This is a genomic window from Halomonas garicola (assembly GCF_031935715.1).
Taxonomy (GTDB): domain Bacteria; phylum Pseudomonadota; class Gammaproteobacteria; order Pseudomonadales; family Halomonadaceae; genus Vreelandella; species Vreelandella garicola.
The window spans coordinates 57,672-102,475 of record NZ_JASSZF010000006.1 but is presented as its reverse complement, the minus strand read 5'-3'; the positions used below and the strand labels follow the sequence as shown (position 1 = coordinate 102,475).

The window sequence follows — 44,804 nt, the reverse complement described above, 5'->3', positions numbered from 1 at the left end:
CGATTGTCCTTGGCAGTTACCCCACAGTCTGAGGCTTTGCCGGGGAGCAGGTGCTCGATTCGCTCCCACTGATCATCGCGTAACTTCAACCGACTCATGGCCCACCAAAATCTATGAATACTAAATCAGTTTAAACGAAACTAATGATTGTTAACACACCCTAGCTGAACGAGACGGCCCGTCCGAGCCTCAAATTCCCCGGCGCCGTGTCAGACTGCTGTCAGGATAGCAGGCTACAGTAACCGTATGTCTCAGCCCCAGAGGATCATAACCATGAAAACTCTATGGCAAACAACCGCGACGCTTTGCGCACTGCTCATCGCGAACATCGTCCAGGCAAGCCATGGCTGCAAGGATCCGGTAGCCGATTGGCAACCGCGCGATGCCTTGCGCCAACAGCTCGAAGATAAAGGCTGGGAAGTGCGCCGTATCAAGGTTGATGACGGCTGCTACGAAGCCAAAGGCTTCGACCGGCACGGCAATAAAGTCGAGGCCGACTATATGCCTTCATCGCTGCGCCTGCGCGAACTGGAAATAAAGTTCAAAGAAGACGCCGTCATACCCGACGGCCTCTACAGCGGCGGCATCGATAACGCCAACACGGAGAAAGACACAGAAAAAAGGCAGAGAAGAACCCGCCATGAAAGTGTCACAGGCAAGGGACACAAATGATCTGGAAGAATTGGTCTCACCCTACCCGGATGCCTCTACACATACTCAGGAATGCCAAGGTTAATCTTGGCCGATCGGGCTAATCGCTGATAGGGACGACCAGACAGGTAACGTCAGCGTGCGACGCAAAACGGGGAGAAGAAAGTAAACAGACACGCGAAAAACCGTGGTCAGGAGACGACGATGTAACAGAAGACAGAGTAGTTAACTTCGCAATCGAAGGGGATCGATTGAATACCGCGGTGGCTGGCTCCCCGAGCAGGATTCGAACCTGCGACCCAATGATTAACAGTCATTTGCTCTACCGGCTGAGCTATCGGGGAATCGTGCAGCGCGTGCGATGTGTCTGGCTCCCCGAGCAGGATTCGAACCTGCGACCCAATGATTAACAGTCATTTGCTCTACCGGCTGAGCTATCGGGGATCCGCTGAAACACGCTGCGTAGTATACCCGTCACGCACGGCGAGTCAAGTACGGTTTTGCCGGATGCTAGCAGAGCCCCGCCCGTATCCGTATAATGTGCCCAGGCACAAAACGCGGCGGCGCCGCGCCACCATTCATCCTCGTCCCTTGACGACCCATAGATCACAGGTACCGATGGCGAAGAAGCTTTTCATCAAAACGCACGGCTGCCAAATGAACGAGTACGACTCGGCGCGCATGGCGGACATGCTCGGCGAGTCGCACCAGCTTGAGCTCACCGACAGCGAGCAGGATGCCGACGTCATTTTGCTCAATACCTGCTCGATCCGGGAAAAGGCCCAGGAAAAGGTGTTTCACCAGCTGGGACGCTGGAAAAAACTCAAGCAGGCCAATCCCAATCTGGTGATTGGCGTAGGCGGCTGCGTGGCCAGCCAGGAAGGCGAGGCCCTGCGCAAGCGCGCCCCCCAGGTCGACATGGTATTCGGCCCCCAGACCCTGCACCGGGTGCCCGGCATGCTCGACAAGCACCGCGACAACCAGATCGCCGCGGTGGACGTCACCTTTCCCGAAATCGAGAAGTTCGATCACCTGCCCAAGCCCCACGCCGACGGCGCCACGGCCTTTGTCTCGATCATGGAAGGCTGCTCCAAGTACTGCAGCTTCTGCGTGGTGCCCTACACCCGGGGCGAAGAAGTCTCGCGTCCGTTCGATGCGGTCATCGACGAAGTCATGCACCTGGCCGACCAGGGCGTGCGCGAAATCAACCTGCTGGGCCAGAACGTCAACGCCTACCGCGGTGAAGATGACCTGGGCGATGAAATCGACCTGGCCGAGCTGATCGCAAGCGTGGCAGCCATCGACGGCATCGACCGCATCCGCTTCACCACCTCGCACCCGGTGGAATTCAGCGACAGCCTGATCGAGGCGTTTGCCGAGATTCCCGAGCTGGTGAGCCACCTGCACCTGCCGGTGCAGTCCGGCGCCAACAACATCCTTGCCGCCATGAAGCGCGGGCATACCGCGGAAGAGTACATCGACAAGATGGAGCGCATCCGCGCCAACCGCCCGGATATCAGCTTCTCTTCGGACTTCATCATCGGCTTTCCCGGCGAAACCGAGCAGGACTTCACCGACACCATGGAGCTGATCGGGCGCATCGGCTTTGATCACTCCTTCAGCTTTGTCTACTCCGCTCGCCCGGGCACCCCTGCCGCCTCCCTACCGGACGAAACGCCGGAAAGCGTGAAGAAGGAACGCCTGGCCATTCTCCAGCAGCGCATTCTGCAGCAGGCCGGCCAGATCAGCCGGCGGATGGTCGGCACCACCCAGCGGATTCTGGTGTCGGGCTTTTCGCCCAAGGACCCCGGCGAGCTCTCCGGGCGCACCGAGAACAACCGCGTGGTCAACTTCCGCGCCGCCAACCCCACCGAGCTGATCGGCTATTTCGTCGACGTCGACGTCGTCGAGGCGCTGCCCAACTCGCTGCGCGGCGAGCTGGCCTCACCCGAACGCTACTGATCCGGCCTCGCGCCTCCCCTGCCCCGGCATAATTGCCCCGACACCGTTCGGGGCAGTAAGCTGGGGTCACATTTAACAACCGACGGGTTTTCCTCTCTTGAGCCAGCCATCATCTCAGGCCAACCGCATCATCACCCTAAGCCTCGAACCCAACGATCCCCAGCGGCTCGCGAGCCTTTGCGGCCAGCAGGATGAGCATCTGAAGCTGATCGAAAGCCGCCTGGACATCACCCTGCGCAATCGCGGCAACGTCTTTCAGCTGGCCGGTGCCGCCAACCGCATCAAGGCGGCGGCCAACGTGCTCGAGCACCTCTATCGCGAGACCGCCTCTCACGAGCTGGAAGCCGATACGGTGCACCTGTTCCTGCAGGAATCCGGCCTCGAGGCGCTGGCAGAAGAAGACGCCGGCGATCCCGACGATGACGTCGTGATCCGCACGCCGCGCACCGTGATCAAGCCGCGCGGCGCCAATCAGCAGCGCTACGTCGCAAGCGTGCGCGAACACGACATCAACTTCGGCATCGGCCCGGCGGGTACGGGCAAGACCTATCTTGCCGTAGCCGCCGCGGTGGAAGCGCTCAACCAGCAGGAAGTGCGCCGCATTCTGCTGGTGCGCCCGGCGGTGGAAGCCGGGGAAAAACTCGGCTTTCTACCGGGCGATCTCGCCCAGAAGATCGACCCCTACCTGCGCCCGCTGTACGACGCGCTCTACGAGATGATCGGCTTTGAGCAGGTCGCCAAGCTCATCGAGCGCCAGATCATCGAGATCGCGCCGCTGGCCTACATGCGCGGGCGCACGCTGAACAACGCCTACATCATTCTGGATGAAAGTCAGAACACCACGCCCGAGCAGATGAAGATGTTCCTCACCCGGATCGGCTTTGGCTCCACCGCGGTGATCACCGGCGACGTGACCCAGGTCGACCTGCCCAAGGGCCAGCGCTCGGGGCTGATTCAGGTGCTCGACGTGCTCAAGGAAACCCCCGGCATCGGCACCACCCACTTTGCCGCCAAGGACGTCGTCCGCCACCCGCTGGTACAGCGCATTATCGAGGCCTACGACGAGTTCGAGTCCCGGGAAGAAGCCGAGGAGCGCAGGCGCCACGAACAGCGCAAGCAGGAGCGCGAGGAACGCCTCCGGGCCCGCGACGGCTCCTTATGAGCCAGCCCCAACGCAGTGTCCCCTCGCCCGGCGCCGTCATCGACCGCCAGGTCGCGGTCACGGCCCCCGCAGACGCCGCGCTTCCCGGCCAGCCGGCCCTTGCGCGCTGGGCCGGCGGCGTGCTGGCGCACCACCCGGACAGCCCCGGCAACGAGCTCACCGTGCGCTTTGTCACGGCGGAGGAAAGTCAGTCGCTCAACCGCGACTACCGCGGCCGGGACAAGCCCACCAACGTGCTCTCGTTTCCGTTCGAGGCGCCGCCCGGGATTCATCTGGGGCTCTTGGGGGATCTGGTCATCTGCCACGCCGTGGTAGCCGACGAAGCGCACGCCCAGCGCAAGGCGCTCGCCGATCACTATGCCCATATGGTGGTACATGGCACCCTGCACCTGCTGGGGTATGATCATGTTGACGACGATGAAGCCGACGTCATGGAGCAGCTGGAGCGCGAGATACTCGCAGGGTTCGGTATTGCCGACCCCTACGCCGCCGGCTGACGTCATGCCATCGCCCCTGTCGCACGGCCCCCGTGCGATATCATCCAACGCGATACCACAAGGGAACCCGCGCATGAGCGACGACCGATCGAGCACGTCAACGTCCAAAAACTGGATGGGCAAGCTCTTTGGCGCCTTTTCCGGAGACGGCGACGACCTGCATTCACGCGACGAGCTGATGGCTTTCCTGCGCGATACCGCAGGGCGGCTCAAGCTGGACCAGGACGCCCTGACGATCATCGAAGGCGCCCTGCATATCAGCGACCAGCAGGTGCGCGAAATACTCATTCCGCGCTCCCGGGTGGTGGCCATCACCCTCGACCAGCCGGTAGAGGGCTATCTGCCGCTGATCGAGGAAACCGGCCATTCGCGCTACCCGGTCATCGGCGACAACCTCGACGACGTCAAGGGGGTGCTGCTGGCCAAGGATCTGCTGCCGCTGCTCTCGCGCCCCCAGCAGCAGCGCGACACCTTCAAGCTCGACGAGGTGCTGCGCCCGGCCATGTTCGTGCCCGAGTCCAAACGGCTGAACAGCCTGCTCAAGGAGTTTCGCGACACCCACAACCACATGGCCGTGGTCGTCGACGAATACGGCGGCACCGCCGGCATCATCACCATCGAGGATATTCTTGAGCAGATCGTCGGCGATATCGAGGACGAGCACGACACCGACGAAGACGACGATATCCGCCCGCTCGACGACGGCCGCTTTGCGGTGCGCGCGCTGACCCCCATCGACGACTTCAACGCGCGCTTTGACACCGGCTTCAGCGACGACGAGTTCGATACCCTGGGCGGACTGGTGATGCAGCAGTTCGGCCACCTGCCCCGGCGCGGCGAACAGACCTGCATTGGCGGCTACTGCTTTACCGTGCTCAACGCCGACAACCGCCGCATCCGCCTGATCGAAGTCGCGCCCGACCCGGGCGATACCCCCGCCTCTCCCGACGCCTGACCGGCGTTTGCACAGGATACCGCTTGATGAAGGACCCCCTTGTTAGCCGTCACCCGCTGGCCCTTTACGGCCAGCTTGTGGCTGCGCTGATCGCCGGCGTGTTCACCACCCTGACCGCTTCGCCGTTTTACCTCTGGTGGCTGGCCCCCGTGGCCATCGCGCTGGTGTACACCGGCCTCTACCGCCTGACGCCTTTCCAGGCGGCGCTCAAGGGGTGGCTCTACGGCGTGGGACTCTTTGCCAGCGGCACGTCCTGGGTCTACGTCTCGATCCACGACTACGGCTATACCGGCGTGCCGCTGGCGGTGTTTCTCACCGCGCTGTTCGTCGCCGTGCTGGCGCTGTTCTTTGCCGCGACGCTGTGGCTTTACCGGCGGTTTTTCACGCCGCGGCTGGCGTTTTTAAGCTTTGCCGGCATCTGGGTGCTGGGCGAGGTGCTGCGCACCTACCTGTTTACCGGCTTTCCCTGGCTGCTGCTGGGCTCAAGCCACGTGGACTCGCCGCTTGCAGGCTTTGCCCCGGTGGGCGGGGTTTACCTCCTCTCGCTGCTGGTCGCTCTCAGCGGCACTCTGCTGGCCGAGCTCGCGCTCTACCGCCGCGTCTGGGCGGTAGCGCCCCTTGCCGCCATCTGGCTTGTGCCGCTCGCCCTGCCCGGCCAGTGGACGCACCGGGCCGACGCCGAGCCCACCCGGGTTGCCCTTCTTCAGGGCAACCTTTCCCAGCTGACCAAGTGGACGGCCGAAGGCCAGCGCGAAGCCGCCAACACCTACGCCAGGCTGACCCGGCAAGTCGAGGATGACGTCGATCTGATCCTGTGGCCGGAAACCGCGCTGCCCATGGCCGAGGGCGACGCCCGGGCCGTGCTTTCCCGGGTGCAGGCCAACCTGGCGCCGGATACCGCGCTGATGACCGGCATCGTCCAGCGCAACGAGGCCGGGCAGTACTTCAACAGCGTGGTCGGGGTGGGCGACGTTAAGGGCAGCTACCAGAAAGAACACCTGGTCCCCTTTGGCGAATACCTGCCGCTGGAAAGCGTGCTACGCGGCACCATCGACTTTTTTGACCTGCCGATGTCGACCTTTGCCTCCGGCGCCAGCGAGCAGGCGCCCATGCGCGCCGCGGGGACGGCGCTGGGCAACGCCATCTGCTACGAAATCATCTATCCCCAGCTGGTCGCCGAGCGCGCCCGGCACAGCGACGCGCTGATTACCGTCTCCAACGACACCTGGTTCGGCGGCTCCATCGGCCCCCACCAGCACCTGCAGATGGCGCGGCTGCGCGCCCGGGAAAACGGCCGCTACGTGCTGCGCGCTACCAGCAACGGCATTACCGCCATCATCAACCCTCAGGGCAAGGTCGAAGCCCGGGCGCCACAGTTTGAAACCGCCAGCCTCACCGGCGAATTTTACGCCATGGAAGGGCTTACGCCCTTTACCCGGCTCGGCAGCTGGCCGGCCTGGCTGCTGGCCGGCGCGCTGGTGATACCGGGCCTTGTGCGCCGGCGTCGGGCGCCCGCCGGTCCGGACAGCTCGCGGCGCTAGCCCACCTCGCCGTTCTGGCCGCGCTGACGCAGCCAGTGATCCATCAGCACAAGCGCCAGCATGGCCTCGGCAATGGGCGTGGCGCGGATGCCCACGCAGGGGTCGTGGCGGCCCTTGGTCACCACCTCGACGGCCTCGCCCTGGACGTTCACCGAGCGCCCGGGGGTGGTAATGCTGGAGGTGGGCTTCAGCGCCAGCCGGGCCACCACCGGCTGGCCGCTGGAAATACCGCCCAGCACGCCGCCGGCGTTGTTGGTCAAAAAGCCGTCGCCCGGAGTCATTTCATCGCGGTGTTCGCTGCCGCGCTGGCTGACCGCCGCAAATCCCGCGCCGATTTCGACCCCCTTCACCGCGTTGATGCCCATCAGGGCGTGGGCGATGTCGGCATCCAGGCGGTCAAACACCGGCTCGCCCAGGCCCACCGGCACGCCTTCGGCGATCACGGTAATTTCCGCGCCCGCGGAATCCTGATCCCGGCGCAGCTGATCCATAAACGCCTCAAGCTCGGGCACGCGCTCGGCATCGGGGCAGAAAAACGCGTTCTGCTCCACGGCGTCCCAGTCGTTGAAGGCAATCTCCAGCGGCCCAAGCCTGCTCATGTAGCCGCGGATCACCACGCCCCGGGCGGCCAGGTATTTCTTGGCGATGGCGCCGGCGGCCACGCGCATGGCGGTTTCCCGGGCGCTTGAGCGTCCGCCGCCGCGGTAGTCCCGGCGGCCGTACTTGTGGTGATAGGTGTAGTCGGCGTGGGCCGGACGGAACTGGTCCTTGATCTTCGAGTAGTCCTTTGAGCGCTGGTCGGTGTTTTCGATCAAAAGGCCGATGGGCGTGCCGGTGGTTTCGCCTTCGAACACGCCGGAAAGGATCCGCACCCGGTCGGCTTCCCGGCGCTGGGTGGTATGGCGCGAGCTGCCCGGCCGGCGGCGGTCAAGGTCGCGCTGCAAATCCTCCTCGCACAGCGGTGTCCCCGGCGGGCAGCCGTCGATAATGGCGCCAAGGGCCTCGCCGTGGCTTTCGCCGAAGGTGGTCACGGTAAACAGTTTGCCAAAGGTATTGCCTGACATGGGCGTTATGTCCTCACGCGAAAGACGCCGCACGGGCGTCGAGTTCAGCGGCGGAGAGCGCAAACACGCCCTGCCCGCCGCGCTCGAATTCCAGCCACATGAAGGGCACGTCGGGAAAGGCCGCTTCCAGGTGGCGATCAGAGTTGCCGACTTCCACGATCAGCCAGCCGTCGTCGGTCAGATAGCCGCGCGCCTCGCGCAGCATGCGCCGAACGATGTCCAGGCCGTCGCGGCCTGCCCCCAGCGCAAGCGCAGGCTCGTGGCGAAACTCCGCCGGCATGGTGGCCAGATCCCAGGCATCGACGTAGGGCGGGTTGGCGACGATCAGCTCGAAGCGCTGCCCGGCCAGGCCGTCAAAGACGTCGGCTTCCACCGCGCGAACCCGGTCGCCGACGTCGTGGCGGGTGATGTTTTCCTTCGCCACCGCCAGCGCTTCCCGGCTGAGATCGGTCAGCGTTACTTCGCAGGTCGGCAGATACTGCGCGGTGGCGATGCCGATGCAGCCCGAGCCGGTACACAGGTCCAGTACCCGGGCCGGCGGCTCGTCGCCAAAAAAGGCGCTGAAACCGTCTTCGATGAGCTCGGCAATCGGCGAGCGCGGGATCAGCACGCGCTCGTCGACGTTGAACGCCAGGCCGGCGAAAAACGCCTCGCCCAGCAGATAGGCCAGCGGCTCGCGGCGGGTGATTCGCTTGCGTGCCAGCGCCACGATGCGCGCTCGCTCCACGGGCAGTAGCGTGGCGTCGAGCACCGCCGGGTCCACGTCCCAGGGCAGATGCAGCGCGCCAAGCGTCAGCGCCACGGCTTCGTCCCAGGCGGAGTCCGTACCGTGGCCGTAGTAGAGCCCGGCCAGATGAAACTCACTGGTCACCCAGCGCACGCAGTCGCGCAGCCGGGGCAGCCCGGCGGCAAGCGCGGCGTCGGACTGGGCAAGCGTCGAGGCGAAGCGGGGCGTATGGCGGGCAGCAGAGGGCAGGCGGGTCACGATGACTCCTCGGGCGGTCAAGATGGCGATAGCATTAGCGCGCGGCAAAGCGTTGATTGTACCTTTCGCGCCGGCCGGTTCACAGCGGCGCCTGTCACGCTATACTGTGCCCCTTGCGAGACATTTTCCTGCGATTTGCCCTTTGGACGCCGAGCCTGCCATGAACCGCCGCCGCCACCTGCCCGACGACGACCCGCCTCATGACGATGACTTCAACGCCTTTCGCCAGGCGCTCGAAGCCGCCGGGGTGCGACGCCTGAACACCAACCGCGCGGATACCGGCAAACCCAAACCGGCGATTGCCGACAAGGCGGCGCGGCGCAAGGCAGCGGTCGAGAGCCAGACGCTGAACGCCACCGGGCGCACCTCGGACGGCCGGGTCGAGGCCGTGCGCCCCTCGGAATATCTGGAATTCTCGCTGCCGGACCTGCCCTGGCGCACCCTGAGCCAGCTGAAGCGCGGCCGGACGGCCTGGCAGGCGGGGCTTGATCTGCACGGCTATACCCTGGAAGAGGCCCGCCTGGAGCTTGAAAGCTTCCTGCGCGACGCCTCTGCCCGGGGGCTGCGCTGCGTGATCGTGGTTCACGGCAAGGCCTGGGGCGCCACCGCGGACTTTCCCGTACTCAAAAGCCACACCAACGCCTGGCTGCGAGAGTGGCCCGGCGTGCTGGCGTTCTGCTCGGCGACGGACGCCGACGGCGGCACCGGCGCCCTTTACGTGCTGCTGAAAAAGCCCGGCCGCGGCTAGTCGCCGCCGACCGGCGGGTCGTCGGCGCAGGGCAGCTGCGCGCGGGCGTCGCTGCTTAGATGATGCTTCAGGGCGTCGTCGCCCAGGTGGCGTCCCAGCCGGATCAGATCCTCCGCGCGGTGAAACTCGTAGGCGCTGCACACGGTCTTGGGCACGTCGATCAGCACGTCGGGCGGGTAGCCGGCAATCTTGTACTTGGCAAGCGCGGCCTGGGTAATGTCGAAGGATTCAAGGATCATGTCCAGCTTGCCCCATTCGCGCTTGCCCCGCGCCTCGGCATCGTCGTCGCTCCTCTCGCCGCCGAGGCTGCCAAGCCCCTGCCACAGGCGGCGGGTCGCTGCGCGCACCTCGCCCACCCAGCGGCTGACCACCTGGGCATTTTCGCTCATGTCCACCACCCGCTCGGCGGGTCTTTCCGGCAGCATCTCTTCGAGCGTGACCGCCCGGGCGCTATGGGCCGTGGCGTTGACCGCCACCACGATATCCGCTTCGTGGGCGGCCAGCACCGGCATCAGCGGCAGCGGATTGAGCAGGCCGCCGTCCACCAGCACCTGATCGCCCAGGTTCACCGGCGTAATCACCCCGGGCACGGCAATGGAGGCGCGAATGGCGCGAAGCAGCGGGCCGTTCTGAAACCACACCTCGCGCTGGCGTATCAGGTCGGTGGCCACCGTGGTCACCGGAATCGGCAGCTCTTCCAGGCGGATGCCGTGGATCATGGCGTCCAGCTTGTCCATTACCTTGTCGGCGCGCATGGCACCCATGGGGCTCCAGGTCACGTCCACCAGCCGCAGCACGTCCAGGTAGTCCAGCTGGCTCACCCACTTGCGATACTCGGGCAGCTTGCCCGCGGCGTAGATGCCGCCGACCAGCGCCCCCATCGAGCAGCCGGCGATGGAGACGATCTCAAACCCCCGGGCTTCCAGGGCGTCGATCACGCCGATGTGGGCATAGCCCCGGGCCCCGCCGCTGCCCAGCACCAGCGCCACCTTGCACCGGCTGGCCTTCGCTTGTTCGCTCATGACGCCTTAGCTCACCGCCTTGCCGACCGGGCAGCCGTTGACGACCGCGTCGGCCACGGCGTCAACGCGGTCGCGTTCCAGATGCAGATGATGCCCGCCGGGCACCACATGGCGGGTGAGGTCAGGCACCGCTCCCCGGGCCTTTGCCGCAAAGGCGCGCTCGCCGAGAATGCCCTCATCGCCCTCCACCAGCTGCACCGGGCAGCGAATATCGGCCAGCAGCGCCAGCACCTGGGCCGGGGTAAAGCGCACCGGCGAGGGCTTGAGCAGCCGGCTGTCAGTACGCAGGGTCACACGCCCGTCTTCCAGCCGGCGGCTGTTGCGCTCGACCAGCGGCGCGGCGGTATCGGCGTCGATGGGCGTGACGCCGCCGGCCACCCGGGCGGCAACGGCGCTTTCCACGTCCGCATAGCCGGGCATGCGCGACGCGCGCATGCGGTGGGCAAGAAAACCGCGGCGCAGCTGGGAGGCGGTATCTTCGGCGGCGGTGGAGAGCATCCCCAAACCGTCGATCAGCACCAGCCGGCGCACCCTTTCGGGCAGCGCGGCGGCCAGCAGACAGGCCACCGCCGCGCCCATGGAGTGTCCGACCAGCACGGCGTCGTCGAGCCCCAGGGTGTCCATAGCGTCGAGCACGTCGTGGCCGTAGTCCCAGAGGGCGTAGTCGTCGGTGGCGCCTTCATTGGCGGCGGACAGGCCGTGGCCACGAAAATCCAGCGCCACCAGGCGTATATCCAGCCTCTCGGCGAGCAGCGGCCCCAGGCGCGAGAAGCTCGCGGCGTTATCCAGCCAGCCGTGCAGCGCCAGCCACACCGGCGCCTGCTCGCGCCCCCAGGCAAGCGCCGCCACCCGACCCTCGGCCAGCGAAAGCGAAGTGACGTCCGCCGCGCCAGCGTCTACCATGCCGGCACTGTCTTGCACCATCGTGCTGTTCATTGTCATCCATCCTCAAGGAGCTCGTCATGAAGCCACGCCGCGATACCGCCGCCCGCAACCGGGTCTTTTTCATCGCCGTGATTGCCGCGTTGGCGGTGGCCGCCTGGCTTTTGCGCTAGCGCGCTGCCGGCGCCCGGCCAAGCCTTGGGCTCAACGCCTCGCCGGCCACCACCATGGCCACCAGAATGCCCAGCAGCCACGGCCAGTCCGCGGCAAGCGATACCTGATAAAGCCCCAGCGCGTTGATAAAGATCACCACGATGCCCAAGGGGCTTACGTAGCGCACCATAAAAAGCCAGGCGGCATAGAGTGCCGGCGGCAGCGAAAGCTCGTCGCGAAACGTTTGGCTTTTGAGCACAAATCCCGCCAGCACTACCATGCCAAGCCCGCCCAGCGGCATCAAAAAGCGCGACGTCAGATAGTCGAGCCAGTCAAAGAAGTTTCTGCCCAGAAGCGTCCAGTCGGCGCCGACGTTAAACGACAGCATGGCAAGGGTGCTGACCAGCCACAGCGCGATACCCGCGCTCCAGGCGGCCTGGGGGCGCGACAGCCCCTTATTGTCGCACAGCCAGGAGAGCGTGGCCTCGATCATCGAGATCGACGACGTCAGCGCGGCCATGGACAGCATGATAAAGAACAGCACCCCGAACAGGGTGCCAAAAGGCATCGACTGAAACGCCAGCGGCAGGCTCATGAAGATCAGCCCCGGGCCTTCGCCCGGGTCCATGCCGTTGGCGAAAATCGCCGGGAAAATGGCCAGCCCCGCCATCAGCGCCACAATGGTATCGGCAATGGCCACACCGATGGCGGTGCGCCCGATAGAGGCGCTTTTGGGCAGGTAGCTGCCGTAGGTCAGAATCGCGCCGGAGGCAAGCGACAGGGTAAAAAAGGCGTGCCCCAGCGCCGCCAGCATCCCTGCACTTGACAGGCTGCCGGCGTCAAAGGCAAACAGAAAGCGCACCGCCTCACCGAAACCGCCGGAAAACAGCCCGTAAACAATCAGCACCAGCAGCATCAGCACCAGCCCCGGCATCATCCAGCCGACGCTTCTTTCGATGCCTTTCTGGACGCCCTTGCCGACGATGAACATGGTGGCCACGGTCACCAGCGTACTCCAGAACCCGAGGCTGAGCGGATTCTGGTTGTTGGCGGTAAATACCGCCACCATGTCGTCCACGCTTGAGCCGCTGATGCCGCCGGTGAGCATCTTCCACACGTAGGCGAACGACCAGCCGGCCACCACCACGTAAAACGACAGCACCATGAAGCCGCAAAGCATGCCCATCCAGCCCACCAGCGCCCACACCGAGCCGCTCCCGGACTCGTTCACCACGCGGCGGATGGCATCCACGGGACTGCCGCGCCCGCGCCGCCCAAGGGCAATCTCGGTCATCATCACCGGCACGCCCACGGCGAATATGCACACCAGATAGACCAGCACAAAAGCGCCACCGCCGAATTCACCGGTAATATAGGGAAATTTCCAGATGTTCCCCAGCCCCACCGCCGAGCCGGTGGCCGCGAGTAGAAAGCCCCAGCGGCCCAGCCACTGCGCGCGTGGTTGTTGTGACGTCGTCATGGATACTCCGTTATTTGCGTCCGTTTCCCGGCCATGGCCTGTGCGCCGTATTGTAGGCGATTTTACCCCACCCGTAGCGCCCCGCCTATGGCCCACCACCTGCCCCGCCTTGGGTTCTGCCTTTTACGCCCCCATCTGTTATCACAGATGAGGCTTGGCAGGTCATGCCATACTTGCCATACAGCATCTGCCATACAACGGCCGGCACCGCCGGCGCGCCCATCCGGACTCACCCGGAATAAGGAGTCACCATGAGTCAGACCCAAGCCCCCTGGAAACAGCCCATGCCCGACGCGCAGTTTTCCCTGATGCGCGACATCCTCGCCGCCCCCAGCCCCGTGGGTCTGGAAGCCGCCATGACCTACGGCGTGCTCAAGCCACACTTCGAAAGCTTTGCACCCAACGGCTGGCACCTGCATCAGTTCAAGGGCAACGCCGGCGTGGTGCTCGATACCCACCCCGGGCGCGACGACATGTTCAAGCTGATGCTCATCGGCCACGCCGACAAGATCCGCATGCAGGTGCGCTCCATCGGCGAGGACGGCAAGGTCTGGATCAACACCGACTCGTTCTTGCCCACGGTGCTCATCGGCCACGAGGTCAAGCTGTTCAGCGAAGACCCGGAAAAACCCGGCGAATACCGCTGCCTGGAGGGCGGCACGGTGGAAGCGCTGGGCGCCATCCACTTTTCCGATCCGGCCCAGCGCACCGGCGACAAGGGCATCAAGAAAGAACAGATCTATCTCGACCTGCAGATCCACGGCGACAACAAGAAGCAGCAGGTGGAAAACCTCGGCGTACGCCCGGGCGATTCGATCATCTTCAACCGCCCGATCCGCGAAGGCTTCAGCCCGGACACCTTCTACGGCGCCTACCTGGATAACGGCCTGGGCTGCTTTGCTACGGCCGAAGTGGCAAGGCTGATCGCCGAGGCCGGCGGTACCGAGCAGGTGCGGGTGATGTTCGCCATCGCCAGCTACGAGGAAATCGGCCGCTTCGGCAGCCGGGTGCTGGCCGGCGAGCTCAAGCCCGACGCGCTGATCGGCGTTGACGTCAACCACGACTATGTGGCCGCGCCGGGCATCGGCGACAAGCGCATGCAGCCGCTGGAAATGGGCAAGGGCTTCACCATGTCGGTGGGCTCGATCGCCAGCGAACAGCTCAACCGCGTGATTGCCCAGGCCGCCGGCGAACACGACATTCCGCTGCAGCGCGACATCGTCGGCGTGGATACCGGCACCGACGGCATGGCCGGGGTGCTGGCAAGCGTCGACTGCGCGGCAACCTCCATCGGCTTTCCCATCCGCAACATGCACACCATCTCGGAAACCGGCAACACCGGCGACGTGCTCGCCGCCGTCCACGCCCTGACCCATACCATTCAGGCGCTGGACAAAATGCCCGACCTCGACCGCGCCTTTTTGGATAACCACCCGCGGCTGGATAACGCCCGGCCCCTTGGCCACCAGGGCAGCGAAGCGCCGCAAAGCGATGAGGAAGACGAGGAATAAGCCCCGGGCAAGGCGCCGCCGCGGCTTTCCCGAGGGTTAAAGTTAGCGGACTAACCGCTAAGCTGATAAAGTAACGCCCGCCGGTTTTAAAACGGTGTTTTTAACGGGAGAATAGCTATCTCCCGTTGCTAACCTCCTGCTTTGGAAGCCGGCGGGATTTTTTATCCGTTGCGCCTCGGAGACAGCCATGCCCGCTCGCCGAATCCTGATCCTCAATGCCCTCGGCGCTGCCCTGCTGCTCAGCTGGGCGCTACCGTCGTTTACCGTCTGGGCCTACCTTGACGACGCCGTTTTCTGGTTTTTCAATCACACCATCAGCGTCGACAACCCGCGCTGGACCATGCTTCTTGCCGCGCTCAACAACCGCAAGTTTGACATGGTCATCATGTTCGCCATGCTGGCGATCATGGTCAGCGCCAGCTACCGCGACAGGCGAGGTGGGTATCGGCGCTGGTTCGGCATCGGCGTAACCATGCTGATCACCGCCGGGCTGATGAACGAGCTGGTGCGCAACCTGATTACCTACTCCCACCCCAGCCCGACGAAGGTATTCGACGACGCCAACCTGCTTTCGCAGCTCGTGCACTTTGCCACCAAGGATCAGGCCGGCAACAGCTTCCCCGGCGATCACGGCATCATGGCGATGATATTTGCCGCCTTTATGCTCGCCTTCGGCGACCGTGCCACGCGCATTGCCAGTCTGCTGCTGGTAGCCTGTGCGGTGGTGCCCCGGGTCATGGCAGGTGCGCACTGGCTAAGCGACGTGCTCGTCGGTTCGCTGTCCATCGTGCTGCTGCTACCCTGGGTGCTGTGTACGCCTATTGCGCGTAAAAGCAGCGCCGCCATCACTCGCGCCCTTGAGCGCGGCGAACAGAAACTCGCTGCCCTGCGTGTGCGCCGGCCCCACTGAGCCGGCCAGCGACGTTCGCCTCGGGCAGCCGCAAGACACTCCGGGAGACACAACATGGGAGAGCATGAAGAAGCGCACGAAAACGCTTCCGGTTCAGGCACTGCTGCACGTATCGGCCTGATTCTGGGGCCATTGTGGCTGCTGATAACATGGATTTTGCCGGCCCCGGCCGGCATGTCGGAGGCCGCCTGGTCGTGCCTGGGCATTGCCCTGCTGATGGCGACCTGGTGGTCCACCGAGGCCATCCCGATTCCGGCCACGTCGCTGCTGCCCCTGGTGCTGGTGCCGGCGTTCGGGATCGACACCGTCAAGGCAACCTCAGCCAGCTACGCCAACCCCATCATCTTCTTGTTCCTGGGCGGCTTTCTGATCGGCATCGCCATGCAGCGCTGGGACTTGCATCGGCGCATTGCCCTGCTGGTACTGCGCCTCGTCGGCGCCCAGCCCCGGCGCCAGATTGCCGGCTTTATGCTGGCGACTGGCTTTTTGAGCATGTGGGTCTCCAACACCGCAACGTCGATCATGATGCTGCCCATCGGCATGTCGGTGATCACCCTGCTCGATGACAGCGACCCCAAAGAGCTTGCGCGCTACGCCACCGCGCTGCTGCTGGCCATCGCCTACTCCGCTAGCATCGGCGGTATCGCCACTCTGATCGGCACGCCGCCCAACGCGCTGCTGGCAGGCTATCTGCTCAACGAGCAGAACATCGACATCGGCTTTGCCCAGTGGATGCTGGTCGGCGTCCCCGTCAGCCTTTCCATGATGGCATTGGCCTGGCTGTGGCTTAGCCGCGGCGGTTTCAACATCAACACCGGCGAGGACAGCGGCGCCATGATCCGCCAGGAGCTGGCGCGCCTGGGCCGCATGAGCCGGGCAGAAAAGCGCGTGGGCTGCGTCTTCGTGCTGGCCGCGCTGGCCTGGATCTGCCGTCCGCTCCTTAACAACGCCGGCCTCGACTGGCTCTCGGATACCGGCATTGCCATTGCCGCCGGCATTGCGCTGTTCCTGATTCCCAGCGGCCAGCAGAACGGCCAGCGCCTGCTCAGCTGGCCGGAAGCGGAAAAGCTGCCGTGGGGCGTGCTGCTGCTCTTTGGCGGCGGCCTGGCGCTGGCCGGGGCCATCACCCAGTCGGAGCTCGCCGACTGGATCGCCGAGCAGCTTGCCCTGCTGAGCACGGTGCCGCTGCTTGCGCTGATTGCCGCCGTGGTGCTGGTCATTATCTTCCTGACCGAGGTTACCTCCAACACCGCAACGGCCGCGGCCTTTCTGCCCCTGCTGGGAGCCCTGGCGGTGTCCATCAACCACGAAATACTGCTGATTACGGTGCCGGCCGCCATTGCCGCCAGCTGCGCATTCATGATGCCGGTGGCCACGCCGCCCAACGCCATCGTGTTTGCCACCGGGCACATGAGGATCCAGTCCATGATCCGCGCCGGCTTCGCCCTCAACCTGGCGGGCACCGCCGTCGTCACCCTGCTGGTCTACCTGCTGATTACGCTTCTCTGGTAGCGCCCTGCCGCTCTGATCGCCGGCGCCACGCGAGGCGCCGGCGATACCGGGGCCTGATTGACCAAGCCTGCATAGCAACGCGCCCCCGATGGCAGCCATCGGGGGCGCGTTGCGCCGTTTGCGTTCGGCTTAAAGCGTCATGTAGGGCGTCGCTTCATGTTCGCTGAAGGTGTAGACGTTGTACGGCTCAGTTTTGGCGCCCGGCATCCCCGGCGTGCCGCTGGGCATGCCGGCCAGGCCGATACCGGCAGTTGCCGGCGCCTCCTCGAAAAAGGCCTCCAGCGCGGCCATGGGCACGTGGCCTTCAATCCAGTAGTCGCCGGCCTTGATCGTATGGCAGGAGCCTTTGCCGTAGGGCACGCCGGCTTGCGTCTTGACCTCATTCATGTCCCTGTCGCTTACCACGGTGACATCGACGCCGTGCTCTTCAAGATGGCGGGCGTAGCCGTCGCAGCACATGCACTGCGGGTTCTTATACAGCGTGGCGGTTTCCGGTAGCGCGGCCTGGGCGGCGGTGGCGCTCAGTGAGGTCAGGCCGGCCAGCAGTAGCGGGGTGAATACGCGGCGCATGGCGTTCTCCGTGTTGATGCATTCAGGTGCGTTCATTAGCCCGGCGCTTTGACGCCACGGTTCGCGGCCTGCCGGCGTTCGATAGAGCATACAACCTGCGGGCTGCCCCGGGGTCAAGCGGCGTTGCCCTCCGGCAGGCCGCCAATCGCCATCACCTTGATCGGCGGCAAGAAACCGGGCGTTTTTTTACAAATCCTCGGTACGCGGCGGCTCGCCTACGCTGGCTTTCTGGATATCCTCCTGGCGCAGACCGCGGAACAGCCCGATCATCATGATGAACGCCAGAATGAAAATGGGCAGACCGATCACCGTAATCACCTGCTGCAGCGCTAAAAGCCCGGTTTCCCCGGCCAGCACGATAAGCATGGCCGCGAGCACCCCCTCGGAAATCCCCCAGAACAGGCGCTGGCGTACGGGGCCCGGGTCCGGCGTGCCGGTGCACAGCATGTCAACCACCAGCGACGCCGAGTCCGACGAGGTGGCAAAAAAGATAGCCACGATCAGCACCGCCAGCCCCTTGATAACGGTGGCAAAGGGGAAGTGCTCGAAGAAGGCGAACATGGCCAGCGGTATGCTCTCTTCCACCGCGGCGGACAGCGCGCCGGCCTGCTCGCCCAGGGCTGCGCGAGCGTCGGCGCCGATGCCGTCGATCTCCATGGCCGACCAGCCAAAAATCGAGAACCACACCAGGGTAAAAACCGACGGCGCAAACAGCACCCCGAGAACGAATTCGCGAATAGTGCGCCCGCGGGAGATCCGCGCCACGAAAATGCCGATAAACGGCGACCAGGTCACCGTCCATGCCCAGTAGAAGACCGTCCAGTTGCCCTGCCAGCCCCAACCGCCGTTTTGCTGCTGGTACTGGGCCAGGGTGTCGTTCCAGAATGCCATGGGCACGATGTTGGCCATATAGAGACCGAACGTCTCGATGGTGGCGCGCAGCAAAAATACCGTGGAGCCGGTAAACAGCACGAAAAACATCAGCCCCACGGCCATGCCGATATTGATATTGGAGAGCCGCTTGATCCCCGCGTCCAGCCCGGCAACGATCGACCCGACGGCAACCGCTGTCAGCAGCGCGATGATGATGACCTTGGGCGCGACGGCGTTGGGAATACCGAACAGCTCGCTAAGGCCGGCGTTGATCTGCTGGGTGCCCAGGCCAATGGACACCGCCACCCCGAACAGCGTGCCCAGTACCGCAAAAACGTCCAACGTCTTGCCCAGCGGGCCGTAGATGCGATCCCCGATCAGCGGGTAGAACACCGAGCTGTAGCGCATGGGCAGATCATAGCGGTAAATGAAGTAGGCAAAGGCCAGGCCGGGCAGGGTAAAAATCGCCCAGGTATGCAGCCCCAGGTGGTAGATGGCAAAGCCGATGGCGTCGTCGGCGGCCTCCACGGTAAAGGCGTCCACGTCCGGGTGCGGCGGGTTGGAAAAGTGCGATATCGGCTCGGCCACGCCCCAGAACATCAGCACGGTGCCGATCCCGCCGGCAAACAGCATGGTAAACCAGGACACGTTGCCGTAGTCGGGCTTGGCGTCGTTGCCGCCCAGGCGAATGGCGCCGTAGCGGCTCATGGCCACCCAGAGCAGAAACACTACCCAGCTGGTCACGCCGAAAATGAAAAACCAGCCCAGGTTGGTCACAATCCACAGGCGCCCGGCGCCGAATGCCTCCTCAATCGTTTCGGGAATCAGCAGCAGCGTGATCAAAAACACCACCATGATGCCCGCTGCCACAAAAAAGATAACGGGGTCCGTCCTCAGTCCAAGCCTGCGCGCCAGTTTCTCCATCGTTGTTATCCTTGTGGTAGAGAAAGGGAAGGGGAAACAAGGCAGTAGAAAAAGCCCGCAGCGTGCGGCCGCCCGCTCCGGTCAGCGCCCTGCTTCGCTTTTCAGATTAGAAGCACAACCGCCGGGTGTCGAATATCGCGTTCGGCCAAGACGGCAGATTCGCTCGCTCCGGGAGTCGAGCGCCATAATGTCGCACGGCGTTGCTCGCCATAGGCGATCGGCATAAACTTGATCCATGACAACTTCTCGCTCTTTTTGGCTGGTCCTCGCCCTGCCGGTTGTGGTAAGCGTGGCGCTTGGCGCGCTGATATTCGGCGGCGAGGCGGTATCCGCCAACGGCGTCGAAGCTGACATTCAGCAGGCCCTGGCCGAGCAGACCGCCGCCAGCGTCTTCGAGCTGCGCAACCTCCAGGAGGTCCAATACGGCTACGGCGTCTGCGGCTCCTACCGCCCGTTGGACGGCGAGGGCGGCTACGCGTCGTTTTTCTACGATACGGTCAACCACCGGGTGGTGCGCGATGTCAGCACCCGTGCGTTTACCTCCCACTGCGATCTCTCGGCCATCTGCCGGGATACCCGCTAGCCTTTTTCGTCCCATGACACGTTTTCCGCCCATGACACAGGAGCCATGCCATGCCCGCGCTTTCGTTTACCCACCGCCTGCCCACCCTGCTGCTGGGCGTCTTGCTGCTGGCTGCCGGCAGCGCTGCCGCCGCCGAGCTTGAAGCCACCGACGCCAAACTGCGGCTGCTTCCCGGCGACCTTCCCGGCGCCGGCTACTTCACCCTGCACAACAACGGCGACGCCCCTGTCGCCCTCACCGGTGCGGCGAGCGAGGCCTTCGACAAGGTGATGCTGCACGTCAGCACCGAAGAGGACGGCATGGCCGACATGCACGCGGTTGACGCCGTCGAGGTGGCGCCGGATGACGCTTTCACCTTCGCCCCCAGGGGCCACCACCTGATGTTCATGCAGCGAAGCGCTGATCTCGCCGTGGGCGACAGCGTCGCCGTCGAGCTTGAATTCCAGCATCGCGACCCGCTGAGCGTGACCTTTGACGTAGTCTCACCGGCAGAGCGCTGATGTTAAAGCGACTTCTGTTCGGGCTTGCCGCCCTGGCGGTACTCATCACAGTGGCCGGCTGCGAAGAGGCCCGTGAATGGCGCACCGCCGATATCTCCGACCGCTTGCCGCCGCTGGATTTTACCCTGACCGATGAAAACGGCCGGACCGTGGACGAAAGCGACTATGCGGGCAAGCCGGCGCTGGTGTTTTTCGGCTATACCCACTGCCCCGACGTCTGCCCGGTCACTCTGGCCCGGCTGGCCTCGGTGATCCGCCAGCTGGACGCCGAGGAGCGCGACCAGGTGCAGGTGCTGTTCGTCTCGGTGGATCCGGCCCGGGACACGCCTGAGGTGCTTGAAGCCTATACCGACGCCTTCCACCCCCGGTTTGTGGGGCTTACGGGGAGCAAAGAGCAGATCGACGCCGTGACCAACCGCTACCGGGTGCACTACAGCTACGGCGACAAGGATGCCGACGGCGACTATGCGGTGACGCACTCAAGCGCGGTGATGGCCTTTGGCCGGGACGGCGAGCCGGCCTTTCTCACCCGAGACACGGACTCCGACGCAGCGCTCATCGACGACCTGGAAGCGCTGCTGAAATAAGCGCCTCACACCAGCTTGAACGGCTCGATATCGCGGAAGATGCCGGTTTTGGTCATGTCCCTTCGCAGGGTAAACGCCTCTGCCGCCGCGACCGGGTCGATCTGCTCCAGGGCATCGAAGTGGATGCGCTCCCAGCGCTCCCGAGTCACCTTGATGCTGTACAGATACTGATCGCGCGCCTCGCCAGTGGCGGCATCCGCCGCCTGGCGATAGCCCGACACCCGCGCTTCGCGCACCGCCGGCAGGCGGGCAAAGACCGCCCCCAGCACGCGAAAGGCAATGCCGTGGACGTGATCCCGATAGAGCTGGCGCTGGCGCGTGGCGCTGAGCTTTTTGGGCGTCAGCTTGAGCCGCTTGGCCGGCATGCCCCATTCGCAGTCGGGCATTTCGTCTTCGCCGGGCAGGGCGATGTCCACCGCGATGGTGCGCTCGTCCGCGCCCAGATCGAAATCGACCGCGGTTTCCCGGGGCCAGTCGATTTCCTCCAGGCGCTCCTGAAGCGTCCTGGCCATGGCATCAAGGTCATCCCAGACGCCCCGGGATTCGCGCTGCTGGCGCGCAAATTCGGCGGCGTCGAACTCGGCCTTGCGCCACTCCCACTGGCGATAGGCCTTGTCGAAAGCGGCGCGGCGACGCCTATTGTCATTGAGGCGCCGGCGCTCGCCCGGGGGCCAGAACCGGTGCCACCAGCGCAGCGGCCGCGTGCTGAGCGCCGCCGGCGGCGCTTCGATGAACGGCCGCGGCGTGTAGCCGCCAAGCGTGGGGGCCGGCGTATCGTGGTGCAGCTGACCAAGCGCCACCAGGTCGGCATTGCGCTGCTCGCAGAGCGCTTGCAGCCGCTGGCGAATGGCGTCTTCGCCATCGCGGCGAACGTCCCGGGCCTCGGCCTCGCTCAGGGGGGTGCCGTCGGCATGGAAATAGCTGACGTAGCCCCGTTCATCGATCGCAAGCTCAAGTTCAAGCGTGCCGCCCTCTTCCCGCGGTGCCTCCGTTTTCGCCTCCGACCCTGACTTGGTGCTATCGCCCTTTTTATTCAGCCGGGTACGATACCCAAGGCCGGTGCCGGGAACCCCCGCATGGGCGTGTGCCCCGCTCGGCCCCAGCGTAATGCTTGCCCCGCGCGGCCCCACGGAGACCCCCGCTCCGCGCTTGCTCAGATTCAACCGCACGCCGGGCGCCAACGTAATACGCCGCCGAAAACGAAATGCCATGACTGCCTCCCGCTTGCCTAACCCTTTGTCGATACACGCCCGCTGCGCACTCGGTCGCGCTGATCCTTGATCGCCACCATAAGCGCTGTGCAGATCACCAGCGCAATAATCCCAAAGCCGCTAGCCGCCGCGACCGACCAGGACGTTACCTTAAGCAGGCCAAACACCGCCGCGGTAATCACCGCGATGCCCACCGAGGTGCCGATGCGCTGGCCGGTCTGCATGATCGCCCCGGAGCTTCCGGCGTAGGCCAGCGGCACCTCGGCAAGAGTCAGCGTCTGGTTGGGGCTGACCACCGCGCCCTGGGCCGTGCCCACCAACGCCAGCGACGCCATCAGCCACCAGGGGCTGATATACCCACCGGCGTGCAGCAGAATCACCGTAATGCACAGCAAAAGCCCTAAAATGGCGCAGCACAGCCCGCCGACCACCACTTTACGACCATAGCGCGATACGCGCTTGCCTGCCCAGTTGGCGGCAAAGGCCGACATCATTGCCGAAGGGATGCCCACCGTCCCCGCTTCCAGCGCCGAGCGGCCGATACCTTCCTGCATATAAAGCGCCACCAGCACCCAGATACTGGTCATGCCCAGAAAGTACAGCGTCATGATCAGCGAGCCGTTGGTGAAGCTGCGGGTGGCAAAGATATTCAGGTCTACCATGGGGCTTCGCCCCTGGCGGGCATAGTGGCGCTCCCAGCGCACCCAGGCCACCACCAGCGCCAGGCCTGCCGGCAGCCACAGCCAGGTAAGCGGCGAGTTGCGCGCCTCCATGAACGGCAGCAGCACCGCGAACACCGCCAGGCCCAATAGCAGGGAGCCCACCGGGTCAAGCGAGCGGCCGATATGCAAAAGCCGGTGGGAAACGCTCGCGCTCCCGCGCGGCCCGCCACCGCCGCTCAGCAGCGGCCGGGGGAACCAGGCAAAGGCCAGGATCAGCGTCAGCACGCCGATGGGCACGTTGACCAGAAACGTCAGCCGCCAGCCGATATCGGCACCGCCAAGCTCGATCAAAAGCCCGCCGAGCAGCGGGCCAATGCCCACCGAGACCCCTACCACGCTGCCGAAGTAGCCAAACGCCCGGCCGCGTTCGCTGCCACGAAAATACTGCTGGATCATGCCCACGCCCTGGGGATTCAAAAGCCCCGAGCCCACGCCCTGGACAAACCGCGCGGCGTTGAGCGCGGTGGCGTTAGGCGCCAGCCCCGAGGCGATCGAGGCGGCGGTAAACACCGTCACCCCGATGATGAAAATGCCCCCGCGGCCCATGATATCACCCGCCCGGCCAGCCGCGACCAGCACCACGCCGAACGTCAGCGCATAGCCCGAGAGTACCCACTGCAAATCCGACTGCGACGCCCCCAGCCCTTGCTGCACCGAGGGCAACGCCACGTTGACGATGCTCACGCTGATCAGCGACATGGCAATCGCCCCCAGCAGCACGATCAGGATGCGCCAGCGTATCGGGTCCTGCGTTACGTCATACTCTGCTGCGTTTGACTCAACCTGCTTGTGCACGAATAACCGCTCCCCTTTCACCCGGCAAACCCGCCGGCAACTATACGCAACGGCAAAATAAAGGGGCGCCGGCCATCGCGAGCGCCCCGGGCATTGAGTATAACAGCCGGTTAGCGGCCTATCCCCGAGAAGTGAGGTTGTAGGCAAGCCAAGGTCTGAGAAGCCTTTCATTCAACGCAAAGCGGCGGCAAACATGGCCACCGAATACGACGTGCTTATTGCACCTTAATCACCGAACGGCCCAGCAGTTCGCGACCGGCAACGTCCAAAAATCGGACCTCATAGGTGCCTGATTCATCCGGTATGGTAATCTCCATGGACTTTTCCTCACCGATAGATTGAACGCTGATCCAGCTGAATTCCGGCTGATCCTTACGCGCCAGAGCAATGCGCTGATCTTGACTGCCGCTACCCCCGCGCCAGGTAATCGTGACGGTTTCACCTGCCTTTGCGCTGCTGGGAACATCAAGGCCTGCGCCGCTATCCAGCGGGGCATCGGCAGCAACCACCTCAAGCGGGGCGCTGGCAAGCGTTTTCATGCCTTCGCGCAATATGTAGCGCACCTCATAAAGCCCCGGATCGGCGGGAGCGGTGAGCTTGCCCTCGCTTTTTTCACGCACCAACCCACGGTCTCCCGTTTTTCCCTCGTCAGCACCCGCCGGCACAACGGTGTAGTAATCATCGGTGGCGATCGTACTGCTCCAGCTGACCGTGACAGGCGTAGCGGCGCGTACTATGTCAGGGGCGCTGATAGTCACGTCGGCATCGACTACCTCAAGCGGGGCGCTGGCAAGCGTTTTCATGCCCTCGCGCAATACATAGCGCACTTCATAGAGCCCCGGCTCGGCGGGAGCGGTCAGCGTGCCCTCGCTTTTTTCACGCACCAGCCCCCGATCTCCCGTTTCGCCCTCGTCAGCCCCCGCCGGCACCACGGTGTAATAGTCGTCGGTAGCGATAGTATCGCTCCAGCTGACCGTAAAACGTGCCCCGGTAGTCGCCTGCTCGGGTGCGCTGATGCCAAGCTCAGCCGCCACCACCTCCAGGGGGGCACTGGCCAATGTCTTCATGCCCTCGCGCAATATGTAGCGCACTTCATAGAGCCCCGGCTCGGCGGGGGCCTTGAGCGTATCTTCGTTTTTTTCACGCACCAGACCCCGGTCTCCCGTTTCTCCCTCGTCAGCACCTGCCGGCACCACGGTGTAATAGTCATTGGTAGCAACGCTATCGCTCCAGCTGACCGTAAAATGTGCCCCGGTAGTCGCCTGCTCGGGTGCGGTCAGCTCAACGCCGGGCAACGCCGGCTCCGGTTCCGGCTGAGGTTCCGGCTGAGGTTCCGGTTGCTCCATGACAACCTGCACCTGAGCCAGCGCGTCATGCAGCTCGGCGGCACTGTTGGCCGGCACAAAGATGCCGCCGGTGTTGTCGGCAATACAGGCAAGGCTCTTGTGGGCATCGGCTTCCAGGTCAAAGCCTACTACGTGGGTCGTCAGCCTGACGCCCTGCCGAGCAAGCTGCTCGGAAAGCTCGCAGGGATCGGCATTACAGGTTTCCAGCCCGTCGGAAATCAGCACGATAGTCGCCTGGCTATCACGGTACGAAAGCAGGTCGGCAGCGTGCTCAAGCGAAGCCGAGATAGGCGTTTTGCCCTTGGGCCTAATCGCATTAACGGTGTTGATAAAGTCCGTTTTGTTTAACGATCCAGGCTCGATAAGGGTTTCAATATCCTCACAGTCACCCTGGCGGCGATGCCCGTAGGCCACCAGCCCCAAAGGCGTATTTTCATCCCACTCATTGATCAGATCGGCCATCACGCTCTGAGCAATTTCCATTTTGCTCACGCCGTCAATTTGTCCCCACATGGAGCCTGATGCGTCGTAGACAATGACCACATCCTCTTTCGCCTGCGCTTCGGCGGCACAGGCAAGGCCGGCTGCCGCCAGAGCAGCTAACAGCGTTGATATAAGCCGTTTCATTGGTTTTCTCTCCTGTACTGCCCCGCACTAGCCACGAACACTCTTTATCAACATCAGCCATGGACACACGCTACGGGCACTCGCCTATGGCCCACGCACTTTATGCCTTGCCCCTCATGTTCGCAGCTGGTGCTGCACTTGCCCCCGTTTAATCAGACAGGAAAACCGAGCCGAACCATGCTCTGAGTCAAACGACTACACTAGCTAACACACTCCATGGCTCGACAGGAGATGAATCATGTGGCGATTATTCACAATATGGCTCGGCGGACTTACCCTGATAGGCACGGCCACCCTTGCCAACAGCGCGCCCCGGCTACCCGAATCGGTAGCAGCGAAAGACGCAGCGCCGAAGCAGACTTTACTTCAGATAACGGGCAATACCCGTGGCAAAACCGTCGACCTAACCCGGGCAGACTTACGCGCACTGCCCAACGCGACGCTGACTACCTCTACAGTAGTGACCGACGGCACGCACGAATTTCGCGGCTTTTTAATGCGCGATCTGCTGGAGCAGATGGATATCCAGGGCAGCCAAGTAACCGCCATGGCACTTAACGACTACGCCGTGAACATCCCCGTGGAGGATTTTTACCGGTTTAATGTAATCGTGGCCTACGCCATGGACGGCAAGCGCTTAAAACGAGCAGGCAAGGGGCCATTGTGGATTGTCTACCCGCGCGATGCGCATAAGGCGCTGCAGGATATCCGCTATGATTATCGCTGGGTATGGCAACTCTACCGACTGGAGGTGCAATGAAGCGCCGCAGTTCATCCATTTTCGGCATCTGGCTGCCGCTGGCGGCCGTGCCCGCCTTTGCGTTGCTACTGGCGTTCTCATTGATTCGCATGCTGGATGTGGAAAGCAACATGCGAGTCGATGCCGAGCAGAACATGCTCTGGGTGCTGCACCAGGCAGAAGTCGCGGCGCTGCGCCTGACCAGCACCATTGCTCTGGCAGAAGCGGGGGCCGCATCAACGGACGACGTTGCCCTACGCTTCGACATTCTGCAAAGCCGGATTGCATTGCTCCACGCCGGACCGCAGCATCGCTTTATCGAGCAGATTAACTTTACCGACACGCTGGATCAGCTAAGCCGTACGCTGGATAGCCTGGTGCCGGAGATCGCCGCTTTTACCCCCAATGCCGGCCCCGGCCTGCGCAGTCAACTAGCACCTTTTGCACGCCGCCTGGGTCAAGCCGCCAATGTGGCCATGATCACCGAGTGGGATGATCTCGGCGGACGCCTGGAAGCCCAGCGCCAGCAGCTCCATCAGGCCATTGCTTCGCTCGTCGGCATTATGATCGCAGGCGCTGTCCTGACCGTGACGCTGATTCAGGCACTGCGTCAGTCCCATCGTCGCAACCGGATGCTGCGCCGGGAGCGCGATTTTTCGGCGCTGCTGATTGCTTCCAGCGGCGAGGGCATTCTGGCGGTGGGCAACGACGGACGCTGTACGCTGTGGAGTTCCGCCATGGCCGACATTACCGGCAAGTCAGAAGGCCAGGCAATGGGCAAGGCGCTGGCAGACATCGCCAATTTCTTTGCTACGCCGGCGGTGGATCAAGGCGTTACCCGAGCGCTTGACGGTACCGCATCGCGGTTGACGCTACAGCCGCTGATTCAGCCCGGCGGTGCGACAACCCTGCATGTGGACCTGCACGCCTTTCCGATGCGCGACGACGGCGCTGTTCTGGGGGCCATTTTACTACTGCACGACGCCTCAGACCGGTACGCTGCCCAACAAAAACAAGCTCTCGACCGCGACCGGCTGGAAGAGCTGGTTATTGAACGCACCCAGGATCTGGACAGTGCCTTGCAGCGCGAAAGATCGGCGGCAGAGCTTTATCGTAATTTTGCGGCCATGGTGTCACATCAATTTCGTACGCCGCTGGCAGTGGCAGACTCGGCCCTGCAGCGGCTGATACGCCGAGGCTCCCGAGCCCGGCCGGATGAAATCATCGAGCGCGCAAACCGTGCCCGTGGTGCCATTGCCGGCTTGACGCGGTTGGTAGACAGCACGCTGGATACCGCCAGGCTGGATGCCGGCCAGATCAGCACGCGCCAGGTCGAGTGCGACCTGGGCAAGATCGTTGAGGCTGTCTGCACGCGCCAGCGTCAGGCCACACCAAGCCACCGGCTCGTGCTGCACAAGGAAAGCGATAACGACAGTATCGCCCTCTGCGATCCGGCACATGCCGAGCATGTGCTGGAGAACCTGTTGTCCAATGCCATAAAGTACGCACCCCCCGAAGCTTCCATTACGGTAAGTATGCACGGCGACGAGCAAACGCTGTCCTGCGACGTGCATCACGATGGCGAGCCGATTCCCGAGCACGATCGTGCGCATCTTTTTGAACGCAACTACCGCGGCGCCAGCAGCGTCGGTATTGCCGGTACCGGTATCGGGCTATTCATGGCACGCACCCTGATACGCATGCAAGGCGGCGAACTTAGCCTTCAGCCGGATAGCCACGGGGTTACCTTTCGTTTAACGCTGCCCCGCGTAGCAGGAGCAAAGACATGATCGCAACAACTGCGCTAATCCTGGTGGTGGAAGATGAGCAGGCGCTGCGCAATGATATTGCCGAAGAGTTGCAGGAAGCCGGCTACCGCACCTGCGTGGCGGCTGATGGCCAGCAGGCACTAACGCTGCTGATAAACACCGCACCGGATCTACTGCTGTGCGATATCACCATGCCCGGCCTCGACGGCTACGAGCTGCTTGACACTCTTCGCGCCCGGCACCCCGAGTTCGCTGCTACGCCGTTTATCTTTCTGACGGCACTGGCCGAGCCCCGCGAAGTGGTCAAGGGCAAGCTGCTGGGCGCCGATGACTACCTGGTCAAGCCGCTCGATTACGACCTGATGCTGGCAACTGTTGAAGCCCATCTGCGCCAGGTGAAGCGCCTTCGCCAGCAGCACCGTGATGAGGTTGCAACGCTACACAAAGCCGTTAGCGGCCTGTCCGGCGACGGCGCCGATCAGGCGCTGGATCTTATTGCCCTGGGTATCGTACTGCTTGATGATCAGGGAAAAACGACTCGTGTTAATCGCGCAGCTCGACATATGGCCGACGATGCCAATGTTGTGCGCATTGATGAAACGGGTATTCAAGCGCTTGATAGATTTTCCAACCGAGCGCTACAGGCGGCACTTGGCGACGTTAATAACGCCGCCGTGGGCGGTGAAGAAAAGGTGATGGGCGTCATGCTCCAACGAGAACAGCAAGAAAACAGCGTATCGGCATTAGTTTGCGCGCTACCCCAGGCCACAGCGGAAAATTCGTGGCAACGGCCCGGCGTCGCGGTGTTTCTTTCTGCTTCGCACTTTCGTCAGCGGGCATCAAAAACGCTGCTGATGGAACTCTTTGACCTGACGCCGACCGAGGCGCGGGTCGCCGGAGCGCTGGCCGGCAGCGCACGCAAGGCGGATATCGCCGAAGAGCTTGGCATTACTCAAACGACTGTCGCCTTCCATATGCGCAACCTGTTCGATAAAACCAGAACTCACCGTCAGGCCGATCTCATTGCACTGATACTCGCCGGCCCAATGATGGTTCAATCAGGATGACTCGCGTTGAAGTGGTCCAACGAGGCCACTTCTTCATGCACCTTCGTTAACACAGCCGTTTTAATATCCCGCCTACCTGCTGATATTTCCCACGTCCCAGTTCATTCAAACGGGGCGCCATCAGCGTTTGTTCCATAAACTGAAAGTGCTTTTTCGTCGACGGTCGGCTGCGTTCCCAGGCTTTCTTTATTCTCGGCGTTGCCGCTCTTTTGCTGCTTTTTGCAGCGCCGAGCGTCTTCAATAGGGTGGTGCAGGTCGCCGACCAGGCGCCGGTCTTAAGCGCCACCAACGGGGTGACGGAGTATCTACCATGAAAGACTTTCAAGTGGGCACTATTCTCGGCCTGCTGCGCCGCACTATGCCATTTTTGATCTTTCGCTTTCTGGTCTACTTCGGCATTACGCTGAGCTATGTGCTAGCCACCGGCGCCGGTGCAGGCGTGGGCTATACTGCCGGAGCGGTATTCGGCAATGCCGGCGGGGGAGCTACCTGGGGCGGCCTTCTCGGGTTCGGCCTGGCCGGTGCAGTGATGTATTTCTTGCGCGAATACCTGCTGTACATGGTAAAGGCCGGCCACATCGCCGTGCTGGTCGAGCTGATGGACGGCAGCAGGATTCCCGGCGGCCGGGGCCAGCTGGATTATGCCCAGAGCGTAGTTAGAGAACGCTTCACCGAGTCCAACGTGCTGTTCGGCGTTGACCAGCTGATCAAGGGTGTTATCAAGGCATTCAATCGCACTTTCTTTACCCTGGCAGCGATTCTTCCCATTCCCGGTATCGAAGGGCTGGCCAAGCTCGTCAACACCGTCATCCGCCTCTCACTCACCTACCTGGATGAAGTTATCCTCGCCCATAACATCCGCACCCGCAGCGACAACCCCTGGGCTACCAGCCGTAGCGCGTTGATTCTTTACGCCCAGAACTACAAGGCCTTTTTGACCAATGCCGTACTGCTCACCTTTATTACCTGGGGGCTGACGCTTGGCGTATTCCTGCTGATTTTGGCCCCGGTAGCCGGCCTGGTCGCACTATTTCCCGGCACCGCTGGCGTCCTTACCTTCGCCGTGACGCTGGTATTTGCCTGGGGCGTCAAACAGGCCGTGATTGAACCCTTTGCCATGACCGCCCTGATGCAAGTGTTCTTCAAGGTTACCCAAGATCAGCAGCCCGATCCGGAATGGGAGTAGAAACTGGATTCCCTATCCGGCCAGTTCGGCGAGCTGAAGAGCAAAGCCAAAGAGTGGGGCCATAGCCGGCAGGAACAGGAAGTGGCGGGAAAAAACACTGTGCCATAGTGCACCAAGCGCTCTACTACTTAGATAGCCATCACACCCACAGCGGAAAAACAACATGAACCAACAACAACGGAATTTTCCTACTCGACTCCGGCCTGCAGCCGCGCTTTTCCTTCTCCTGCCTGGCCTTGCGCTGGCCGGCGGCAAGGCTACTCTGATAGAAGCCGGTCACTCCATGCCGATTGGCAATCAAGCGATTAAAACGGGTCCAACCGAGATTTCCATTACCTGGCAGGACGCCGATACGGTACGGATGGATTTTGACGAAGACAGCTCGCTATTCCGCCTGGACGGCAAGACATATACGGTAAGCCGCAGCGACGGCGATATAGAAGTCATCGATATAGGTGCCATGATAGAGATGATGCATTCCATGACCAATCAGGGAGAGGGTCAGGATGATAAAGACTCGCTCGACGAAAGCTTTTCAACCCAAGCGACCGGCAGAACCGAAACCCTAGCCGGCTTCGAGGGCCGAGTCTATCAGGTGCAGTCGAATCTTTTTGACGAAGACGACGGCCCCGACGAAGTCGTCTTCACCGACGATCCTCTGGTCGTGGAAATGACCCACGCCTATTTCGGCGTGATGGACGGCATGGCCAGCAAGGAAATGGGACAGAGCTGGCTGGATGCCCTCCCTGGCAAGGATCGAGGTCTGCTGCGCCTTGGCGATCAACTCAGGCTTGAATCGATCCAGCGCGCCGACCCGCCTGCCTCCGCCTTTGAGCTACCTGCCGAACCGATGGACCTGCAAAGCCAGATGGGCGGCATGGGAGCACCTTGACACGCCTCGTGATTGACGGCTAGCGCCTCCAGACACAAAAAAGCCCGCTCTAGGCGGGCTTCTTCGTTATATTCTGGCGGAGGAGGAGAGATTCGAACTCTCGAAGCCTTTCGACTTACTCACTTTCCAGGCGAGCTCCTTCGACCACTCGGACACTCCTCCGCAAACTGTCGTTCTGCACGGGGTGGGCGCTTGCCTTTATCCGCGAGAACGGCGCGTATATTAATGGCTAAGGCGGGGAATGACAAGGTTTTTTGTCGCTTCTCCTGATGGCAGAGCCTAAACGCCGGCGGAGAGCACCGCGTAGCGGGCCGCTTTTGGGAAACGCGAGCGGCGGATAGGACGCCCTTGAAAGGCACTCAGGCGCGGCTTAATCCCAGCGCTCGACGAAGTCGGCGATATCGTGCTCGGGGGCGGGCCTCAGCCGGCCGCCGGGGGTGCCGACGTACAAAAAGCCGATCAGCTCGTCGTCGTCTTCCAGGCCCAGCCCCTTGTGCACCACCGGGTCAAACGCGTACTTGCCGGTGCGCCACATAGCGCCAAAGCCCTGGGCGTAGGTCGCCAGCAGCATGGCGTGGGCGGCGCAGCCGGCAGAGAGCACCTGTTCAAGCCGGGGCACGCCGGGCACGTCGGGCTGGACCCTGGCCACCACGGCGATCAGCATCGGCGCGCGCAGGGGCTTTTTGCGCGCGCTGGCGAGCACGGTGTCGCTGGCGTCGGGGTCGGCCTGGAACTCGGCTTCGGCGTAAACCTCCCCCAGGCGCTCGCGGCCCTCGCCGGTAAACTCGATAAAGCGCCAGGGGCGCAGCTCTTTATGGTCCGGGGCGCGCAGGGCCGCCTGGTAGATAGCTTCCAGGGCCTCGCCTTCGGGGACCGGGGCCATGAGTTTGCCCATGGAGCGGCGTTCGTGCAGAAGCGTCAGTGCATCCATCAGTGACTCCGTTTCAGCGGTAGGAGCGCTACTCTAGCGCGGGGGTTACTGCCGTGCCAGCCGCAGCGGGCTCGGCGGGCGCAGGCCCGGCGTGGCGCGCCAGGGGCTGATATCAAGCCCGCCCCGGCGTACGTAGCGGGCCAGTACCAAGAGCTCCTCAGGGGCGGCTTTGGCGACCAGGTCGGTAAAGATCTGCTCGACGCAGTGCTCGTGAAAGCCCTGCTGCAGGCGAAAGCCGACGAGGTAGCGCAGAAGCCCTTCGCGGTCGAGCTTCGGCCCGCGGTAGCGCACCATTACGCTGCCCCAGTCCGGCTGGCCGGTGACCGGACAGTTGGACTTGAGCAGGTGCGAATGCAGGGTTTCCTCGACGATGTCGGCATCCGCGGCGCTGCCGCCTTCTACGCCCAGGTGGTCCGGGTCGGGGGTGTAATCGCTGATCGCGACATCCAGTTCGTCGATGCACTCGCCGGGGAGCCGACGCGGGGTGAGCGCGTCGTCGTCAACCGTTAAAAGGTCAACGCTGACGCGACCGCCAACGGCGGCGGAAAGGTCGCGCTCAAGCGTGGCGGCGACTTCTTCGCCGCTGGCAAACCGGGTCTGGTTGAAGCTGTTGAGGTAGAGCTTGAACGACTTGGACTCGATCAGGCCTGGCGCGTCGGCGGGCAGGCGAAAGCGCCCCACCGCCACCACCGGCTTGCCCCGGGCGTTGAGCCAGGAAAGCTCGTAGCCGTGCCATTCGTCCTCGCCGGTAAACGGCAGCGCGTCGCCTTCAGCCAACCCCAGCGCGGCGCGGTTCTCCGCCCGGGCCAGGGGGAAGAGCAGCGAGGCATCGTATTGATCGGGGTAGGTAGCGCTGCGCCCCAGCGGGGAGTGCTCAAGGGTTGCGGGGGTATCGCTCATCGGAAGTCTCCTTGTATCTGGCCTGCGGGATGCAACGGGGCTTAGCTGCGGATGCCGTAGCCGCGTTCAAGCATTACCAGCGCAACGGTATAAAGGACGGCAATGAACGCAAGCGATGCCGACAGCGCCCACACGGCGGGAATGTCCGAGACGCCGAGTATGCCGAAGCGGAAGGCGTTGACCATGTAGAGGATGGGGTTGAGCATCGACACGCCCTGCCAGAAATCCGGCAGCAGCGAGATGGAATAAAACACCCCGCCGAGATACGTCAGCGGCGTGAGCACGAAAGTCGGCACGATGGAGACGTCATCGAACTTGTTGGCCAGCAGCGCGTTGATAAAGCCGCCGACGGAAAACAGCGCCGAGGTCAGAATGACCACCAGCAGCGTAAGCAGCGGGTGCGCCACGCTCAGCTGGGTGAAAAACAGCGACACTACGGTGACGATGGCGCCCACACCCAGCCCCCGGGCCATGCCGCCGAGCACGAAGCCCGAGAGAATCACCCAGCTGGGCATGGGCGAGACCATCATCTCTTCCACGCTGCGCTGGAACTTGTTGGAAAAAAAGCTCGAGGCCACGTTGGAATAGCTGTTGGTGATCACCGCCATCATGATCAGTCCGGGGACGATGAAGTCCATATAGCTGAAGTCGTCCATGGTGCCGATGCGCGAGCCGATCAGATTGCCAAAGATGATGAAGTACATCGCCATGGTGATCGACGGCGGCAGCAGCGTCTGCGGCCAGATGCGGGTAAAGCGCTTGATTTCCTTGATGACCAGCGTCCACAGCGCGACCAGTGTCTGGGTGGCGTTCATGCCCTCTCCTCCTCTTTTTCGCCTGCGGCCCCCTCCTGGCCATTCGCAGCCGCCGTCTGGCCAGCGTCTTCCGCCTCGTCGTTCACCATCGAGACGAACATTTCTTCCAGCCGGTTGGCGCGGTTGCGCATGGACGTCACCTGGATGCCCTTGGCGCTAAGCGCCTCGAAGATGCTGTTAAGCCGCTGGCCGCGGCGGATGACCACCGCCAGCTGGGCGGGCTCGCTCTGGTACACCTCAAAGCCTTCGATGGTCGGCACTTCGTCCGAGTCCAGCGGGCGCGTGAGGTCGAGCAGGAAGGTCTCCGCATCCAGCTCGGCCAGCAGGCTGCGCACGCTGGTGTTACGAATGATGTCGCCGTGGTTGATGATGGCGATGTTGCGGCACAGGCTTTCTGCCTCTTCCAGGTAGTGCGTGGTGAGGATGATGGTGGTGCCTTCCTCGCGGTTGATGCGGCGCATGTATTCCCACATGCTGCGCCGAAGCTCGATATCCACGCCGGCGGTGGGCTCGTCGAGGATCAGCAGCCTGGGCCGATGCATCAGCGCTCGGGCGATCATCAGCCGGCGCTTCATGCCGCCGGAGAGCATCCGCGCGCTGCCGTGACGCTTATCCCACAGGCCAAGGTCAGACAATAGCTGCTCGGCCCGGGGCAGCGCTTCCCGGTGCGGCATGCCGTAGTAGCCGGCCTGGGCGATGACGATATCGATCACCCGCTCGAACTGGTTGAAGTTGAATTCCTGGGGCACCACGCCCAGCTGGTACTTGGCCCGGGCAAAATCGCGGTCGATATCGATGCCGAACAGCGATACCTGCCCGGCGGTTTTTTGTACCAGCGAACACACCACCCCAAGCGTGGTGGACTTGCCCGCGCCGTTGGGGCCCAGCAGGGCAAAAAAATCGCCCTGCTCGACGTCCAGATCAATACCTTTCAGTGCCTGAAAGCCGTTGCCGTAGACCTTGGTCAGGCCACGGATCGACAATGCCGGTTCGGCCATGAAGCTGTCCTGTCAACAAAAGTGAGACACGTACGCAACGACTACGCGAAGACACGAATCGTTTAATAATCTGTCAATATTAGGGCATTAGCCGGACTTTCAAGGCGCCGGTCGGTATACAGCCACTGCAACGGGCGTGACGAGCAGGCATGCAAAACCCCGGCCCTGAGCCGCGCGGGTATCGGTAAGGCAAGGCGATGATGGATGCTTGGTAGTCGATCGGCCCGAAGTAAGGGCGGTGCGCCTGGAGCGGGAAAGGAGATTCGAACTCCCGACCCTCGCCTTGGCAAGGCGATGCTCTACCACTGAGCTATTCCCGCAGCGCTTGGAGGGGCACGACGTTGACAACGCGTGAGGCGAGATGGCGTCCCATAGGGGGTTCGAACCCCTGTTACCGCCGTGAAAGGGCGGTGTCCTGGGCCACTAGACGAATGGGACACTGGAGCGGGAAAGGAGATTCGAACTCCCGACCCTCGCCTTGGCAAGGCGATGCTCTACCACTGAGCTATTCCCGCTTGGCTGCCCGTTGTGAAACAGGGCTCTCGCTGATCGATTGGCGTCCCATAGGGGGTTCGAACCCCTGTTACCGCCGTGAAAGGGCGGTGTCCTGGGCCACTAGACGAATGGGACACTGGAGCGGGAAAGGAGATTCGAACTCCCGACCCTCGCCTTGGCAAGGCGATGCTCTACCACTGAGCTATTCCCGCAAACCGATACCTGACGTGACAAGTGGCGTCCCATAGGGGGTTCGAACCCCTGTTACCGCCGTGAAAGGGCGGTGTCCTGGACCACTAGACGAATGGGACGCTGTATCGCCTCGTCGAGGTGGCGCGTATGATACTCAGCGGGTTACAGGGTGTCAAGGTTTTATCTTCCTCGCTCCGAGCGCTCAGGATACGGCGCAACGGGGCCGGCAGGAACCCGGGCGCCGTCGCGGCGTCTGATAACGGCAAGGCACCCCAAGCGCTACCGGCAAAGCGTTAACCGGATACACCATGCGCAGATACATGAGCGAACCGACAGGAGGCTTATCATGGCCAAACTGGAAAAAACGCCCAAACAGTGGCGCGAACAGCTGACCGAGGAGCAGTACCGGGTCACCCGGGAAAAAGGCACCGAGCGCCCTTTCACCAGCGACTGCGACGTACACCAGGGCCAGGGCATCTACCACTGCGTGTGCTGCGGGGCGCCGCTGTTTGAAAACGAGCACAAGTTCGACGCCGGCTGCGGCTGGCCAAGCTTTGACCGCCCGCTCGGCCGGCAAAGCGTGGAAGAGCATCACGACACCAGCCTTGGCATGACGCGCACCGAGGTAGCCTGCGCCAAGTGCGACGCCCACCTGGGCCACGTTTTCCCCGACGGCCCGCCGGACACCACCGGCGAGCGCTTTTGCATCAACGGCGTGGCGCTGGATTTTCATCCCGACGAATGAGCCTCGTCGCGCCTCAACGCACGCCAGTCCGGGCGCCTTCTGTTAGAATGGGCGCCCGATTTTTTGCAGCGCCGCCGGGCGGGCTGCCGGAAGCTGTCAGGAGAGTGCCATGCTGGGCTGGTTTCCCGGTCACATGAACAAGGCGCGCCGCCAGATCAAGGAGGCGCTGCCCGAAATCGACGTGGTGATCGAGGTGCTCGATGCGCGCCTGCCCTACTCCAGCGCCAATCCCATGCTTGCCCAGCTGACCCGGCACAAGCCTGTGCTTAAGATCCTTTCCCGGGCGGATCTCGCCGACCCCGAGCGCACCGCCGAATGGGTCGCCCACTTTGACGCCGAGGACGATACCCGGGCGCTGGCGGTCACCACCACCAACGCCCGGGAGCTCAAGCAGATCCCCGACCTTTGCCATACGCTTGCCGGCCAGGTACGCGCCGACCGCGACGTTCGGGTGATGGTCATGGGCATTCCCAACGTGGGAAAATCGACCCTGATCAACGGCTTGGCCGGGCGCAAGATTGCCAGCACCGGCAACGAGCCGGCGGTAACCAAGCGCCAGCAGAAAGTGCCCATCGGCAGGCGCGTGGCGCTGACCGATACCCCCGGCGTGCTGTGGCCCAAAATCGAAGACCAAGCCAGCGCCTATCGGCTGGCGGCCAGCGGCGCCATCCGCGATACCGCCATCGAATACACCGACATCGCCATTGTCACCTGCGCCGAGCTTGCTAGGCGCTACCCCGAGGCGCTTCGCGCGCGCTACAAGCTCAAGGAGCTGCCGGCTTATGCCGCTGAGACGCCAGGCAGCGTGGATAGCGACGGCCCCGAGCGCCCGGACTTTCTCGCCCTGGCGGGCTTTGACGGCCACGCTATCCTTAGCGAGATTGCCCGCAAGCGCGGCGGCCTGCGCGCCGGCGGCGTGGCGGACCTGCACCGCGGCGCCGAGGTGCTGCTCCACGAGCTGCGCGACGGCAAACTTGGCCGCCTGACGCTGGAAACGCCGGCGGACATCCCAGCGCCGGAAGCGCCTGACGCCTCGAACCCAACGCCGAACGACTCCTGACTTCGCCTACTTTTTCTGGAAACGCGCCATGGACACCCTCACCTTCCCCGAGCCGGTTACGCTCAACAAGTCCCACAAGCTGAACAACGTCTGCTACGACATTCGCGGCCCGGTGCTGGAACACGCCCGGCGGCTGGAGGACGAGGGCCACCGCATTCTCAAGCTCAACATCGGCAACCCCGCGTCGTTCGGCTTCGAAGCGCCGGAAGAAATTCTCCAGGACGTCATGCGCAACCTGCCCTCCGCCCAGGGCTACTGCGACTCCAAGGGGCTTTATTCCGCGCGCAAGGCGATCATGCAGGAGTGCCAGCGCAAGGAGATCCCCGGCGTCGACATCGAGGATATCTACATCGGCAACGGCGTCTCGGAGCTCATTGTGATGGCGCTGCAGGCGCTGTTAAACGACGGCGACGAGGTGCTGATCCCGGCGCCGGACTATCCGCTGTGGACCGCCGCCGCCAACCTTTCCGGCGGGCACGCTGTGCATTACCTGTGCGACGAGCAGGCCGGCTGGACCCCGGACATGGACGACATCCGCCGCAAGGTCACCGCCCATACCCGGGCGATTGTGCTGATCAACCCCAACAACCCCACCGGCGCTGTGTACCCGCCCGAGGTCGTACGCGAGCTGCTGGCCATTGCCCAGGCCAACGACCTGGTGGTGTTTGCCGACGAGATCTACGACAAGATTCTCTACGACGACGCCACCCACACCGCCACCGGCGCCCTGGCCGATGACGACCAGCTGGTCATCACCTTCAACGGCCTGTCCAAGAGCTACCGCTGCGCCGGCTTCCGTTCGGGCTGGATGACGCTTTCCGGCAACGTAGCCAAGCAGCGCTCGGAGAGCTTCATCCAGGGGCTGACCATGCTCGCCTCCATGCGCCTGTGCGCCAACGTGCCCGCCCAGCACGCCATTCAGACCGCCCTTGGCGGCTATCAGTCGATCAACGATCTGATCCTGCCCGGCGGGCGCCTGCGGGCCCAGCGCGACATCACCTATGACAAGCTCAACGCCATCCCCGGGGTTAGCTGCGTCAAACCCCAGGGCGCGCTATACGCCTTTCCCCGGCTCGACCCCAAGGTGTTCAATATCCAGGACGACCAGCGCATGGTGCAGGACCTGCTGCTGCAGGAAAAGATCCTGCTGGTTCAGGGCACCGCGTTCAACTGGCCCGAACCGGACCACGTGCGCATTGTAACGCTGCCCTGGGCCGACCAGCTGGGCGACGCCCTGGACCGCTTCGCCAACTTCCTCTCGCGCTACCGGCAGTAAAATGCGAGCCGCCGCGCTTGAAAAGCCGGCGGCAATACCGATATATAGCTAGCTCTGACGGATCTTCACGCCGCGCGGCCATTGCCCGGGCGGCGGCTGCTGTTTGATCATCCCGGCTTGACGGAGGCCTTTAGCGATGATGCGAATCGTACTGTTTCTTGCCACCAACCTGGCGGTACTGCTGGTGGCCAGCGTTACTCTGCGCCTGCTTGGGGTTGAGAGCTATCTCACCAGCCAGGGCCTCAACTTCACCAGCCTGCTGATTTTCTGCTTTGTGTTCGGCATGGCGGGCTCGGTGATATCGCTGTTCATTTCCAAATGGATGGCCAAGCGCTCAACGGGCACGACGATTATCGAGCAGCCGTCCAACGCAACCGAGCAGTGGCTCGTGGACACCGTGGCCGAGCTTGCCCGAGAGGCCGGCATCAAGACGCCGGAGGTAGGGATTTTCCCCGCCCAGCAGTCCAACGCCTTTGCTACCGGCTGGAACAAGGACGACGCCCTGGTGGCCGTCTCGGCGGGGCTTTTGAACCGTATGCGCCGGGAAGAAATCCGCGCCGTGCTGGCCCACGAGATTGGCCACGTGGCCAACGGCGACATGGTCACGCTGGCGCTGATCCAGGGCGTGGTGAACACCTTCGTGATGTTCTTTGCCCGAGTGGTAGCGCACCTGGTCGACCAGCTCCTGCGCAGCGACGATGACGGCGGTGGCCTGGGCTTTTTCGGCTACTTCGCCGTAGTCATGGTCGCCGAGGTGGTATTCGGCATTGCCGCCTCGACCATCGTCGCCTGGTTCTCGCGCTTTCGCGAATACCGCGCCGACGAAGCCGGAGCGCGCCTGGCCGGAAGCGGAGCCATGATCGGCGCCTTGGAGCGGCTCAAGGCCGAAACCCAGGCGGCCGATGAAATGCCCGACACCCTGCGCGCCATGGCGATTACCCAGGGCCAGACCCGGTCGCTGATGGAAAAGCTGTTTGCCAGCCACCCGCCACTGGATGATCGCATTCGCGCTATTCAGGAAGCCTCTTACCGCCGCTAGGCTCTGCCCCGCTCCCCGTCAGGCAGCCAGCGTAAACCCCGCTGCCGCAAGCGGCCCGGCAAGCGTCCGGGCCTCGCCTTTCAGCCGCACGCTCAGGGTGGCAAACTCCCGGCGCAGCGGGTAGCCGGCTCGGCAGGCGTCAAACCCTGCCGCCATGCCCTTGCCTGCCGCCCGGCGGACGAGGGCGTCGTGGTCGCGGCGGCTGTCATAGACGGCGCGCGCGCACAGCCGCAGGGCCTCTTCCACCGGCAGCGCCTGGCCAAGCGTGAGCTCCGCCAGCGCCGGCGGCGGGCAGATATCATCGAACGCAAGCGCGCTTTTACCCCCCAGGTGCGCTGCCAGCGCGTGATGAATCATCAGGCTGCCGCGCAGCTTACCGTCCAGGCTATAGCCGGCAATATGCGGGGTGGCAAGGGCCGCCTGGGCGTGCAGCGCGGCGTCGATTACCGGCTCGTTTTCCCAGACGTCGAGCAGCGCGGCGATATCGCCCAGCACCGTCAGGCGACGGTAAAGCGCGGCGCCGTCGACGCAGTCGCCGCGCCCGGCGTTCAGCACTACGCTTCCCGGCAGCAAACCGGCAATGCGGTTAGTGCCCAGCAGATGGCGGGTAGCGTGGCGTCCCTCGCGCACCAGGGGCGTGTGCAGGCACAGCACATCGCAGCGCTTGACCAGGGCATCGAGCCCGGTAAAGCCTGCGCTGCCTTCGCGCTCGGCCCGGGGCGGGTCGCACACCGCTACGTCCACCCCCAGGCCCTCAAGGCGCGCCTGCACCCGGCGGCCGACGTTGCCGGCGCCGACAATCCCGACCCGGCGTTCAAGCAGCGGCTTGCCTTCGCGCTCGGCGTGGGTCAGCAGGCTCGACAGCACGTAGTCCGCCACGGCCTCGGCGTTACAGCCCGGAGCGCTGGCAAAGCCGATGCCGTGCGCCGCCAGGTAGTCGCGGTCAACGTGGTCCGTACCGATGGTACAGGTCCCCACAAAGCGCACCGGCGTACCGGCCAGCAGCGCCTCGCCCACCGGGGTGACCGAGCGCACGATCAGCGCATCGGCGTCTTCCAGGTGGGCGCGAGTGATCTCGCGTCCGGGTACTCGGGTGACCCGCCCGAAGACGCCAAAGCAGGCGTCGGCGGCGGGTATATTGGCATCCACAATCAGGTGCATGGCGTTTTTTATCTCGACCTTTACAATACGCTCGCCGGCGGCCGGATAAAGCAGCGGCGCGCCGCGGGCGTGATGAACAGCACGTTAAAGCCGTGCCAGAAATACGACGGGTAAAGCAAGAGGGTATCGCGTGATCATACGGTGGGAAACCGAACATGACTATGTGCTGATCCATATCCATCAGGATATGTTCGGCGACTGGATTTTCAGCCGCGCCTGGGGCCAGATTGGCACCCAGTTCGGCGGGCTTGAGCACCGCCTGGCGGATACGCTGGGGCAGGCGCAGATGTGGCTTGATGACGAAGCCACCATCCAGCGCTCCCGGGGGTTTGCCAAAGTCCTCGACGTCGACGCCGAAACCCCCGAAGGCCGCCAGGCCATGCGCCAGCTCTCGCTGCTGGATGAGGGCTGAGGCCGTTTCCATGCCGTGTCTGGCACCGCCGATAGCGCCCGAGTCCTTTCACCCCGGCCGAAATCGAGCACAACCGGGAAATTGCAGCTAGCTTGTATAGTGCACCAAGCCCATTCGTTTCTTTCCGACTCTTTGGAGGCCGCTTACATGCAGGCTGCAGACATCATGACCCCCAACGTGATCACGGCTCACGCCCAAAGCGAGGCCAGCGACATTGCCGAGATGCTGTTGACCTACAACATCAGCGCCGTGCCGATCGTCGATGCTGACGACCGGGTGCTCGGCATGGTCAGCGAAGGCGACCTGATGCGCCGTATCCAGAGCAGCTCCGATGAGCCTCGGTCCTGGTGGCTAAAGCTCTTCGGCGACGGCTCCGAGGCCGCGGACTACGTCAAAAGCCACGGCCGCAAGGCAAGCGAAATCATGACCACAAACCCGGTCACAATTACCGAGGATGAGCCGCTCCACCGCATCGCCGGGCTGCTCGAAAAGCACCGCATCAAGCGCGTGCCGGTGATACGCGACGGCAGACTGGTCGGCATCGTCAGCCGCTCCAACCTGCTGCGCGGCTTTTCGGCGAGCCGCATCAACGCCGGCGGCGGCAGCGACCGGGAAATTCGCGACGCGATTCTCGGCGAGGTGGAAAAAAGCGTCGGCATGCTGCTCTACCGCCTTAACGTCATCGTCGCCGACGGCAACGTACAGCTTTGGGGGCTGGTCGACAGCCATGACCAAAAGCGGGCCGTTCAGGTCGCCGCCGAACGCGTAAACGGCGTCAAGGACATTGAGAACAACCTGGGGTTCCTCCCTCCGGGCGTGGGCGCTTGAGACAGCCCACCCGCCGTTCGCTATCCTAAATACCGCCGGCCGTGGCGCCGGTAGGCCGCCGTGGCCCGGGGCGCCTCCGGCGGGCTAAGCCAGGCGGCAAGGGCGGCTTCGTCCAGCCAGCCCCGGCGGCGCAGCCACTCGCCCAGCCGCTTGGGGTCGAGGCCGCGGTCAAGCTCTGCGCCGTGATGATCGGCGAGCACCGGGATGCGCACGCCGTAGCGCTCGGCAAGCGCTGCGTCTGCGCTGATCTCGATGTGCTCGAGCACGACCTCGTCGTTGGCCAGCCTGTGCACCAGCCCTTCCAGCTGGGCGCAGAGATGGCAGCCAAGCGTCGTGTAGAGCGTCAAATGGATCATGCGCCGCCTCCTTCTTTGCCGTTCTCTTCTTTGCCGCCTGCCGCTTCGCCGTCCGCCGCGTGGCGCACCAGAAAGACGTGGTGCAGGCCGGTGCTGCGCGTGAAGTCGGGATCAAACGTCTGCGCGGAGATATTTTCCACCGCGTAGCGCTCAATGAGCGCCTCATCCAGCTTGAAGCGGCGCTGGTTGTTGGAAAACACCAGGGTGCCGCCGGGGGCCAGCCGTGCCATGGCAAGCTCGATCAGCCGGGCGTGGTCGCGCTGAACGTCAAAGCTGGCGCGCATTTTTTTTGAGTTGGAAAACGTCGGCGGGTCCAGGAAGATCAGATCAAACTCGGTGCCCGCGGTTTCCAGCCACTCGATGCAGTCGGCGCGCATGACCCGGTGGCGAGCGCTATCCAGCCCGTTCAGGGCAAAGTTGTCCCGGGCCCAGTCCAGGTAGGCGTTGGACATGTCCACGCTGACGCTTTCGCTCGCGCCGCCCAGCGCCGCGTGCACCGTGGCGCTGGCGGTATAGCAAAAGAGGTTCAGAAAGCGCTTGCTCGAGGCCATCTCGCCAAGCATCCGGCGCACCGGGCGGTGATCCAGAAATAGCCCGGTATCCAGGTAGTCGCGCAGGTTGACCCACAGCCGCGCCTGGCCTTCCGCTACCTCGAATCGCTCACCGCTGGCCGCGCGCTTTTCATACTGGGCTTTGCCCGCCTGGCGCTCCCGGCGCTTGACGTAGATATGGCCGGGCGCCACGTTAAGCTCCCGAGGCAACACTTCCAGGGCGTCGAACAGGCGCTTTTGCGCCTGGGCCGAGTTGACCGTACGCGGCGGGGCGTATTCCTGGACGTGAACGCGGTCGCCGTAGATATCCACGGCCAGGGCATATTCGGGCATATCGGCGTCGTACAGCCGGTAGCAGCGCTCGCCGCTTTGCTTGAGCCACTTCTTCAGCCGCCGGCGGTTTTTCCGCAGCCGGTTGGCAAACATCTGCGCGCTGTCTGCCGCCGGCGCCGCCGATTCGGGCTGGCCCTCCTCCCTGCCGGCGGCCTTTTGCGCTTCAGGCGCCTGCTTCTCGTCCTTGTCTGCCTGGCCAATGGCCATCAGCAGCAGCTTGGCGTCCAGCGGGCCGTTTTTCAGCGCGTACTGCCTGTGCGCCCGCAGGCCCAGCCGGTGGCCAAGGTCCGGGTTGCCGGTAAACAGCGCCAGCGTCCAGCCGGGGAACAGCGCTTTTGCCTGCTCGCCGATGGTGGCATAGAGATTGACCAGCTCGGGCAGCTCGCCCAGCCGCTCGCCGTAGGGCGGATTGGTAATGATCAGCCCCGGGCCCTTCGCCTCGACGCTTGTGGGGTCAAGGGCGGCCACGCCCTCGCCCTTCAGGGTAAGCAGGGCGGGAATGCCCGCGCGCATGGCGTTGGCCTTGGCCGCGGAAAGCGCCGCCGGGCTTTGGTCAAAGCCGTAAAAAGCGCTTTTGCAGCGCTTGCGCCCGATGGACGCCCGGGCTCTGGCTTCGCGCACCAGCTCCTGCCAGGCCGCCGGCTCAAACTGCGCCCAGCCGTGAAAGCCGAAACGCTTGCGGTGAATCCCCGGCGCCTGGTCTGCGGCCATCAGCGCCGCCTCGATTAGAAGCGTGCCCGAGCCGCACAAAGGGTCGACCAGGGGCTCGCCGGCCCGGGCGCGCTCGGGCCAGCCCGCGCGTACCAGCAGCGCGGCGGCGAGGTTTTCCTTGAGCGGCGCATGGCCCACGTCCCGACGATAGCCCCGGCGATGCAGGCTTTCACCGGCCAGATCGATCCCCAGCGTCAAATTCTGGCGGTGCAGGTGGGCGTAGATCTGCACGTCCGGGGCCTTGTTATCCACTACGGGGCGCGCACGCCCTGCCCGGCCGAGCGCATCGACGACGCCATCCTTGACCGTTTGCGCGCCGAACAGCGTGTGGCGAATATGTTCGCTGCGGCCGTGAAAATCCACCGCCAGGGTGGCGCCTTCGTCAAGGTGCTGTGCCCAGTTGAGACGCGCCGCCGCCGCGCGGATCTGCTCCGGCGTCTCGATCAGGGTATCCCGACTTAGCTGCACAATGACGCGGTTGGCAAGCCGCGACCACAGGCAGAGCCGGTAGGCGTCGGCGTGGTTTGCCGTGGCGTATACGCCGGCCACCGTGGTTTTCACCGGGATGGCGCCCA

General features: G+C 63.7%; 41 protein-coding genes, 9 tRNA genes and 1 pseudogene (1 of these 51 only partly in view). 24 read left to right on the top strand and 27 right to left on the bottom strand.

All coding sequences use genetic code 11. The features are described from left to right. Positions 1-98: pseudogene (locus tag RS027_RS04155) on the bottom strand (IS5/IS1182 family transposase); the annotation flags it as partial. Positions 99-273: 175 nt separating this feature from the next. Between RS027_RS04155 and RS027_RS04150 the strand changes: the two are divergent. Beyond that, positions 274-672: a PepSY domain-containing protein gene (locus tag RS027_RS04150; protein ID WP_311950635.1), complete on the top strand. Its 399-nt coding sequence runs from the start codon at positions 274-276 to the stop codon at positions 670-672. Positions 673-919: 247 nt separating this feature from the next. Here RS027_RS04150 and RS027_RS04145 read toward each other — a convergent pair. Together RS027_RS04145 and RS027_RS04140 are read right to left on the bottom strand one after the other, a co-directional pair. Beyond that, positions 920-995 (bottom strand) — tRNA-Asn (locus tag RS027_RS04145). Between the two features lie 24 nt (positions 996-1,019). After that, positions 1,020-1,095, bottom strand: a tRNA-Asn gene (locus tag RS027_RS04140). Between RS027_RS04140 and miaB the strand changes: the two genes are divergently transcribed. The 5 genes from miaB (at position 1,054) to lnt (ending at position 6,768) form a co-directional block, all read left to right on the top strand. After that, positions 1,054-2,613 carry a tRNA (N6-isopentenyl adenosine(37)-C2)-methylthiotransferase MiaB gene (miaB, locus tag RS027_RS04135; RefSeq protein WP_311954660.1) on the top strand — a complete coding sequence of 520 codons (1,560 nt, stop codon included), beginning with the start codon at positions 1,054-1,056 and terminating at the stop codon, positions 2,611-2,613. The genes RS027_RS04140 and miaB overlap by 42 nt on opposite strands. 97 nt (positions 2,614-2,710) lie before the next feature. Continuing rightward, the gene (locus RS027_RS04130; RefSeq protein ID WP_311954643.1) at positions 2,711-3,775 is read left to right on the top strand and encodes a PhoH family protein; all 1,065 of its coding nucleotides are present in this window, start codon (positions 2,711-2,713) and stop codon (positions 3,773-3,775) included. Then, on the top strand, positions 3,772-4,272 hold the full coding sequence (ybeY, locus tag RS027_RS04125) for an rRNA maturation RNase YbeY (RefSeq protein WP_311954639.1): 501 nt from the start codon (positions 3,772-3,774) through the stop codon (positions 4,270-4,272). The genes RS027_RS04130 and ybeY overlap by 4 nt, the downstream gene beginning before the upstream one ends. 73 nt (positions 4,273-4,345) lie before the next feature. Then, positions 4,346-5,227: a CorC family transporter gene (locus RS027_RS04120; protein ID WP_311954636.1), complete on the top strand. Its 882-nt coding sequence runs from the start codon at positions 4,346-4,348 to the stop codon at positions 5,225-5,227. A gap of 26 nt (positions 5,228-5,253) precedes the next feature. Continuing rightward, positions 5,254-6,768, top strand: coding sequence for an apolipoprotein N-acyltransferase (gene lnt / locus RS027_RS04115; RefSeq protein ID WP_311954633.1), 1,515 nt, complete (start codon positions 5,254-5,256; stop codon positions 6,766-6,768). Here the strand turns inward: lnt and aroC are convergent. Both aroC and prmB read right to left on the bottom strand, forming a co-directional pair. After that, positions 6,765-7,832: a chorismate synthase gene (gene aroC / locus RS027_RS04110; RefSeq protein WP_311954631.1), complete on the bottom strand. Its 1,068-nt coding sequence runs from the start codon at positions 7,830-7,832 to the stop codon at positions 6,765-6,767. The two genes, lnt and aroC, sit on opposite strands and share 4 nt — an antisense overlap. A 13-nt stretch (positions 7,833-7,845) precedes the next feature. Beyond that, complete coding sequence (gene prmB / locus RS027_RS04105; protein ID WP_311954656.1) at positions 7,846-8,808, bottom strand: 50S ribosomal protein L3 N(5)-glutamine methyltransferase; 963 nt, start codon at positions 8,806-8,808, stop codon at positions 7,846-7,848. Between the two features lie 169 nt (positions 8,809-8,977). On the opposite strand from prmB, the gene RS027_RS04100 reads away from it, so the two are divergent. Beyond that, positions 8,978-9,565 carry a Smr/MutS family protein gene (locus RS027_RS04100; protein WP_311954628.1) on the top strand — a complete coding sequence of 196 codons (588 nt, stop codon included), beginning with the start codon at positions 8,978-8,980 and terminating at the stop codon, positions 9,563-9,565. Here the strand turns inward: RS027_RS04100 and RS027_RS04095 are convergent. The 3 genes from RS027_RS04095 to RS027_RS04085 form a co-directional block, all read right to left on the bottom strand. Beyond that, positions 9,562-10,587 (bottom strand): patatin-like phospholipase family protein, encoded by a 1,026-nt coding sequence (locus RS027_RS04095; protein ID WP_311954626.1) that lies wholly within the window; start codon positions 10,585-10,587, stop codon positions 9,562-9,564. The two genes, RS027_RS04100 and RS027_RS04095, sit on opposite strands and share 4 nt — an antisense overlap. 6 nt (positions 10,588-10,593) lie before the next feature. Next, complete coding sequence (locus tag RS027_RS04090) at positions 10,594-11,490, bottom strand: alpha/beta fold hydrolase (protein ID WP_311954653.1); 897 nt, start codon at positions 11,488-11,490, stop codon at positions 10,594-10,596. A gap of 148 nt (positions 11,491-11,638) precedes the next feature. Further along, on the bottom strand, positions 11,639-13,102 hold the full coding sequence (locus RS027_RS04085; RefSeq protein WP_311954623.1) for a sodium-dependent transporter: 1,464 nt from the start codon (positions 13,100-13,102) through the stop codon (positions 11,639-11,641). 251 nt (positions 13,103-13,353) lie between these two features. On the opposite strand from RS027_RS04085, the gene RS027_RS04080 reads away from it, so the two are divergent. The 3 genes from RS027_RS04080 to RS027_RS04070 all read left to right on the top strand — a co-directional run bounded on the left by RS027_RS04080 (position 13,354) and on the right by RS027_RS04070 (position 17,035). Continuing rightward, positions 13,354-14,613, top strand: coding sequence for a M20/M25/M40 family metallo-hydrolase (locus RS027_RS04080; protein ID WP_311954620.1), 1,260 nt, complete (start codon positions 13,354-13,356; stop codon positions 14,611-14,613). A gap of 187 nt (positions 14,614-14,800) precedes the next feature. After that, positions 14,801-15,523, top strand: coding sequence for a phosphatase PAP2 family protein (locus tag RS027_RS04075; RefSeq protein ID WP_311954617.1), 723 nt, complete (start codon positions 14,801-14,803; stop codon positions 15,521-15,523). Positions 15,524-15,577: 54 nt separating this feature from the next. Then, positions 15,578-17,035, top strand: coding sequence for an SLC13 family permease (locus RS027_RS04070; protein ID WP_311954613.1), 1,458 nt, complete (start codon positions 15,578-15,580; stop codon positions 17,033-17,035). Between the two features lie 129 nt (positions 17,036-17,164). Here the strand turns inward: RS027_RS04070 and RS027_RS04065 are convergent, their stop codons facing one another. Both RS027_RS04065 and RS027_RS04060 read right to left on the bottom strand, forming a co-directional pair. Then, a complete protein-coding gene (locus RS027_RS04065) occupies positions 17,165-17,641 on the bottom strand; it encodes a DUF411 domain-containing protein (protein WP_311954610.1) in 477 nt (158 codons plus the stop codon). A gap of 150 nt (positions 17,642-17,791) precedes the next feature. Further along, positions 17,792-19,402: a BCCT family transporter gene (locus RS027_RS04060; RefSeq protein ID WP_311954607.1), complete on the bottom strand. Its 1,611-nt coding sequence runs from the start codon at positions 19,400-19,402 to the stop codon at positions 17,792-17,794. A gap of 235 nt (positions 19,403-19,637) precedes the next feature. Between RS027_RS04060 and RS027_RS04055 the strand changes: the two genes are divergently transcribed. From RS027_RS04055 to RS027_RS04045, 3 genes are read left to right on the top strand one after another with little or no spacing between them, the layout of a single operon-like run. After that, complete coding sequence (locus RS027_RS04055; protein WP_311954605.1) at positions 19,638-19,985, top strand: hypothetical protein; 348 nt, start codon at positions 19,638-19,640, stop codon at positions 19,983-19,985. Between the two features lie 50 nt (positions 19,986-20,035). Continuing rightward, the gene (locus tag RS027_RS04050) at positions 20,036-20,485 is read left to right on the top strand and encodes a copper chaperone PCu(A)C (RefSeq protein WP_311954602.1); all 450 of its coding nucleotides are present in this window, start codon (positions 20,036-20,038) and stop codon (positions 20,483-20,485) included. Next, on the top strand, positions 20,485-21,072 hold the full coding sequence (locus RS027_RS04045) for an SCO family protein (protein ID WP_311954600.1): 588 nt from the start codon (positions 20,485-20,487) through the stop codon (positions 21,070-21,072). Before RS027_RS04050 ends, RS027_RS04045 begins: the two co-directional genes overlap by 1 nt. Before the next feature lie 5 nt (positions 21,073-21,077). Here RS027_RS04045 and RS027_RS04040 read toward each other — a convergent pair whose 3' ends face one another. The 3 genes from RS027_RS04040 to RS027_RS04030 all read right to left on the bottom strand — a co-directional run bounded on the left by RS027_RS04040 (position 21,078) and on the right by RS027_RS04030 (position 25,773). After that, a complete protein-coding gene (locus tag RS027_RS04040) occupies positions 21,078-22,283 on the bottom strand; it encodes a DUF4236 domain-containing protein (RefSeq protein WP_311954596.1) in 1,206 nt (401 codons plus the stop codon). Between the two features lie 17 nt (positions 22,284-22,300). Beyond that, complete coding sequence (locus RS027_RS04035) at positions 22,301-23,800, bottom strand: MFS transporter (RefSeq protein WP_311954590.1); 1,500 nt, start codon at positions 23,798-23,800, stop codon at positions 22,301-22,303. Positions 23,801-24,015: 215 nt separating this feature from the next. Continuing rightward, complete coding sequence (locus RS027_RS04030) at positions 24,016-25,773, bottom strand: VWA domain-containing protein (RefSeq protein ID WP_311954583.1); 1,758 nt, start codon at positions 25,771-25,773, stop codon at positions 24,016-24,018. A 238-nt stretch (positions 25,774-26,011) separates the two neighbouring features. Here RS027_RS04030 and RS027_RS04025 point away from each other — a divergent pair, with 238 nt between their 5' ends. The 5 genes from RS027_RS04025 to RS027_RS04005 all read left to right on the top strand — a co-directional run bounded on the left by RS027_RS04025 (position 26,012) and on the right by RS027_RS04005 (position 31,426). Continuing rightward, positions 26,012-26,533: a putative pterin-binding protein gene (locus RS027_RS04025; protein ID WP_311954578.1), complete on the top strand. Its 522-nt coding sequence runs from the start codon at positions 26,012-26,014 to the stop codon at positions 26,531-26,533. After that, a complete protein-coding gene (locus RS027_RS04020; RefSeq protein WP_311954574.1) occupies positions 26,503-28,302 on the top strand; it encodes a sensor histidine kinase in 1,800 nt (599 codons plus the stop codon). The genes RS027_RS04025 and RS027_RS04020 overlap by 31 nt, the downstream gene beginning before the upstream one ends. 26 nt (positions 28,303-28,328) lie before the next feature. Further along, complete coding sequence (locus RS027_RS04015; RefSeq protein ID WP_311954571.1) at positions 28,329-29,348, top strand: response regulator; 1,020 nt, start codon at positions 28,329-28,331, stop codon at positions 29,346-29,348. Positions 29,349-29,658: 310 nt separating this feature from the next. Next, positions 29,659-30,534, top strand: a complete 876-nt coding sequence (locus RS027_RS04010) for a hypothetical protein (RefSeq protein ID WP_311954566.1) — start codon at positions 29,659-29,661, stop codon at positions 30,532-30,534. 163 nt (positions 30,535-30,697) lie between these two features. Next, positions 30,698-31,426: a hypothetical protein gene (locus RS027_RS04005; protein WP_311954564.1), complete on the top strand. Its 729-nt coding sequence runs from the start codon at positions 30,698-30,700 to the stop codon at positions 31,424-31,426. A gap of 74 nt (positions 31,427-31,500) precedes the next feature. Here RS027_RS04005 and RS027_RS04000 read toward each other — a convergent pair. The 11 genes from RS027_RS04000 to RS027_RS03950 all read right to left on the bottom strand — a co-directional run bounded on the left by RS027_RS04000 (position 31,501) and on the right by RS027_RS03950 (position 35,876). After that, positions 31,501-31,588: transfer RNA gene (locus RS027_RS04000), tRNA-Ser, on the bottom strand. Positions 31,589-31,796: 208 nt separating this feature from the next. Further along, positions 31,797-32,357 (bottom strand): NAD(P)H nitroreductase, encoded by a 561-nt coding sequence (locus tag RS027_RS03995; protein WP_311954561.1) that lies wholly within the window; start codon positions 32,355-32,357, stop codon positions 31,797-31,799. 45 nt (positions 32,358-32,402) lie between these two features. Next, positions 32,403-33,257 (bottom strand): NADPH-dependent 7-cyano-7-deazaguanine reductase QueF, encoded by an 855-nt coding sequence (queF, locus tag RS027_RS03990; RefSeq protein WP_311954558.1) that lies wholly within the window; start codon positions 33,255-33,257, stop codon positions 32,403-32,405. 41 nt (positions 33,258-33,298) lie between these two features. Continuing rightward, complete coding sequence (locus RS027_RS03985; RefSeq protein WP_311954555.1) at positions 33,299-34,072, bottom strand: ABC transporter permease; 774 nt, start codon at positions 34,070-34,072, stop codon at positions 33,299-33,301. After that, on the bottom strand, positions 34,069-35,070 hold the full coding sequence (locus RS027_RS03980) for an ABC transporter ATP-binding protein (protein WP_311954551.1): 1,002 nt from the start codon (positions 35,068-35,070) through the stop codon (positions 34,069-34,071). Before RS027_RS03980 ends, RS027_RS03985 begins: the two co-directional genes overlap by 4 nt. A 245-nt stretch (positions 35,071-35,315) precedes the next feature. Continuing rightward, positions 35,316-35,390, bottom strand: a tRNA-Gly gene (locus tag RS027_RS03975). A gap of 42 nt (positions 35,391-35,432) precedes the next feature. Continuing rightward, positions 35,433-35,508: transfer RNA gene (locus tag RS027_RS03970), tRNA-Glu, on the bottom strand. Positions 35,509-35,510: 2 nt separating this feature from the next. Beyond that, a tRNA-Gly gene (locus RS027_RS03965) sits at positions 35,511-35,585 on the bottom strand. Positions 35,586-35,624: 39 nt separating this feature from the next. Further along, positions 35,625-35,700: transfer RNA gene (locus RS027_RS03960), tRNA-Glu, on the bottom strand. 2 nt (positions 35,701-35,702) lie between these two features. Beyond that, positions 35,703-35,777, bottom strand: a tRNA-Gly gene (locus tag RS027_RS03955). Between the two features lie 23 nt (positions 35,778-35,800). Continuing rightward, a tRNA-Glu gene (locus RS027_RS03950) sits at positions 35,801-35,876 on the bottom strand. Positions 35,877-36,103: 227 nt separating this feature from the next. Here RS027_RS03950 and msrB point away from each other — a divergent pair. The 4 genes from msrB (at position 36,104) to htpX (ending at position 39,877) form a co-directional block, all read left to right on the top strand. Next, positions 36,104-36,502: a peptide-methionine (R)-S-oxide reductase MsrB gene (gene msrB, locus RS027_RS03945; protein ID WP_311954548.1), complete on the top strand. Its 399-nt coding sequence runs from the start codon at positions 36,104-36,106 to the stop codon at positions 36,500-36,502. 109 nt (positions 36,503-36,611) lie between these two features. Continuing rightward, the gene (gene ylqF / locus RS027_RS03940; protein ID WP_311954546.1) at positions 36,612-37,562 is read left to right on the top strand and encodes a ribosome biogenesis GTPase YlqF; all 951 of its coding nucleotides are present in this window, start codon (positions 36,612-36,614) and stop codon (positions 37,560-37,562) included. Positions 37,563-37,590: 28 nt separating this feature from the next. Further along, complete coding sequence (locus RS027_RS03935; protein ID WP_311954542.1) at positions 37,591-38,838, top strand: pyridoxal phosphate-dependent aminotransferase; 1,248 nt, start codon at positions 37,591-37,593, stop codon at positions 38,836-38,838. Between the two features lie 136 nt (positions 38,839-38,974). Further along, positions 38,975-39,877, top strand: a complete 903-nt coding sequence (gene htpX / locus RS027_RS03930) for a protease HtpX (protein ID WP_311954539.1) — start codon at positions 38,975-38,977, stop codon at positions 39,875-39,877. A gap of 18 nt (positions 39,878-39,895) precedes the next feature. On the opposite strand, the gene pdxB is transcribed toward htpX, so the two are convergent. Continuing rightward, positions 39,896-41,038 carry a 4-phosphoerythronate dehydrogenase PdxB gene (gene pdxB, locus RS027_RS03925; RefSeq protein WP_311954535.1) on the bottom strand — a complete coding sequence of 381 codons (1,143 nt, stop codon included), beginning with the start codon at positions 41,036-41,038 and terminating at the stop codon, positions 39,896-39,898. Between the two features lie 130 nt (positions 41,039-41,168). On the opposite strand from pdxB, the gene RS027_RS03920 reads away from it, so the two are divergent. Then, complete coding sequence (locus RS027_RS03920) at positions 41,169-41,450, top strand: hypothetical protein (RefSeq protein WP_311954533.1); 282 nt, start codon at positions 41,169-41,171, stop codon at positions 41,448-41,450. Positions 41,451-41,597: 147 nt separating this feature from the next. Beyond that, positions 41,598-42,278, top strand: a complete 681-nt coding sequence (locus RS027_RS03915) for a CBS domain-containing protein (protein ID WP_311954523.1) — start codon at positions 41,598-41,600, stop codon at positions 42,276-42,278. A 20-nt stretch (positions 42,279-42,298) separates the two neighbouring features. On the opposite strand, the gene RS027_RS03910 is transcribed toward RS027_RS03915, so the two are convergent. Next, complete coding sequence (locus RS027_RS03910; protein WP_311954519.1) at positions 42,299-42,634, bottom strand: glutaredoxin family protein; 336 nt, start codon at positions 42,632-42,634, stop codon at positions 42,299-42,301. After that, a protein-coding gene (rlmKL, locus tag RS027_RS03905; RefSeq protein WP_311954515.1) for a bifunctional 23S rRNA (guanine(2069)-N(7))-methyltransferase RlmK/23S rRNA (guanine(2445)-N(2))-methyltransferase RlmL crosses the window boundary here: on the bottom strand, positions 42,631-44,804 show its 3' portion. It continues 118 nt past the right edge of the window; 2,174 of the gene's 2,292 nt are visible here — the last part of the coding sequence; its start codon lies beyond the right edge, outside the window; it ends in the stop codon at positions 42,631-42,633. The genes RS027_RS03910 and rlmKL overlap by 4 nt, the downstream gene beginning before the upstream one ends.

Coding starts and splice junctions, on each gene's coding strand:
- RS027_RS04010 (WP_311954566.1), top strand. CDS start 29,659: ATGAAAGACTTTCAAGTGGGCACTATTCTCGGCCTGCTGCGCCGCACT.
- aroC (WP_311954631.1), bottom strand. CDS start 7,832: ATGTCAGGCAATACCTTTGGCAAACTGTTTACCGTGACCACCTTCGGC.
- RS027_RS04075 (WP_311954617.1), top strand. CDS start 14,801: ATGCCCGCTCGCCGAATCCTGATCCTCAATGCCCTCGGCGCTGCCCTG.
- RS027_RS04040 (WP_311954596.1), bottom strand. CDS start 22,283: ATGGCATTTCGTTTTCGGCGGCGTATTACGTTGGCGCCCGGCGTGCGG.
- msrB (WP_311954548.1), top strand. CDS start 36,104: ATGGCCAAACTGGAAAAAACGCCCAAACAGTGGCGCGAACAGCTGACC.
- htpX (WP_311954539.1), top strand. CDS start 38,975: ATGATGCGAATCGTACTGTTTCTTGCCACCAACCTGGCGGTACTGCTG.
- RS027_RS04120 (WP_311954636.1), top strand. CDS start 4,346: ATGAGCGACGACCGATCGAGCACGTCAACGTCCAAAAACTGGATGGGC.
- RS027_RS04025 (WP_311954578.1), top strand. CDS start 26,012: ATGTGGCGATTATTCACAATATGGCTCGGCGGACTTACCCTGATAGGC.
- RS027_RS04050 (WP_311954602.1), top strand. CDS start 20,036: ATGCCCGCGCTTTCGTTTACCCACCGCCTGCCCACCCTGCTGCTGGGC.
- ylqF (WP_311954546.1), top strand. CDS start 36,612: ATGCTGGGCTGGTTTCCCGGTCACATGAACAAGGCGCGCCGCCAGATC.
- RS027_RS03995 (WP_311954561.1), bottom strand. CDS start 32,357: ATGGATGCACTGACGCTTCTGCACGAACGCCGCTCCATGGGCAAACTC.
- RS027_RS04030 (WP_311954583.1), bottom strand. CDS start 25,773: ATGAAACGGCTTATATCAACGCTGTTAGCTGCTCTGGCGGCAGCCGGC.
- RS027_RS03915 (WP_311954523.1), top strand. CDS start 41,598: ATGCAGGCTGCAGACATCATGACCCCCAACGTGATCACGGCTCACGCC.
- RS027_RS04055 (WP_311954605.1), top strand. CDS start 19,638: ATGACAACTTCTCGCTCTTTTTGGCTGGTCCTCGCCCTGCCGGTTGTG.
- RS027_RS04005 (WP_311954564.1), top strand. CDS start 30,698: ATGAACCAACAACAACGGAATTTTCCTACTCGACTCCGGCCTGCAGCC.
- RS027_RS03910 (WP_311954519.1), bottom strand. CDS start 42,634: ATGATCCATTTGACGCTCTACACGACGCTTGGCTGCCATCTCTGCGCC.
- RS027_RS04085 (WP_311954623.1), bottom strand. CDS start 13,102: ATGACGACGTCACAACAACCACGCGCGCAGTGGCTGGGCCGCTGGGGC.
- RS027_RS03980 (WP_311954551.1), bottom strand. CDS start 35,070: ATGGCCGAACCGGCATTGTCGATCCGTGGCCTGACCAAGGTCTACGGC.
- miaB (WP_311954660.1), top strand. CDS start 1,054: ATGATTAACAGTCATTTGCTCTACCGGCTGAGCTATCGGGGATCCGCT.
- RS027_RS03935 (WP_311954542.1), top strand. CDS start 37,591: ATGGACACCCTCACCTTCCCCGAGCCGGTTACGCTCAACAAGTCCCAC.
- RS027_RS04060 (WP_311954607.1), bottom strand. CDS start 19,402: ATGGAGAAACTGGCGCGCAGGCTTGGACTGAGGACGGACCCCGTTATC.
- RS027_RS04045 (WP_311954600.1), top strand. CDS start 20,485: ATGTTAAAGCGACTTCTGTTCGGGCTTGCCGCCCTGGCGGTACTCATC.
- RS027_RS04020 (WP_311954574.1), top strand. CDS start 26,503: ATGGCAACTCTACCGACTGGAGGTGCAATGAAGCGCCGCAGTTCATCC.
- RS027_RS04095 (WP_311954626.1), bottom strand. CDS start 10,587: ATGAGCGAACAAGCGAAGGCCAGCCGGTGCAAGGTGGCGCTGGTGCTG.
- lnt (WP_311954633.1), top strand. CDS start 5,254: ATGAAGGACCCCCTTGTTAGCCGTCACCCGCTGGCCCTTTACGGCCAG.
- RS027_RS04080 (WP_311954620.1), top strand. CDS start 13,354: ATGAGTCAGACCCAAGCCCCCTGGAAACAGCCCATGCCCGACGCGCAG.
- ybeY (WP_311954639.1), top strand. CDS start 3,772: ATGAGCCAGCCCCAACGCAGTGTCCCCTCGCCCGGCGCCGTCATCGAC.
- queF (WP_311954558.1), bottom strand. CDS start 33,257: ATGAGCGATACCCCCGCAACCCTTGAGCACTCCCCGCTGGGGCGCAGC.
- RS027_RS04150 (WP_311950635.1), top strand. CDS start 274: ATGAAAACTCTATGGCAAACAACCGCGACGCTTTGCGCACTGCTCATC.
- RS027_RS04070 (WP_311954613.1), top strand. CDS start 15,578: ATGGGAGAGCATGAAGAAGCGCACGAAAACGCTTCCGGTTCAGGCACT.
- RS027_RS04065 (WP_311954610.1), bottom strand. CDS start 17,641: ATGAACGCACCTGAATGCATCAACACGGAGAACGCCATGCGCCGCGTA.
- RS027_RS04090 (WP_311954653.1), bottom strand. CDS start 11,490: ATGGTAGACGCTGGCGCGGCGGACGTCACTTCGCTTTCGCTGGCCGAG.
- pdxB (WP_311954535.1), bottom strand. CDS start 41,038: ATGCACCTGATTGTGGATGCCAATATACCCGCCGCCGACGCCTGCTTT.
- RS027_RS04100 (WP_311954628.1), top strand. CDS start 8,978: ATGAACCGCCGCCGCCACCTGCCCGACGACGACCCGCCTCATGACGAT.
- RS027_RS03985 (WP_311954555.1), bottom strand. CDS start 34,072: ATGAACGCCACCCAGACACTGGTCGCGCTGTGGACGCTGGTCATCAAG.